Genomic DNA, 57,671 nt, shown 5'->3' with positions numbered 1-57,671 from the left:
TCACGTCGTACGCCCTGGGGCACTCCTCGCCGGAGGAGATCGACGAACTGGGCATGACCGCAGCCCTGCGGCTCGCGGCCGTACGCGCCCTGGAGGCGCTGCCGGTCCGGCCGGACGCGATCATTCTCGACGGCAAGCACGACTACCTGGGCGCGCCATGGCGGGTCCGCACGGTCATCAAGGGCGACCAGTCCTGTATCGCGGTCGCCGCCGCGTCCGTGATCGCCAAGGTGCGACGCGACGCGATGATGGCCGAACTGGGCCTGGTGTACGCCGACTTCGACTTCGCGGCCAACGCAGGCTACCCCTCGCCGACCCATCGCATTGCCCTGGAGGAGTACGGTCCTACGCCGCACCACCGAGTGTCGTGGTCCTACATGGATGCCCTGCCCCGCTGGCGGCATCTGAAGAAGGTGCGCATCACCCCCGAAGCAGCCGCTCTGGAAGCCGGTGGCCAACTCGGCTTCGATTTCTGAGCGGTACGGACATCAATTCGGTACCCGATGACGTGTTCCGCACTTACGTTTGATAGACATCCCTTTATGCCTCTCATCCCCGAGGAGCCTCAGATTCACGAGAGTGTCCCGGGTCCCCGCGCAACTCCGGCCGCCGGCCGCACCGCGTCGACCCCCCGTCCCGTTCCTGGTCCCGGTCCCCGCCCCGCGCCGCCGCGTGGCGCTCCCGCGGCCAGTGTCCGTCCGGGCAAGCCCGGACCTGCTGCCCCGCCGCGTGGGCCTGTCGCCGCTCCGCCGGCGCAGCGCACCAGCTCCCCGCAGCCGCCGCCCGCCGACAAGGCCGGCACCGCCGCGGAAGCACAGCTCCAGCTGATCCCGGCACCTGCCGCCGGTGCGGTCGACGCCGCCGACGAGGCCGTCGACCTGCTGCTGGACTCCGGGCGTGCGCCGGGCGAGATCCTGGTGCTGACCACCGGAGAAACGCACCCGTGGGCCGCGCATGAGCTGTCCTTCGGCGAAGCGTCCTACTGGGCCCAACACGACGCCGCGGACGACGTGTTCTACGCGGACGCCGGGGCCGGGCGTGCCACCGGCCGGCCCGTGGTGGTCGTCGCCGTCAACGGCGGTACGGACGAGGTCACCGCGCAGGCGCTGCCCGCGGCGATGGCCCGTGCCGGAGCGCTGCTGATCGTCTGCGGCGACCCGCAGCGGATCAACACCGTTCTCGGCGCACCCGCCTGACCCTGCCGGTTCGCAACAGCCCGTCGGCCCCCCAAGGCCGTCGGGCTCGCTTGCGTTCCCGCCGGACGAGATCGGACGGGGTTCCGGATGCCCGGCACGTCGCCTGGGGAGGGCTGCGGCTGTACCGGTCGAGGTGGTCCGTCTTCTGCTGGGTACCGGCACGCCGAGCGGGTGAGCCCTGCCGTGGGGGCCGGAGCGCCCGTGGGGAGACTGCCGTGTGTACCGGAACGCCCGGTGAGGTGCCCCCGGTTTCCGCCACCTGACGGAAGCCAGGGCCGCCGGACGCCGGATGTATGTCCGCTGGTCCGCTCAGCGTGCTGCTGTGTGCCGATGAGCTTCCGGGGCGCCGCCTCCCGCGCGCCGCGCCCCCGGCCGGCCGCGGGCGGTGGGCGGATCCGCGGCCGTGTGCGGCGCATCCGCAGGCGTCGTGGTGCGACGTTTCTCCCGGGACCCGGCCGCTGTACGGCGTGATTCCATGACCGGTTCGTTCACGGACGGCGGCCTGGGGCGGCGCCCGCCCCGGCCCTCTCCCAGCACCTGCCAGCGATCCGGGGTCAGCGTGATGTACGCCCCGCAGCGGAGCCCGTGCAGGGTGCAGGCGTCACGCAGTCCCCACATCCATGCCCCGTCCGTCTCCGTCCAAAGGGGTTCGCCCTCACGGCAGTAGAGCAGCACGGCGGTCCGGACCGGGGCGCGCAGCCGCAGGTCGTGCGGGATGACCCGGCGCAGATGAGCCAGCAGGACATTGCGGAACTCCCAGCCGTCGGGGGCGGCCGTGAGCTCGGTGAAGGAGGCGCTGGCCGTCACCCGCTCATGGGTGTCGAGCACCGCGACGATGGCCGTCAACGGCACCGGCCGATGGCGGTCGTGCAGGCCGGTGACCACCTCACGGGGATTGCGGAGCAAGGGAATACCGGCCGAGGCCCATTCGGCGGGTTCCAGCATCCGGCCCAGTCGGGCGGCGGAGTCGGCGGACGGAGGCGGGGACACCTGCGGGTGCGGGGCGAAGCCGAAGGACACGTTCCTCCCATCGTCTACGCGTCCGTATCTCGGGCGGTGGCCAACCGTGCACGGGTACGCACCACGGCATGGCCCTGCCTGGCCACGGACGGCCGGTACGGGGAAGCAACTCCAATTCTTGCGGCCGCACCGGCATGCGGCAACGAGCAATTCCCGCCCACGACCGGAACCGCCCGGCGAGGGGTAAATGTCCCTGCTCGCGGCCGCATCGGGACAATGCCGTCCGCACCTAGCCCTGCACGGCCAGGACCAGCGGAAACACCTCCGCTGCCCCAGCTCTGCGCAGCAGCCGGGCGGCAACGGCCAGTGTCCAGCCGGTATCGGCGTAGTCGTCCACCAACAGCACGGGGCCGGCCGCCGACGCCAGTGCCTGCGCCAGCTCCGGCGGAACGCCCAGTGAACCGTGCAGCGCCCGCAGCCGCTGGGCACTGTTACTGCGCGGAATCCTGCCGTCGGCACCGTCGTCCACCGAGGTCACCGTGCCCAGGAACGGCATGCGGCCGACCGTGGCGATCCGCTCGGCCAGCGACCGGATCAGCTGCGGGCGGCTGTGCGAGGAGAGCGCGACGACACCCACCGGGCGGGCCGGGGCATCCGCCGCCCCCGAGGCCCAACCACCGGGTCCCTTGGCCCAGTCGGCGAGCACGGTGACCACTGCGGCCGCCACATCGTCGGGGACCGGGCCGTCCGGTGCCTGCGCCGCGAGCATCGGCCGGAGACGGTTGCCCCACCCGATGTCGGAGAGACGGCCCAGGGCGCGGCCGGTCGCCGCCAGCTCACCTGCCGGGATACGCCCCTTGAGATCGACACCGACGGCCGGCAGCCCCGTCGGCCACATCCGCCGCGGCTCCACCTCCACCCCGGGCCGCCCCAGCTCACCGCGCGCGGCATCCAGCGATGCGGCGGACACCTCGGTGGTGAACCGTGCCCCGGCACAGTTGTCGCAGCGGCCGCACGCCACGGCCGCCTCGTCGTCCAACTGCCGCCGCAGGAACTCCATCCGGCAGCCCGTCGTGGTGGCGTACTCCCGCATGGCCTGCTGCTCGGCCTCGCGCTGGCGAGACACCCACGCATAGCGCTCGGCGTCGTACGACCACGGCCGGCCGGTGGAGGTCCAGCCGCCCTTGACGCGCTGCACGGCGCCGTCCACATCGAGCACCTTGAGCATGATCTCCAGGCGCGAGCGGCGTAGTTCGACCTGTGGTTCCAGAGCCGGCAGCGACACCGGGCGGCCGGCGGCCGCCAGAACGTCCAGGGTCCGCCGCACCTGCTCCTCGGGCGGAAAAGCCAGTGAGGCAAAGTACTTCCAGATGGCCTCGTCCTCCCGCCCGGGCAGCAGCAGCACCTCGGCGTGCTTGACACCGCGCCCGGCCCGGCCCACCTGCTGGTAGTAGGCAATGGGGGACGACGGCGAGCCCATGTGCACCACGAAACCCAGGTCGGGTTTGTCGAAGCCCATGCCCAGCGCCGAGGTCGCCACCAGCGCCTTGACGCGGTTGGCGAGCAGATCGTCCTCGGCCTGCTGGCGGTCGGCATTCTCCGTCTTGCCGGTGTACGAGGAGACCGTGTGCCCCCGCTGGCGCAGGAAGGCGGTGACCTCCTCGGCGGCGGCAACGGTGAGCGTGTAGATGATCCCCGAGCCCGGCAGCTCGTGCAGATGATCGGCAAGCCAGGCGAGCCGGTGCGCGGCGTCCGGCAGCGGGAGGACAGCCAGACTCAGGCTCTCCCGGTCCAGCGGCCCCCTCAGCACCAGCGCCTCGGTGGAGCCCTCGCCCGTGCCGAGCTGTTCGGCGACATCGGCGGTCACCCGCGCGTTGGCCGTGGCGGTGGTGGCGAGCACCGGCACACCGGGAGGGAGGTCGGCGAGCATGGTGCGCAGCCGCCGGTAGTCCGGCCGGAAATCATGGCCCCAGTCGGAGATGCAGTGCGCTTCGTCGACCACCAGCAGACCGGTCGCCGCCGCGAGCTTGGGCAGCACCTGATCGCGGAAGTCGGGGTTGTTGAGCCGCTCCGGGCTGACCAGCAGGACATCCACGTCGCCCGCCGCCACCTCGGCCTGGACGGTGTCCCACTCCTCGGTGTTGGCGGAGTTGATCGTGCGGGCGCGGATGCCCGCCCGCGCGGCTGCCTCGACCTGATTGCGCATCAGCGCGAGCAGCGGGGAGACGATCACCGTCGGTCCGCTGCCGCGCTCGCGCAGCAGCGCCGTCGCGACGAAATAGACCGCGGACTTGCCCCAGCCCGTGCGCTGGACGACCAGCGCGCGGCGATGGTCGGCGACCAGCGCCTCGATGGCTCGCCACTGATCCTCGCGCAGCCTGGCCTCGCCGCCGGGATCCCCGACGAGGCGGGTCAGGACGGCGTCGGCTGCGGCACGCAGATCTTCGTTGCTCATACCCCCATGCAACCCGATGCCACTGACAACGCGCGAACGCCCGCCCGAAGCTGTGGATAACCTCGCCGCCCGAGAGTTATCCACAGGGGTCGCGGCGCAGCGGCCGGCCGCGGGATCTTCGAGCCATGAATCCGCACAGCGAACCGAGCAAGCGCATCGGCGACATCCACTCGACCCCCGCGTCCGTCGACCCCTCCGCCGCGAACCCCTCGAACTCTCCCCGCCCTCCTCGCACGCCGGAGCCACAGGTCCCTGCCGACCCGCCCGGCGCATCCGCAACATCCGGCCCCACGGCGCCTGCCGAGCCGGTTGGCCCCACCGAATCTGCCGGCTCACCGGCTCCCGCGGAGACCACAAGCCTGTCCAGCCCCTCCACCCCTTCCGACCCCATCGTCATCTCGCCCTCGTCCGGCCTCACCAACTCCATGGACCCGTCCATCCCATCCCGCCCCTCCCACTCCTCTGCCCCTTCCGACGCGCCCAAGTCCCCGTCCGCCGATGCCCAGGTCACCCTGCGCGGCCCGGCCGAGCTCGCCGACGCCCTGCCGTATTTGATGGGCTTCTATCCGGACGACAGCATCGTGATGGTCGCGCTGAACGGCGACCGCGGACGCTTCGGCGGCCGGGTCAGGATCGGCATCCCGACCGACACCGCGCAGTGGCCGGACGTTGCCGACCAGCTCGCCGAGTGCCTGATCTCCGCAGGCCAGGAGCGTGATACCCGTCCCGCGGCGATCATCGTCTACCTCTGCCAGGAGCCGGCGGCGGGGGAGAGCGGCAAGGACGTCAAAGACCGGCTCCGCCCGCTCGCCCAGCGTCTGCGCACCGCTTGCGGCACGCTCGACGTACCGGTTCTGGAAGCCCTGTGCCTCTCCAACGGCCGATTCTGGTCCTATTGCTGCCCCGACTTCCGGTGCTGCCCCGCGGAGGGCACGCCCATGGTCATGCCGGGCACGTCCGTGATGGCCGCGGCCGCTGCCTACGCGGGAATGCAGGTGCGCGGCTCCCTCAAGGAGATGGAGGCGAGGCTCACGCCCCGTACCGGGCGGCGGGCCGTGGAACAGGAGAAGGCGCTGGACGCGGCCGCCGGCGCGCTGGTTCCGCGCATGCTCCGGGGGGACGGCGCAGCCGCTGTGCGCCGGGACACCCTCGACCTGGCCGGCGCCATGATCCACCGCTTCCGTCAGGACACCCCCTCGGGCAGCAACCGGGCCAGGGACGCCTGTGACGACGCGCTGATCACCGATGCCGAGGCCGCCGACCTCATCCTCGGCCTCCAGGACCGGGTGACCCGCGACCGGGCAGCGGAGTGGATGGACGGCTCCGCCGCCGCGCCGGCCCTTCGGCTCTGGCGTGCCCTCGCCCGCCGCTGCGCCGGTGGCTATGTCGAACACGCGGTGGCACCGCTCACCCTCGCCGGCTGGGTCTGCTGGTCCACCGAGGACGGGCCCTCGGCGCGCGTCGCCCTCAGCTGCGCCTTGGCCCTCGACCCCGACTACACCTTCGCCCAGCTGCTGCACCGCGCCATCAACGAAGGCCTCGATCCGGAGCCACTGCGCCGCTGCCTGCGTGAGCAGCACCGGGAGCCGGTGAGCACAGCCGCACCCACCGCCCCGGCGCCCGCCGCCAGGAAGACGCCGCATTCCACGAAGCGCCCCGGGCCGAGCCGGCCCGGGGCGGGCAGCCGCCCCCGCGGACCGCGCGGTGGTACAGGCCCCGGCACCCGTACGACCGACGGGCGCGGCAGGCGCCGGGCCGGCCGGGACGGCGACCGGAGCCGGCGGTGACCGTGCCGTTGTGGCCCGGCCGGCGTGACCTGTGCGCCGGCCGGGCCGTTCACCCGAGTGGAGCAACCCGTACGGAGCCCCGACCTCATCAGGGAGCGCACCACGTGCCAGGCATCGTCCCCACTACGCGGCCGGCCCGCCGGCTCCCCGGAGAACGGCGCCCGCCGTCGCCCCGGGCCCCGCAGCCCCAGCCCGTCCACTCCTCACTCGTCTGTGTGGCCCTCCCGGCACTCGCCGTGTCCCCGGCGTCGGGGCAGCTGACCGGCCGCGGCATGGACGGTTTCTACCGCGACGGCCGACGGGTTCTGTCCCGCTGCGAACTGCGGGTCGCCGGTGACGAACCGCTCGTCGTCCAAGGACGATTGACCGACGCCGGACGGGCCCGGTTCATCGGAACGATCCGCGGTGCCGGAGAGCGAGGGCCGGATCCGGAGATCCGCGTGGAGCGGCTGCGATCCGCCGACGGCACCGAGCAGATCACGTTCCGCAGCAGTGCTGCCCGGCCCGTCCGGCTGGCGGTCGAGATCCGGCTGGGCACGGACCTCGCCGAGCTCGGGGCCATCGCCATCGGCCTCCCGGGCCCCGAACTGCGGGCCATTGTCCACGGGGGCGGGCTCCGCTGGTCGGGGACCGGTGTGCACGCGGTGGCGGTCGCGACGCCCTCGCCCGAGGACGTGCTGGCCTCGGCGGGTCTGCTGCGCTGGGCACTCGAGCTGCCGCCCGGCGGCCACCGCAGTATCGAACTGCGCACGTCACTGGAGTACGAGCCGGGCGGAAGGGGCCACCACAGGCGCGCGGCCGGCGCCTGCATCCCCGCACCGCGCACCGGGCCGGTCTCCCGTCGAACGCGCAGCGACCGGCCACCACGCCCCTGGACGGCGGCCCGGCTGGAGTGCGACGACCGCCGGGCCGACTCCCTCATGGCGAGCAGCCTCGACGATCTCCACGGCCTGGTGATGCGGGACCCGGCCGCCGCCACGGACAGATATGTCACCGGCGGATTCCCGTGGCGCTGCGGCCTGGCACCGGTCGAGGCGCTGTGGGCCGCCCGGATGCTGCTGCCCCTGGGCACAAAGCTCGCCGCGGGCACGATGCGCGCGCTCGCCCGTAGCCAACAGGCCGCGCCAGGAGCAGATTTCGGCCGGATTCCCGGCGCTCTGCGGGATGCCGGCCCGCACTCCCCACCGAGCTGCACCGGCATCGAGGCAACCCTTCTGTTCCCCGCCGTTCTCGCTGAGGCCTGCCGCTGGGGCCTGCCCCCGCAGGAGGCGGAGCGGCTGCTGCCCGCCGCGGAGCGCTGCCTGACGTGGCTGAGGAGGATCACCGACCCACCGGGCGGGGGCCGCAGCGGCTACGTCCCCGATCCCGTGCCCGGCGGACCGTACCGGTGCGAGACCCAGGCCCATGCCCATCGCGCCGCTCTCCTGGGCGCCGATCTCCTCGAGGCCTCCCGGCCATCCGACGCGGCGGCCCTTCGTGACTGGGCAGCCGACCTGCGCACCCGGTTCCGCAGGGACTTCTGGCTGGAGGACCCGGCCGGCGGCCGCCCAGCCGCCCTGCTCACCGCAGACGGCCGGCCCGTCCCGCACTTCGGCTCCACCACAGCCCACCTCTTGGACACCGGGCTGCTCGGTGGCGGGACTCCGGCCCCTGGCCTGCTGGACGCTGCTCAGACCGACCAGCTGGCCGGGTTGCTGGCCGGCCCGGCCATGGACTCGGGGTGGGGCCTGCGCGGGCTGAGCGCCAAGGAGAGCGGCTACAACCCCTTCGGCCACCGCACCGGCGCGGTCCGTGTCCACGAGACGGCGGTCGCCGCCGCCGGCCTGGCCACAGCCGGTCACGAGCCGGCAGCCGGCAGCCTGATCAAAGGAGTGCTCGACGCCGCGGAGAGCTTCGGGTACCGCCTCCCCGAGATGTACGCAGGCGAGCAGCGCACCGCCGGCGGCGCCCCCGTACCGCATCCGGCGGCCTGCCGCCCCGCTGCCGTGGCGGCGGGCGGCGCGGTCCACATACTCGTCGCGCTCGCCGGCCTGCGCCCGGACGTCCCCGCCGGAACGGTGTCCGTACGGCCGCTCGGGACCGCCCCGCTCGGCGCGATGCAGCTCACCGGTCTGTGTGTCGCAGAGCAGCCGTTCGGCGTACGGATCAGCAGACTCGGCATGGGGATGGTGGAGACGGCGGCAGAAGGCCTGCAGCTGGGGTCGTGAGGTGCTCCGGGGCCTGTTTATCGTCAAGCGGACGACTATGATCACGCCCATGCCTCCCTACGACCCGTCGGCTTTCCCGCCCTTCGCCGTCACCGTCGATCTGGTCGTGCTCACCGTGCGCCGCCACGCCCTGTGCGCGCTGGCCGTGCGCCGCGGTGAGCCGCCGTTCCAGGGCCGCTGGGCCCTGCCCGGCGGATTCGTCCGGGGCGATGAGGACCTTGAGGCCGCGGCCGCCCGGGAGCTCGCCGAGGAGACCGGTCTGCACGCCCAGTCCCCGGCCGGCCCGTCCCCCGTGTACGGCGCACACCTCGAACAGCTCGCCACCTACGGCGACCCCAAGCGGGACCCGCGGATGCGGGTCGTCAGTGTCGCGCACCTGGTACTCGCCCCCGACCTGCCCGCACCCACGGCCGGCGGTGACGCCCACAGCGCGCGCTGGGCACCCGTGGAGACTCTGCTGGAACAGGACGACGCTCTCGCCCGCGAGGGCGAGCTTGCGGCCCCGCTGGCCTTCGACCACGCCCGGATCCTCGCCGACGGCGTGGAGCGCGCCCGCTCGAAGATCGAATACTCCTCGCTCGCCACCGCCTTCTGCCCGCCGGAGTTCACCGTGGGGGAGCTGCGCCGGGTGTACGAGGCGGTCTGGGCCGTCGCCCTGGATCCCCGTAATTTCCACCGCAAGGTGACCGGCACCCCTGGGTTCCTGGTGCCCACAGGCGGCACGACGACGCGTCAGGGCGGCCGCCCCGCACAGTTGTTCCGCGCCGGTGGGGCGACGCTGCTCAATCCGCCGATGCTGCGCCCCGAGGTCTGAGCCCGGACAGCGTCACGGTACCGCGGGGCTGAAGTTCACCCGCAGTGACACGATAGGCCATCAGGCCTGCTCGATTACGGGAAAATAGGACATAAGGCTGTACTGTGGCCGAGTGAGTCCCTTCGTGCCCCAGGAAGTTCCCGACCGGCCTCACGCCCCGTCAGTGGTGCGGTGCCTCGCGCTGCCAGGCCGTGCGGCGGGTGCTGTGGCCCGCCTCCGTCCATGGTCGGCGCCTTCGTTCGCGCAGCGCTGTCCGCACGCGCCGCCGCCCCGTTAGCGTCCCGCTGCGGCCCGGGCGGCGACCGCCCGTCCGGCCCGTGACTGTCCGTCCGCCGGGCGACCCGGTGCCCCTTCCCGCTCCCCTCGGCTTCGATGCCGCGTCCGAGGGTTCCGCGATTGCCCTTATCGAGCGCGCCATGTCGAGTGCCTTGCTCTCGCTGCCAGTTGAACGGGTCGCCGAACGGCTGGTTTCAGGCCGGATTATTGACCTTCGATGTATTCCGTTCCGTCGCAACGGGTCTTGCCGACAAGTGCCTTCACAGCCCTCGACGGGGGTGTGGTCTGTCGGCCGGCGGCCGCGTCAAGCACCCCTTCGCAATTGACCAAGGCGCACCTGTTCGTGATGTGGCTCTCACCTCAACCTGCAGACGGTGTACCGGTGTTGTGGATCACCGGTCTGGTCTGCGGCTATGCGCTCGCGGTGCCGTGCGGCTCCATTCGCTGATCGAGTAAGGCATATATTTTGACGCTCTGTTGTTGCGGCCGCTGTCCACAACTCGCCATGGAGAGCGCATTTCTTTCCGATAAAGCGTCAATTCGGGGATGGGGGGCGATCACCCTTTCGTGTGCTTTTCACCAAAGACCTCAAGGGTGTTCAGGGTGTCGCCGACAAAAGATGCGTGAGTACCCTTGCGCACACCATGATGACCGCGGCTCGCCCCGGCGACACCGGCCTCGCAGGCCCGGGCGAGCTTGACCGCTACCCCTACGCGAACGCCGCCAACGCCGCGAACGCCAACAACGCAGCCGGCCATGACCGTGCCGGGCGCGTTTCGCAGGTCTGGGACAGCTCCGAGGCCGACATCGGCCGGGTCGGCCGTCGCGCCGCCGGCAGCCGCGGTCGCGGCCTGCACGGCCAACTCGTCCAACAGCTCGGCCAGATGATCGTCTCCGGAGATCTCGGCGCCGACCGTCCGCTCGTCCCCGAGGAGATCGGCCAGCGCTTCGAGGTCTCCCGCACCGTCGTCCGTGAATCGCTGCGGGTCCTCGAGGCCAAGGGCCTCGTCAGCGCTCGCCCGAACGTGGGGACCCGGGTGCGCCCGGTCAGCGACTGGAATCTCCTCGACCCCGACATCATCGAATGGCGGGCCTACGGACCTCAGCGTGACGACCAGCGCCGTGAGCTCTCCGAGCTGCGCTGGACGATCGAGCCCCTCGCCGCCCGGCTCGCCGCCGGCCACGGCCGTGAGGACATCCAGCAGCGGCTGGCCGACATGGTCGAGATCATGGGTCACTCCGCGGCCCAGGGCGACACCATGACCTTCTCCCGCGCCGACGCCGAGTTCCACTCGCTGCTGCTGCAGCTCGCCGGCAACCGCATGCTCGAGCACCTCTCGGGCATCGTCTCCGCCGCCCTGCATGTCTCCGGCGGCCCCGGTGGCGGCTGTGAGCGGCCGGTCGAGACCTCCGTCGGCCAGCACATGCGGGTCGTCGACGCCATCGGCTCGGGCGACGCCACGGCAGCTGAATCCGCGATGCGCCAGCTCCTCGCCGCCCATGGCGAGATCGGCGGCCAGGGCTCCGGGACGCCCGTGGACCACGTCGTCCCCGCGCCCCGCGAGCACTGAAGGCCCGTACCCGACCGTGTACGGGCCGTAGGCGCCGCGCGGCCCCGTGCCCTGCGCGCCCCTCGGGGCAGGGCACGCCGTACGCGGCGAGGCGCAGAGATTTCGCCGGATCCGTGTCATCGACCGGATCCGGCGACAGGTCTTGGGAGGATTGCATGTCATATGACTGGGAATGGGTCGTTATGGGGTGTGACTCGGGCCACGCAGTTTGGGCGTAACGCTCTTCCGGGAAGCGCGATGACTTAAGAGGTGATAGCCGAGGAGGGAATACGAGCGGCGTTCGTGACGCTGTTCAACTCCCCGGTTGCCCCTGCGCCGTCGGTCCATCCCCACCGGCGGTCGTCGGCTCCGATCCACAGTGGACGGGGTCGGAAGCCGTTTCCATCGTTCCGAGAGGTTGTTCGTGTCGGCCAGCACATCCCGTACGCTCCCGCCGGAGATCGCCGAGTCCGAGTCTGTGATGGCGCTCATCGAGCGGGGAAAGGCAGATGGGCAGATCGCCGGCGATGACGTGCGTCGGGCCTTCGAGGCTGACCAGATTCCGCCAACCCAGTGGAAGAACGTTCTGCGCAGCCTCAACCAGATCCTCGACGAGGAGGGTGTGACGCTGATGGTCAGTGCCGCAGAGGCGCCCAAGCGCACCCGCAAGAGCGTCGCAGCGAAGAGTCCGGCGAAGCGCACCGCCACCAAGACCGTCGCGGCCAAGGCCGCCACGGTCAAGAAGACCACCGCCGCCGCGGCCCCCGCCCCTGTGGCGGACCCGTCGGCCGATGAGTCCGAGTCCGCGCCTGCGAAGAAGGCAGCGGCGAAGAAGGCGACCGCCAAGAAGACGGTCGCGAAGAAGGCCACGGCCAAGAAGGCCACCGCCAAGAAGACCGCGTCCAAGAAGGACGTCGACGAGCTGCTCGACGACGAGGTGACCGAGGAAGCCCCGGCGCCCGGCAAGGGTGAGGCTCCCGAGGCCGCCGAGGGCGCGGAGAACGCCGGTTTCGTCCTGTCCGACGACGACGAGGACGACGCCCCGGCACAGCAGGTCGCCGCGGCCGGCGCCACCGCCGACCCGGTCAAGGACTACCTCAAGCAGATCGGAAAGGTCCCGCTCCTCAACGCCGAGCAGGAAGTGGAGCTCGCCAAGCGCATCGAGGCGGGTCTGTTCGCCGAGGACAAGCTGGCGAACTCCGACAAGCTCGCACCGAAGCTCAAGCGTGAGCTGGAGATCATCGCCGAGGACGGCCGCCGGGCGAAGAACCACCTCCTGGAGGCCAACCTCCGTCTGGTCGTCTCCCTGGCCAAGCGGTACACGGGCCGCGGCATGCTGTTCCTGGACCTGATCCAGGAGGGCAACCTCGGTCTGATCCGTGCGGTCGAGAAGTTCGACTACACCAAGGGCTACAAGTTCTCGACCTACGCCACGTGGTGGATCCGTCAGGCCATCACCCGTGCCATGGCCGACCAGGCCCGTACGATCCGTATCCCCGTCCACATGGTCGAGGTCATCAACAAGCTCGCGCGCGTCCAGCGCCAGATGCTCCAGGACCTGGGCCGTGAGCCCACCCCGGAGGAGCTGGCCAAGGAACTCGACATGACCCCCGAAAAGGTCATCGAGGTCCAGAAGTACGGCCGCGAGCCGATCTCGCTGCACACCCCGCTGGGCGAGGACGGCGACAGCGAGTTCGGTGACCTCATCGAGGACTCCGAGGCGGTCGTCCCGGCCGACGCGGTCAGCTTCACGCTTCTGCAGGAGCAGCTGCACTCGGTTCTGGACACCCTCTCCGAGCGGGAGGCCGGCGTCGTGTCCATGCGCTTCGGCCTCACCGACGGCCAGCCCAAGACGCTGGACGAGATCGGCAAGGTCTACGGCGTCACGCGTGAGCGGATCCGTCAGATCGAGTCGAAGACGATGTCGAAGCTGCGTCACCCGTCGCGCTCCCAGGTGCTGCGCGACTACCTCGACTAGTCCGACCGCCCCAAGAGCGCCACGAGCCCGGTCACTCCTAACTGGAGTGGCCGGGCTCGCGCTCGTCCGGGGTGCGCCGGGCCGCCGTTTGGGTCACTCTGGGTGTGCGCGCACTGTCTTGGAGTCAGGAGTCCGAATGCGCCCGACCGCACATGCTGCCCTCGGCGCCCTCGCGCTGGTCCTCGCCCTGCCGGTGTCGGCGGCTGCGGACGAGTCGGTGATCGGCGGTAAGCCCGCAGTACTGGCACAGAGCCCCTGGGCGGTGGCACTGGCTTCCCATGAGCGCTTCGGGACCCAGCGCTCCGGCCAGTTCTGCGGCGGTGTGCTCGTCGGGCACTCGACGGTGGTGACGGCGGCGCACTGTCTGAGCAAGGAGGTGCTGGGCGTTCCCTGGCGGGAAGTGCGGGACCTGAGGATCGTCGTCGGGCGTGACAAGCTCAGCGCCGGTGGCGGTCAGGAACTCAAGCCGGCGAAGGTCTGGGTCAACCCGCGCTATGACAACTACACGAACGACGGCGACATGGCTGTCCTCACGCTGGACAAGCCGGTTCCGAACCGGCCCATCCCGATAGCGGGACGGCAGGACGGCGCTTACCGGCCTGGCAATGCGGCCACGGTCTACGGCTGGGGGGACACCACAGGCGGAGGCAGCTACGCGTCACAGCTGCGCGCGGCACGCGTCAATGTGCTGCCCGATGCGGTCTGTGCGCGGGCGTATCCGGGCAGTGCCGACGGTACGTACAAGGCGCGGACGATGCTGTGTGCGGGGGCGCCGCGCGGCGGCCGTGACGCCTGCCAGGGGGACAGCGGCGGGCCGCTGGTCGTGCGCGGGCGGCTGGTGGGCCTGGTGTCGTGGGGCACCGGCTGCGGTCGGCCCGGCAGCCCCGGGGTCTATACGCGCGCCTCGGCGATTCTCCCGGCGGTGTCCGCAAACGGGGCCGGCTGACGGGCGCGGGGGGCTGACAGGCATGCCTGCGCGTACGAGTGCGGGCGGTGTCCCCGGTGGTGTCGGGGAACCGCCCGCGATACGGCGCTGGGCCGCTGCTCGCTCGTCGTGGATGCGAAGTGTCAGCGTTCCTCATCGGACGCGGACGCCGGAGAAGCGGTCAGCCGCTCCGTCTCGTCCTGTATTTCCGCGGCGATCTTCTTGAGTTCTGGCTCGAACTTGCGACCGTGGTGGGCGCAGAAGAGCAGTTCTCCGCCGGACATCAGGACGACGCGCAGGTATGCCTGGGCGCCGCAGCGGTCGCAGCGGTCAGCGGCCGTCAGCGGGCTCGCGGGTGTCAGAACAGTAGTCACGTCGCCTCTTCTCTAGCTCGACGAGCTGTCGTACCAGGGTCAACATCCAACCAGGCCGAAAACGTTCCCGCTCGTGCCTTTTCCTCGAAAAAATTCTCGGAGGGGGCCGGGTGCTGCCGGGTGGCGGCGAATGAGCCGTATTGCGTGGTGGTCTGATTCACGTTGGTTGCTGGATCTGTTGTCCTCCCGGCTGGCTTGCCGGTTGTTGATGAGGACGTGCCCGGAGCCTAAATGGTTCATGCCTCGAAGGGAACGTGATGTGCACGTCACTCGGACGTCACCCCATCGAGGGATCGAACGTACGAGCGAAATTCTACTACCATGGGCATGCTTACGGGTGGCGTCACATCGGCTCTACCAGGCCTCGGTACCCTCTGACGGGCGACACCGCCACAACCGAGTCCGCGGAATGCGGGCTGCCAGAAATTCAGCGAGGAGCGAACCGCGTGACCGCCGAGATGTCCGTGCCGTCCACCGCAGTGCTGACCGGGGCAGACCGGGACGGTTCCAACTACACCGCGCGGCATCTGCTCGTCCTCGAGGGGCTCGAGGCCGTCCGGAAACGCCCCGGTATGTATATCGGCTCGACGGACAGTCGTGGCCTGATGCACTGCCTGTGGGAGATCATCGACAACTCCGTCGATGAGGCGCTGGGCGGCTACTGCGACCACATCGAGGTGATCCTCCACGACGACGGGTCGGTGGAGGTCAGGGACAACGGCCGCGGCATCCCCGTGGACGTCGAGCCCAAGACCGGCCTCAGCGGCGTCGAGGTCGTGATGACCAAGCTGCACGCCGGCGGAAAGTTCGGCGGCGGCTCCTACGCGGCCTCCGGCGGTCTGCACGGCGTCGGCGCCTCGGTCGTCAACGCCCTCTCCGCCCGGCTCGACGTCGAGGTGGACCGCAGTAGCAAGACGCACTCGATCAGCTTCCGCCGTGGCGTCCCCGGCATCTTCACCGAATCGGGCCCCGACGCCCCCTTCGACCCGGGCAACGGCCTGCTCAAGGGCAAGCGGATCGCCAAGACGAAGACCGGCACCCGGGTGCGCTACTGGGCCGACCGGCAGATTTTCCTCAAGGACGCCAGGCTCTCCCTGGAGACGCTGTACGCCCGTGCCCGCCAGACCGCGTTCCTCGTACCCGGCCTGACCCTGGTCGTCCGTGACGAGCGGGGCGCCGACGGCGCCGGCAAGACAGAAGAGACGTTCCGCTACGACGGCGGCATCAGCGAATTCTGTGAGTACCTCGCGCAGGACAAGGCCGTCTGTGACGTGCTCCGGCTGACCGGCCAAGGCACCTTCAAGGAGACCGTGCCGGTCCTCGACGACCGCGGCCACATGACACCCACCGAGGTCACCCGGGAACTGGGCGTTGACATCGCGCTGCGCTGGGGTACCGGCTACGACGCGACGGTCAAGTCGTTCGTCAACATCATCGCGACGCCCAAGGGCGGCACTCACGTCTCCGGCTTCGAGCGGTCGGTCGCCAAGACGGTCAACGAGGTGCTGCGGTCGAGCAAGCTGTTGCGCGTCGCCGAGGACGACGTCGTCAAGGACGACGCCATGGAGGGCCTCACCGCCGTCGTGACGGTACGACTCGCGGAGCCGCAGTTCGAGGGCCAGACCAAGGAGGTGCTCGGCACCTCCGCCGCCTCGCGGATCGTCGCCCAGGTGGTGAGCAAGGAACTCAAGGCGTTCCTGACCTCCACCAAGCGGGACGACAAGCAGCAGGCGCGCGCCGTCATGGAGAAGATCGTCGCCGCGGCCCGGACGCGCATCGCCGCCCGTCAGCACAAGGAGGCCCAGCGGCGGAAGACGGCGCTGGAGTCCTCCTCGTTGCCGGCCAAGCTCGCGGACTGCCGCAGTGACGACGTCGACCGCAGCGAACTCTTCATCGTCGAGGGCGACTCGGCGTTGGGCACCGCAAAACTGGCCCGGAACTCGGAATTCCAGGCGCTGCTGCCCATCCGCGGCAAGATTCTGAATGTCCAGAAGTCATCGGTTTCGGACATGCTCAAGAATGCCGAGTGCGGCGCCATCATCCAGGTCATAGGGGCCGGATCCGGTCGTACCTTCGACATCGACACCGCTCGCTACGGCAAGGTCATCTTCCTGGCCGACGCGGACGTCGACGGCGCGCACATCCGCTGCCTGCTGCTGACGCTCTTCCAGCGCTATATGCGGCCCATGGTCGAGCAGGGCCGGGTGTTCTCCGCCGTCCCGCCGCTGCACCGGGTCGAACTGATCAACCCCAAAAAGGGCCAGGAAAAGTACATCTACACCTACTCGGACAACGAGCTGCGCCAGACCCTGCTCGAGCTCCAGCGCAAGAAGGTCCGCTACAAGGACAGCATCCAGCGCTACAAGGGCCTGGGTGAGATGGACGCCGACCAGCTCGCCGAAACGACCATGGACCCGCGCCACCGCACCCTGCGCCGCATCAACATCAGCGATCTCGAAGCGGCGGAGAAGGCCTTCGACCTCCTGATGGGCAACGAAGTCGCCCCCCGTAAGGAGTTCATCACCAACTCCGCGTCCACTCTGGACCGTTCGCGCATCGACACCTGACCGGACCGCAGCTCCCGACGGGCGCCTCTCCACCCCTGGGTGGACGGGCGCCCGTGGCATTTCCACCCGGCCCCCACCCTGGCTCCGATCCGGCCGTCGATACCGCTCCGTAGCGTCGGAAACGTCGAATTCCCCGTCCCACGGAGGGCCTGAGTCCATGAGCGGCTTGCTCAACATCGTTGTGATCACCATGGCGGTTGCATGGGTGTTCATCCGGCAGTTCACAGCGCGGCGCGTGACATCGGAAGGCAAGAAGTGGTGGCTGATTCCGGTCGTTCTGACGGTCCTGGCGGTGCGGCAGCCCGGCCTCCTGGACCCCGGGCACCAAACGGAGTCCGCCCTCCTGCTCGGCGTGGAGATCCTTATCGGGCTGGCCTGCGGTGTCGGCTGGGCGTGGACGACACGCATCTGGACGGACGCGGACGGCGTGGCCTGGAGCAAAGGAGGCTGGGCGGCGGCCGGTGTGTGGCTGTGCGGCATGGTGCTGCGGCTCGGTCTCATGGGCATCGCGGCGGCCGTGGGGGTCCACCAGGGCGGCGCGGCCACCATGCTCTCCGTTGCGGCGATGCTGCTGACCCGTGCCGGAGTCACCACCTGGCGGGCCCAGGCCCTGCAGCAGACGTACCGTGTCCCTGTTGCGGGCTGACGCTGCCGGGTGCCCTTGGAAGGACCGTACGTGCCGCTGAACTACTGGACGAGGTGGCCCCTGCGGGAGTCACTGTCCCGTGAGGGCGTCAGCGGCGCCCGGGTATGGATCGGCCGCACGGTGCGTGCCGTGGTGCTCGCCGGCCTGGTGTGGATCACCCTGACGGGGCCTGGCTTCACCGGCTGGGGGCGGGTGGCGGCGTGTGCGGGCATGGCCGTCACCGTCCTGGTTTTCCGCGGCTTCTTCCGCACGTCGCTGGCGCGCCGTCTGTGGCCGTCCCTCGGGCTGTTCGCAGTACTGGTGGCGGCGGCCTTCGGCTTCGAGTTCGCCGGGGCGCGGGTGCCGGCGATCGTGCTGTGGTGCGCCGGTGCCGTCATTGCCTTGGAGCGGCTTCCGCTGGGCGTCGCCGTACCGTGCGCCGCTGCAGCCCTCGGCTCGTATGCAGTGGTGGACCACGGCAACTGGATCACGACCACCGCGACCACCGTGGGTCTGGCGCTGGCGGGCTATGTCGTACGGCTGGATGCCGAGGCTCGCGGCAACGCCCAGCGGCTGCTGGCCCAGGAACGGGCTGCCCGCAAGGCGGAGGCCGAATCGGCGGCGCTCACCGAACGCGGGCGGATCGCACGCGAGATCCACGACGTCCTTGCCCACAGTCTCAGCGCCCAACTGGTGCACCTGGAGGCGGCACGGCAGCTGATCCAGCGCAGTACCGACCTTGAGGCGGACCGTGATCAGCTCCTGGACAGAGTGGTCGCGTGCCGGGGGATGGCCCGTGAAGGGCTGGACGGCACCCGTGAGGCGCTTTCCGCGCTACGGGGGGAGGTGATCCCGGTCGAGGACTTTCTGCGCCGCCTGACGGCCGCTGAGGGCATTCAGCTGGAGGTGGCGGGCGAGGGGCGTGCCTTGCCGGCGGAGGCGGGCCTCGCGGTCCGCAGGGTCGCCCAGGAGGCGCTGACGAACGTACGCAAGCACGCTCCGGGGGCACGGGTGAACGTGCGGTTGGAATACGGGAGGGACGGCGTAGGGCTGGAGGTGCGTGACTTCGGAGGCCGCGGTAAGCCCGGCGAGCTCGGGGACAGCGGCTCCGGATACGGTCTGCTCGGGATGCGGGAGCGCGCCGAACTTCTCGGCGGATCATTGGATTCCGGTCCCGACGAGGAGGGTTTCGTGGTGCGGCTGCGGGTGCCTGTATGACGGCACGCACAGTGACACGGGTGGTGGTCGCCGATGACCAGACGGTGGTGCGCGAGGGAATCGTGATGCTGCTGGGACTATTGCCGGGCATCGAGGTCGTCGGATCGGCCGCGGACGGCGCGGCCGCCATCCATCTCGTCGCCGAACTCCGTCCCGACGTCGTGCTGATGGACCTGCGGATGCCGCGCTGCGACGGTGTCGAGGCCACCCGGCGCATCCGTGCCGAGCATCCCGGTACTCAGGTCGTGGTGCTCACCACCTATGCGGACGACGACTCGCTCTTTCCCGCGCTGCAGGCCGGCGCCCGTGGCTATCTGACCAAGGACGCGGACGGCGATGAGATCGTCCGTGCCATCGACGGTGTGCTCGCGGGCGAAGCCGGTCTGTCGCCCACGATCCAGCGCAGGCTGCTGGAGCGCGTCGCAGAGCCCGTGCGGTCCCTGCCGCAGCCGCCTGATGCGCCTCCGGACGGCCTGACCACCCGCGAGGTGGAGGTGCTGCGGCTGGTCGCCGAGGGGCAGTCCAATCCGGAGATTGCGCGGACGCTGCACGTCTCCACCGCGACGGTGAAGACCCACATCAACAATCTCTTCGCCAAAGCGGGGCTGCGGGATCGGGCCCAAGCCATCCACTACGCGTACCGCCACGGCCTGGCACAACCGCTCGGATAGCCCATCACCTGATGGGGTGAAGGGTTCGCAATGAAGAGTCCCGGATCTTCCTTTCTGTCCAACCTTGGGTCGCACGGACAACAGCCCCGTGCACCAAGGAGAGTTCGGTGGACAAGCAGGACGGCCGCTCGGCCGGTGAATCAGGGGGCGTACGGCTCGACGACCCCTGGTACGACGCTCTCACCTCCGGGTGGGGCGAGCTGGACGGCACAGCGGAGGCAGCGGCCGAGTGGGGTAGCGGGCAGTCACCCCGGCCGGTACCGGTACCCGAGGACGAGCGGTCCGCGCCGCATGACGAGATCTATCTTGCGGTGCAAAGAAGCGTGGCCTTCCAGGAGGTACGCCGCCGCTACCGGCGGTTCGTCCTGCCCGGCACGGCGGTTTTCCTGGCCTGGTACCTCGCCTATGTGATCGCGGCGACCGCCGCGCCCGGCCTCATGGCCCACCGCGTCGCCGGCGCCCTGAATGTCGCGATGCTGGCCGGACTCGGTCAGTTCGCCACGACATTCCTGCTCACCTGGGCGTACGCGCGCCATGCCCGGCTGCGCAGGGACAGCGCGGCGCTCGACATCCGATGGGAAACCCAGGAGCTCACCGGAGGGAACGTACGGTGACCGACGACCACCAGGCTCTTGCTTGGGTTCTGTTCAGCGTGTTCATCGCCGTCACCCTGGCGATCACCACCTGGGTGAGCCGTCGCAGGCATGGCTCCGCCGAAGAGTTCTACGCGGGTGGGCGACTCTTCTCTCCGATGGAGAACGGTTTCGCCATCGCGGGGGACTACATGTCCGCCGCCTCCTTCCTTGGGATTTCCGGCCTGATCGCCCTTTTCGGTTATGACGGCCTGTTGTACTCAGTCGGCTTTCTCGTCGCCTGGCTCGTTGTTCTCTTCCTCGTCGCCGAACTGGTCCGGAACTGCGGCAGGTTCACCCTCGCCGATGTCGTCGCGGCCCGGATGCGGGAACGTCCCGTCCGTATGGCGGCCGGGGCGGCCTCCGTCACCGTGTCGGTGCTCTATCTGGTGGCGCAGATGGTCGGGGCCGGCAGTCTGGTCGCCCTGCTCCTGGGGGGCGCGGGCCAGCAGGCCCGCACCTGGATGGTGATCGGGGTCGGTGCCTTGATGGTGGTCTACGTCGCCTTCGGCGGGATGCGTGCCACGACCTGGATCCAGATCGTCAAGGCCGTGCTCCTCATGGGTGGCGCCATCGCTCTGACCGTCCTGGTACTCGTCCGGTTTCACGGCGACTTCAACGTCCTGCTGAACACCGCCGCCGAACGCAGCGGCCACGGCCGCGACTTCCTCGCACCGGGCCTCAAGTACGGTGAGGACTGGATCTCTCGGCTGGACTTCATCAGCCTCGGCATCGCGCTCGTCCTGGGCACTGCCGGACTGCCGCACATCCTCTCCCGCTTCTACACCGTCCCCACGGCGCGCTCCGCCCGTCGCTCCGTCGTCTGGTCCATCGGGCTGATCGGTGGCTTCTACTTGATGACCATCGTGCTTGGCTTCGGTGCTGCGGCGGTACTCGGCAGCGACGCCGTCCGTACGTCCAATACGGCCGGCAACACCGCCGTCCCGCTGCTGGCTCTCGATCTGGGAGGCGGCGCGGGGTCGACCGGCGGCACGGTTCTCTTCGCCGTGGTGGCCGCAGTCGCGTTCGCGACCATCCTGGCCGTGGTCGCCGGCATCACGCTCGCCTCGTCGGCTTCCGTCGCGCACGACCTGTATGCCTCGCTACGGCGCCCGCGCGACACGGCGCAGGATGCCCAGCGCGCCGAGGTGACCGTGGCGCGCATCGCAGCGGTCGCCGTCGGCGCGGTCGCGATCGGCCTCGCCCTGCTGGCCCAGGACCTCAACGTCGCCTTTCTGGTGGGCCTGGCCTTCGCCGTTGCCGCATCGGCCAATCTGCCGGTCCTGTTGTACACACTCTTCTGGCGTCGCTTCACGACCAGGGGCGCGGTCTGGTCCGTGTACGGCGGCCTGATTCCGGCGATCACTCTGGTCGTTCTCTCACCGGTGGTATCGGGCAGCCAGGAGTCACTTTTCCCCGGGATGGACTTTGCCTTCTTCCCGCTCGACAACCCCGGTGTCGTATCGATCCCGCTGGGCTTCCTGATGGGGTGGCTGGGAACGGTGCTCTCCCCGGAGGCCGCCGACGAGGCACGGCATGCGGAGACGGAGGTACGGGCGCTGACAGGGGCGGGGGCTGCTTAGGCCTGTTCGACGCATTCCGCTACACCGGAGTCGGGCCGGCCCTGGCCAGGAGCGGACGGGCGCCGCAGCCGCGTGTTGCGTGGCTGCCGCGCCCGTTCCCTGTGTACCGGTTTCCCGGTGCTCATCGGCTCGGCGTGGCGTCCACAGCGCCTCCTGGCTAGACCCACTCGTAGCGGTGCTCAGGGCGGCCGGTCTCGCCGTACTTGAGTGTGAGGCGCACCCGCCCGGCGCGTTCCAGGAGTTTGAGGTAGCGCTGCGCGGTCTGCCGGCTCAGTCCCGCCTGGAGGGCGACGTCCTGTGCCGACAGCGGGGCGTCCGCGGAGCGCAGCACCGAGCGCACTCGGTCGGCCGTGGCGGTGGAGTGTCCCTTCGGCAGCTCGGCGGGACCCGCGTTGGCGGCTCCCAACGCCCCGAAGATCCGGTCCACTTCGGACTGCTCGGCCTGTCCACCGCCCGCAAAGGTACGGTGCAGCGCCGCGTATCCCAGCAACTTGGACCTCAGGCCTGCGAAGGTGAACGGCTTGACGAGGTACTGCAGCGCACCGTGGCGCATCGCGGCCTGCACGGTGGCGATATCGCGCGCCGCCGTCACCATGATCACGTCGGTGACCAGGCCGCGCCGCCGCAGGTCGCCGACCAGTTGGAGCCCTGTTCTGTCGGGCAGGTAGTGGTCCAGCAGGATCAGATCGACGGAGTGGGTCTCAAGGGCGGCAAGAGCCTCAGCGGCCGTGTGCGCGAGGCAACTGACACGGAAGCCCTCGATCTTCGCGACATAGGCAGCGTTGATCTTCGCGACCTGTGCATCGTCATCCACGACCAGTACGTCGATCATCTGGCGGCCTCCGTGGAGCCGTCGGGGCGATGAGCTCCGCCTTCGGACCGTATGGTGGTGTGAGTGTCCGTGGCGGCTTCCTGGAGGGTTGTTTCACGTGCTCCGGGAAGCTCTTCCGACAGGGCGTCGGGGACCGTCACGGTGAACACCGCTCCACCGCCGGGGCATTCGCCCACCTCGACACTGCCTCCGTAGCGCTCGGCGAGACGCCGTACGAGCGCGAGGCCGATGCCGCGCTGCCCGTGAGCCGGCGGTTCCTTCGTCGTCCAGCCCTCGGTGAAGATCTCTCCGCGGCGCTCTTCGGGCACGCCCGGTCCGTTGTCGCTGACGCGCACGATGGCGGTGCGGCCGTCGGCGCGGACTTCCGCCTCCAGCTGCGCGTCACGCTCACCCGACGTGGCGTCCAGTGCGTTGTCGACGAGGTTGCCGAGGACAGTGACCAGGCTGTGCGGGTCGACCAGGCGGTCGGGGAGGTGTGTACGGGGAGAGATGCGCAGGGAGGCACCGCGCTCCGTGGCGACCGTGGCCTTGCCCACCAGCAGGGCAGCCAGCAGCGGATCATGGATGCGCTCGGTGACCTGCTCGGCGGTCGCGTGATGCACGCCCACGGCTTGCGTCACAAACTCCACTGCCTCCTCGTGCAGCCCGAGTTCGAGCAGGCCGAGGAGGGTGTGCAGCCGGTTGGCGTGCTCGTGGTCCTGGGCACGGAGGGCATCGATGAGGCCACGGGTGCCGTCCAGTTCACGCCCCAGCCGCTCCAGCTCGGTACGGTCGCGCAGGGTCACCACGGCACCGCCGTCGTCGGTCGGCATGCGGTTCGCCACCAGGACCCGGTGTCCGCTGACAGTCATTAGGTCCGCCCCCGAAACGCGGCCTGTCAGGACGTCCGTCGTACGGCCGGGTGGCAGGACCGCGTCCAGGGGGCGGCCGGTGTCCTCGGCATGGAGGTCCAGGAGACGCTGCGCCTCGTCGTTGAGCAGGCGGATGCGGCCGTTCTTGTCGAGGGCGAGGAACCCTTCCCGGATGCCGTGCAGCATCGCCTCCCGTTCGGCGAGCAACGCGGAGATGTCGGAGAAAGCCAGGTCGTGAGTGCGGCGCTGGAGCCGGCGGGCGACGAGATAGGCCGCGAGCGCGCCCACGGCGAGTGCTCCGCCCGCGTAGGCGAGCAATTGGGGGACGGTGGAGAGCAGCCGTTCCTGCACGCTCTCGTACGCGATGCCGACGGAGACGGCGCCGACGACCTTGCCGTCCTCGTCACGGAGGGGGACCTTGCCGCGTGCGGACCGGCCGAGGGTGCCCTCGTCGATCTGCATCACCTCCTGGCCGGAGAGCGCGGCGCTCGGATCGGTAGAGACGTGGCGGCCGATCTCATCGGGGTCGGTATGCGACCAGCGCACCCCCCGCTTGTCCATGATCACTACATACTCGGCGCCGGTGGCCGCGCGAATCCGCTCCGCCTCGTGCTGTACGGGGCCGTGGCGCGTCGGACGGGAGGACTCCAGGGCATCGTCAAGGCGAGGCTCGGCCGCGGTGGTCTGTGCGATGGCGAGAGCGCGGCGCATTGCCTGGTCGTCGAGCTGCGCACTGAGCGGGGCAAGGAAGAGGCCGGTCGCCAGGGCTGTGACGCCGGCTGCGATGGCCAGCTGCACCATCAGCACCTGGGAGAAAACCCGCCGCGGCCACCCCAGCCGGGGTCTCGTCCGCCGCGTTGCATGGCCGAGAGGGCCGTGGTCGAGCGGGGGCCGAGCGCCAGGAGCCGGTAGATCGGCAGTCATCTGAGGGGGGCCGAGTGGCTCATTGCTGTGGGCGCCGGAGACCGTCACGGTGGGAAACGGCGCGGGACCCGAGGGCTCTGCGGCACTCGGGCGGGGGACCGACGCTTCCTTCTCGCCCATACGAACGAACAGTAAGCGGGGAGATGGGTCGTCCGGTAATCCCTGACGGAGCGAAGTCGGAGGGTGGCCGAGCGGCGACTCGGGAGGTGCCCCGCACCGTCGCAAGCCGCGGAACGTGGCGTGCGTGCGCTGCTGGCTGGCCGACGGCCAGGACAAGACCGAGACTCACGGCCGCCCCGTCGGCCCGTCGCACTCGGCCCTTGGTTTATCCATTCAGTTCCCAGCAGTCCAGGGAGGCCATCGATCGGTGGCAGAGGGGGACTCCAGCTACGAAGCTGCAGGTTTGGTAGGCGTCAATGAGGCCGGGAGGGGTCAGCAGCGGTTATCCACAGGCCTTTCGGTTGCGCATTGCGCACGCGTAGCCTCGCACGGTGAGCAGGCGGGTGGGCCTTGCGCCGGGGTGCGGGCCGACCGGTCAGTACGTGAGGCGCGAGGTGCGTGCGGAAGGGAGCGGTCATGCCGCTGACGAGGGAGGGCAGCCACAGGACGTGGTGCAAGCAGTGGAGGGGGGAGGGGCGGGTACCGCTCGGTCTGTGGGTCGCGGGCGGACGCTCCCGGCGCAGTTGGTCGGTACGTCTGTCCTGCCGTCTCACCTGGTCCTGGAGCAGTTGCCCTCTGCCGGGTGTCGCCCGCGCGACCGGCGGGGCTGCATGGGGGCGGAGTGACCGTGGGCTTCCGGACGGGCGGCGGACCGGTTCCTGCGAGGGTTCGTGCCTGAGTCCTGAGACGGAAACGCGGGCGGCGGGAGCACGGGGTGGTGAAGTGCCCGGTGAGCGTCTCGGGGAGTCCGCCAAGTCACCTGCCGACGGACTGGGCCGTCCTGTGAGGCATGCTGTTCGCCGCACAGACCGAGACAACCGCCATACGCGCCGGTGGACCGAGCGGCGCACCACAGCTGGCGGGCGCCGCAGCACCATCGGCCCGCTGTTCGACGACGACCCGCCAGACGCGGCCGTCGGAGTGCGCCACGGTCACCGCCCAGGCGGCGGAGGCTCCGGCAAAGGTCGCGCTGCCGGGCGTCAGGCTGTCGGCCGACCTCGGTTCGGGCCACACCGTGTCGGTCCTTACGACGTCGAGTGCGTCCGCCAGGTCCTCGCCGATCAGCTCACGGACCGCAAGGTCGGCGGCCTGGCCCGGCCGGTCCCAGGCCGAGCGGCCTCGGGCGTGGTCCATCGTGATCCGTCCGTCGCGCGCCGTCTCCACGGCCTCCTTGACCAGGGGGGCCGAGGCCCGTCCGTAGGCGTAGCCGTAGGGGAGGACGAAAAGGGTGGGGGAGAAGCGGTGGCCTCCGATGTGGGTGACCTCCCAGGCCTCGGTTCCGCCGGCGGCGAGCTCGGCGGCCAGAGGGCGGCCGAGCAGTGCGCAGCAACGGTCCCGCTTGCCGTTGGTGCACACCAGGACCAGCGGTTCACCGATGTACGGCTCCCAGAGGCCGTGGTGCTCTCCCGCTCCCAGGGCCGCGAAATTCAGCCCGAGGGCCGCCCGCGGGTCGGTGACGGTGGTCGTACGGATCCAGGATCGTCCCGGCGCCGTGTGGGCGAGGAACAGCCGCCGCCGGGAGGTGCCGTGGCGGTCGGCATGGCGTCCCGGTCGGCGGATCAGGGCGACGCGTACGCCCGTTCCCTCTGCCGCGGTCTCCAATGCCCGGCCGACGTCAGGGTCGAGGTGGCTGTCCGTCAGTGCATGGGTGCCCCAGGGCCCTGGCTGCTCGATGAGCAGCCAGGTCCGGGCAGGAGCCGCGGTCCCGGCGAGAGATTCGGCCGATTCACGAGAAGCGGTGGCGCAGGTACTCACATAGGTGAGCCTAACCTCATCTGTCCCGCGTCGGGTTCCGGGTGGGTGTGCAACGGGGCGGTGGGCAACCGGATGTCACGCGGTGAGGGCAGGTGTCCCTTCGTGTGAGGTCCGGCGATGCCAGGCTTCCGGCAGCGCCGGACCGGCGCTGCCGGAACCCTGGCGCCGCCCGGGGCGGCCCTCTCTGTCGCAGCCTCCCGTCACGGCAGCGGCTGTGGCGGGCGGGGGCCGTGGTAGCGACCGCTCGGGCGCATGCGAAGGGGTGGTTCGGCGTATTCCTCGAGGGCGTGGGCGATCCAGCCGGCGGTGCGGGCGATGGCGAAGATGGTCTCGCCTGCCTCCGCCGGCATACCTGTCGAGATGGTCAGGACGGCCAGCGCGAGATCGACATTGGCATGCAGCTCCGTGCGCCGGGCCGTGGTGGTGACCACTTGCCGGGCGGCCTGGAGGGCGGGGCGGGCCCGCGGGACGTCCTCCAGGAGGCGGAACAGGGTGCGGGCCCGCGGGTCCTCGCCCGGGTAGAGGGGATGGCCCAGACCCGGGACCTGGCGGCCGGCCCGTAGGTGGTCGGCGACCACGGCAGCCGCGCTGCCCCGGTCCCGCACCTCCACCAGCATCCGGTGGGCGAGTCCGCTTGCCGCGCCGTGCAGCACGCCGTCCAGTGCCCCGAAGCCCGCCGAGACGATCGCGTACGGATGGGCGCGGGCCGAGGCGGCGACGCGTACCGCGAACGTCGAGGCGGCGAGGTCATGGTCGATGAGCAGAAGCAGAGCGGCGTCCAGGGCGCGAAGTGCTGCGGCGTCGGCGGGTTCCGCGGTCAGCCGTGACCAGAGGCGCGTGGCGAGGGGGCCGGCGGAGCTCTGCTTGGCGTGGTGTGACGGCAGCGCGTCGACAAGCGTCGGGATGAGGTTGCGGGCGGTGCCGACGACGGTGTCCTCGGACAGGTCGAATCGGAGCGGGTCGGCGGCCGCCGCGGCGATTGCGGCGACCCGTAGCCGGTCCATCGGTCCGCTGTGGGCCGGCAGCGCCCGCACGGCGTGGCGGGCGGCCGACAGGGCGTCCGGGGGTGCCGTGAAGCGGATGCCGGGGCGCAGTTCGCCGGTCCACAGCCACTCGGCTACTTCCTCGTAGCTGTAGTGGGCGGCGAGTTCCGATGAGTCGACGCCGCGGAAATAGCAATGGTCGCGGTCGATCAGCGTGATGCCCGTTGTGACCGCCGGCTCGCTGCTGGAGGCGGAGGGTTCACGGCGGCCCGCACGCCGGGCGAGCGCGTCGACCTCCTTCGCATCGAAGGTGCTGCCGCGGGCTCCCGGCTCGCGACGGCTGGTCAGCTGGCCGCGGCTGACGTAGGCGTACACCGTCTCCGGCTTCACGCCCAGCCGGTCGGCTGTCTCTCGGGTGCTCAGTCGCTGCCCGCCCGTGTCCTGTGCCGCGTCTCGATCCGCCATGGGCTCACCGTATCCAGACTCATCCATATTGATTCAATCAATATTGACAATATTTGAGTCAAGCATAGACAGTCTGATCAATATTTAGGTGGGGAAGAGTAAGGAGATCAGCAATGCCGAGCGCCGAGGTGAACACACCGATCGACGCGCCCCGTGGGCTTGCGGGCGTGATCGTCACCGAGACCCGAGTGGGTGATGTCCGGGGCATCGAGGGCTTTTACCACTACCGCCAGTACTCCGCCGTCGAGCTGGCTACGGCCCGCACCTTCGAGGAGGTCTGGTACCTGATGTTCCACGGGGAGCTGCCCGACGCGGCGCAGCTCGCGGCCTTCAGCGCCGAGGCCGCCGCTTTGCGCCCACTGCCCCCGGCTGTCGGTGATGCGCTGCCCGCCCTCGCCCGTGCCGGCGTGCTCTCCGGCCCCCTCGCCGGGCTGCGCACCGCCCTGTCCCTGCTCGGCGCGACAGCCGGCTTCCGGCCGCTGTACGACATCGACGCCGACCGCCGACGTGCCGACGCGCTCGCCGCGTGCGCCGCCGTACCGACCCTGGTCACCGCGCTCCACCGGCTCGGCCGCGGCCTGCAGCCCGTCGAGCCCCGCTCGGATCTGAGCTACGCCGCCAACTACCTCTACATGCTCACCGGCGACGAGCCCGAGCCCGACCGGGTCAGGGCGATCGAGGCATATCTGATCTCCACCATTGACCATGGCTTCAACGCGTCGACCTTCACCGGACGCGTCATCGCCTCCACCGGCGCCGATCTCGCGGCCTGCCTGGTCGGTGCCGTCGGTGCCCTCTCCGGACCGCTGCACGGCGGTGCGCCCAGTCGAGCCCTGGACATGCTCGACGCCATCGGCACACCCGACCGCATCGACTCCTGGATCCGCGACCGCGTCCTGAGCGGGGGCCGGATCATGGGGTTCGGCCACTCCGTATACCGCACCGAGGATCCGCGCTCCAGGATGCTCCGAGGCATTGCCGAGCAGATTGGTGGGCCGCTGGTGGACTTTGCCGTCCAGGTGGAGGCGAGGGTCGAAGAGCTGCTGGCCGAGCTGAAGCCCGGACGTGAGCTGCACACCAATGTGGAGCTCTACGCGGGCGTCGTCATGGAGCTGTGCGGGCTGCCGCGCGAGATGTTCACGCCCACCTTCTGCGCGGCCCGTGTGGTGGGCTGGAGCGCCAACATCCTGGAGCAGGCCGAGGACTCGAAGATCATTCGCCCCGCGGCCCGGTATGTCGGCCCGCCCCCGCCGCAGCCGCTGCCCGTCGTCGCGTCGTGCTAGCGGTGGAGCCCGTAGGTGGCGCGGGGGCGGGCCGGGCTCGCGGCGCGGGCATTCCGTTACGATCGGCAGCTCGTCCGCCGCCGGTCCGCGCGGCCCGCCACCCGCACCATGGAGGCGCCCCCTTGGCCACGCAACAGATCCCGGTCGTCGTGCTCGCGGGCTTCCTCGGGTCAGGCAAGACCACGTTGCTCAACCACCTCCTCGGCAACGGCGACGGCACCCGTATCGGTGCGATCGTCAACGACTTCGGCAGCATCGAGATCGACGCCATGGCCGTCGCCGGGCAGGTGGACTCGATGGTCTCGCTCGGCAACGGCTGTCTGTGCTGTGCGGTCGACACCAGCGAACTGGACACCTACCTGGAGCGGCTCGCGCGCCCCGCCGCCCGGATCGATGTGATCGTCATCGAGGCCAGCGGGCTGGCCGAGCCGCAGGAACTCATCCGGATGATCCTCGCCAGTGACAACGACCGGATCGTCTACGGCGGGCTGATCGAGGTCGTCGACGCCGCGGAGTTCGAGGACACCAGGGCCCGGCATCCGGAACTGGACCGACATGTGGGCATCGCCGACATCGTGGTACTCAACAAGGCCGACCGCATCGGCGACGCGGCACGGCAGCACCTCACGGACACGCTCGCGGACCTCGCTCCCGGCCGGCCCGTGATCTGCACGGCGTACGGGCAGATCGATCCCGAGCTGTTCTTCGACCGTGGGCCGGGTGAGGACCACGACGCGGCGGTGCGCCAGCTGTCCTTCGAGGACCTGCTGCGCGAGACCGCGGCGAACGAGGACTCCGCGCACGGCCCGGACAACCAGTGCGACCACCCCGGCCACACCCACCACGCAGGTCACCTTCATGCCACCTACCAGAGCGTGGAGTTCACCTCCGCCGAGCCGATGCACCCGCGCCGCCTCATGGACTTCCTCGACAGCCGCCCCGCCGGCCTCTACCGCATCAAGGGCTTCGTCCACTTCGACGTACCGGAGAACCGCCAGAAGTTCACGGTGCACGCCGTCGGTGACTTCCTGCGCTTCTATCCCGTGCCGTGGCCGAAGGGCGAGGAGCGGTGCACCCAGCTCGTCATGATCGGCAGCGGCATCGATGCACCGGCCCTGCACAAGGAACTGGACAACTGCCGCGAGGGCGCACCGTCGGACGCCGACCAGAACAGCATGTGGGGCGTGCTGCGGTACGTGGCCGCGCGCGAGGACTCCGCAGACGGCTGACGCCGCCGGTCCGGTCCTCCACCGGCCCGACGGCGTCACCCGCTCTGTCACCTGCCTGCTTACACCGGCCCCGCCAGCGCCGTCACCGGCTTCATCAGCGGCACGCCCGAGCCGTCCCGCCGCGGATCCACCTCCGGCATCTCGACCGGGGTGCCCTTGGCGTCCGCGCCACGCACCGGAGCCGGTCCCACCCACGCCTGGATGAGCACGTCCTCGCCCTTCAGGAACCGCTGGCACCGCACCCCGCCGGTCGCCCGGCCCTTGCGCGGATACTGGTCGAACGGGGTGAGCTTGGCCGTCGCCACCGAGTCGTCCAGCGTGCCGTGCGAGCCGGCGACCGTGAACACCATGGCCTCGGTGGCCGGATCGACCGCGGCGAACGCGATCACCCTCGCGCCCTCCGCCAGCTTGACTCCCGCCATGCCACCCGCGGGCCGGCCCTGCGGCCGCACCTGCGACGCCGGATAGCGCAGCAACTGCGCCTCGGTGGTGACGAAGACCAGGTCCTCCTCACCGGTGCGCAGCTCGGCCGCGCCCACGATGCGGTCCCCGTCCTTGAGGGTGATGACCTCCAACTCTTCCTTGTGGGCGGGGTAGTCGGGCACCACCCGCTTGACGACGCCCTGCTCCGTGCCGAGTGCCAGGCCCGGCGACGACTCGTCGAGCGTCGTGAGACAGATCAGCTCCTCGCCGTCCTCCAGCGTCAGGAACTCCGCGAGCTGCGCGCCACCGGAGAGACTGGGCGCCGTCGCGGTCTCCGGCAGGTGCGGCAGATCGATCACCGAGAGCCGCAGCAGCCGTCCCAGGGACGTCACCGCGCCCACCTCGCCGCGGGTCGTCGCCGGCACCGCCGAGACGATCACATCGTGCTTGGCGCGCTTGGCGTCGGCGTCGAAGGCCACGTCCCCGGCGACCGTACGCGCCAGCAGCCCCGTCGAGGACAGCAGCACCCGGCACGGATCGTCGGAGACCTCCAGCGGCACCGCGCCGACCGAGGAGCCCGCCGACTCCAGCAGGACCGTCCGCCGGTCCGTGCCGTACTTCTTCGCGACCGCGGCCAGCTCGCCGGACACCAGCTTGCGCAGCTCGGCGTCCGACTCCAGGATCCGCGTCAGCTTCTCGATCTCGTCCTGCAGCCGGTCACGCTCCGACTCCAGCTCGATACGGTCGAACTTGGTCAGCCGGCGCAGCGGGGTGTCGAGGATGTACTGCGTCTGGATGTCGCTCAGCGAGAAGCGCTCGATCAGCCGCTCCTTGGCCTGTGCGCTGTTCTCGCTGGAGCGGATGAGCCGGATCACCTCGTCGATGTCCACCAGGGCCGTCAGCAGGCCCTCGACGAGGTGGAGACGGTCGCGCCGCTTGGTCCGCCGGAACTCGCTGCGCCGCCGCACCACGTTGAAGCGGTGGTCGACGTAGACCTCCAGCAGCTCCTTGAGGCCCAGCGTCAGCGGCTGGCCGTCCACCAGCGCGACGTTGTTGATGCCGAAGGACTCCTCCATCGGCGTGAGCTTGTAGAGCTGCTCCAATACGGCCTCGGGGTTGAAGCCGTTCTTGATCTCGATCACCAGCCGCAGGCCGTGCTCGCGGTCGGTGAGGTCCTTGACGTCCGCGATGCCCTGGAGCTTCTTCGAACCGACCAGGTCCTTGATCTTGGAGATGACCTTCTCGGGGCCGACGGCGAAGGGGAGTTCGGTGATGACCAGGCCCTTGCGGCGAGCGGTGACGTTCTCCACCGCGACCGTCGCGCGGATCTTGAACGTGCCGCGGCCCTTCTCGTACGCGTCCCGTACGCCGCCGAGGCCCACGATCCGGCCCCCTGTCGGCAGGTCCGGACCCGGCACGAAACGCATCAGGGTGTCGAGATCGGCGTCGGGATGCTTGATCAGATGGCGGGCCGCGGCGATGACCTCGCCCAGGTTGTGCGGCGGCATGTTCGTCGCCATACCGACGGCGATGCCGGACGCGCCGTTGACCAGGAGGTTCGGATACGCGGCAGGGAGGGCGACCGGTTCCTGCTCCTGGCCGTCGTAGTTCGGCGCGAAGTCGACGGTGTCCTCTTCGATGGACTCCGTCATCAGGGACGTCGCGGACGCCATCCGGCACTCGGTGTACCGCATCGCGGCGGGCGGGTCGTCATTGCCCAGCGAACCGAAGTTGCCGTGGCCGTCGACGAGCGGCAGCCGCATGGAGAACGGCTGTGCCATGCGCACCAGGGCGTCGTAGATCGACGCGTCGCCGTGCGGATGGAGCTTACCCATCACCTCGCCGACGACGCGGGCGCACTTGACGTAACCGCGTTCGGGCCGGAGCCCCATCTCGTTCATCTGGTACAGGATGCGGCGGTGCACGGGCTTGAGACCGTCGCGGGCGTCCGGGAGGGCGCGCGAGTAGATGACCGAATACGCGTACTCGAGGAAGGAACCCTGCATCTCGTCGACGACGTCGATGTCGAGGATCCTCTCCTCGAAGTCGTCCGGCGGCGGGGTCTTCGTGCTGCGGCGGGCCATCGCGGCTGCGGCTCCTTCTGCTGCGTCTACTGCCGATGCCGGGGAGGCGGCATCGGACAACGGTCAACCAGTCGGGTCAACCAGCTGAGGGATCGACCCGCGAGTATGTCTGAGTCTGACGCGGACCATTGTGGACCGCCCCACTGACAACGCCGACCGCGACTCCCCCTTCAGCTCCTGCGGGGTCGCGCACGGAGCGGGTCCCGGGCCGGCCGCCCGGTGACTTCGCCAGATGCCGACGCGCTTGCATACAGTGACAGAACTTCCTCGCAAGCGGATCGAAGGGACGTACATGCCCATGGGTCACACGGCCACAGAACAAGCCGGCTCCGGCGGCCTGACAGCGACCGAGCACCGGCTGGCCAACGGCCTGCGCGTGGTGCTCTCCGAAGACCACCTGACGCCGGTCGCAGCGGTCTGCCTGTGGTACGACGTCGGCTCCCGCCACGAGGTCAAGGGCCGTACGGGCCTGGCTCACCTCTTCGAGCACCTGATGTTCCAGGGCTCCGCGCAGGTGAAGGGCAACGGCCACTTCGAGCTGGTGCAGGGCGCCGGCGGTTCGCTCAACGGCACCACGAGCTTCGAGCGCACCAACTACTTCGAGACCATGCCCGCCCACGAGCTGGAGCTCGCGCTCTGGCTGGAGGCCGACCGGATGGGCTCACTGCTGACCGCGCTCGACGACGAGTCCATGGAAAACCAGCGTGACGTCGTCAAGAACGAGCGCCGCCAGCGCTACGACAACGTCCCCTACGGCACGGCCTTCGAAAAGCTGACGGCCATGGTGTACCCCGAGGGCCACCCGTACCACCACACGCCCATCGGGTCGATGGCCGATCTGGACGCGGCCTCCCTGGAGGACGCGCGGGCGTTCTTCCGGACGTATTACGCGCCCAACAACGTCGTCCTGTCGATCGTGGGTGACATCGACCCCGAGCAGACGCTGGCCTGGGTCGAGAAGTACTTCGGCTCGATCCCCGCGCACGACGGCAAGCAGACGCCGCGGGACGGCGCGCTTCCCGACGTCATCGGCGGTGAGCTGCGCGAGGTCGTCGAGGAGGACGTGCCCGCCCGGGCCCTCATGGCCGCCTACCGCCTGCCGCACGACGGTACTCGTGAGGCGGACGCCGCCGACCTCGCGCTGACCGTCCTGGGCGGCGGCGAGTCCTCCCGCCTGTACAACCGGCTGGTGCGCCGTGACCGCAGCGCCGTGGCGGCCGGCTTCGGCCTGCTGCGGCTGGCCGGCGCACCCTCGCTGGGCTGGCTGGACGTGAAGACGTCCGGCGGAGTGGAGGTCCCCGGCATCGAGCGCGCGGTCGACGAGGAGCTGGCCCGCTTTGCCGCCGAGGGCCCGACCCCGGAGGAGATGGAGCGGGCACAGGCCCAGCTGGAGCGCGAATGGCTGGACCGGCTGGCCACGGTCAGCGGCCGCGCCGACGAACTGTGCCGCTTCGCCGTCCTGTTCGGCGACCCGCAGCTGGCGCTGACCGCAGTGCAGCGGGTTCTGGACATCACTCCCGAGGAGGTGCAGGCGGTCGCCAAGGCCCGGCTGCGCCCCGACAACCGCGCGGTGCTCGTCTACGAGCCCACCGAGCCGACCGACGCCGCCGACACCGAGGAAGGGGAGGCGGACCAGTGAGCGACGCCACCACCCACGCCGATTCCCCCGTGTGCAGCATGGACTTTCACCCGCAGCCCCAGGGCGGCGCGCCCAGGCCGTGGGCCTTCCCGGCCCCCGACCGCAGCCAACTGCCCAACGGGCTCACCCTCCTGACCAGCCACCGCCCCGGCCAGCAGGTCGTCGCCGTCGAGATCAACCTCGTCGCTCCGCTGGAGGCCGAACCCGAGGGCCTGGACGGCGTCGCCACGATCATGGCGCGCGCCCTGTCCGAGGGCACCGACAAGCACGACGCGGAGGAGTTCGCCGCCGAGCTGGAGCGCTGCGGTGCCACTCTGGACGCGCACGCCGACCACCCCGGTGTACGGGTGTCCCTCGAGGTGCCGGCGTCCCGGCTGCCGCGTGCGCTCGGCCTGCTCGCCGACGCGCTGCGCGCGCCCGCCTTCCCGGAGAGCGAGGTCGAGCGGCTGGTGCGCAACCGTCTCGACGAGATCCCGCACGAGCTCGCCAACCCGGCCCGGCGCGCGGCGATGGCGCTGTCCAAGGAACTGTTCCCGGCGACGTCCCGTATGTCACGGCCGCGCCAGGGCACCGAGGAGACCGTCGGACGCGTCGATGCCGCGGCCGTCCGCGCCTTCTACGACGCCCATGTACGGCCCGCCACGGCCACTGCCGTCATCGTCGGTGACTTCACCGGGGTCGACCTGGACGCCGCGCTCGCCGAGACGCTCGGCGCGTGGAGCGGCTCGTCGGCCGAGCCGCTGAAGGCCTCGCCGATCGTCGCCGACGACACCGGCCGTGTGGTGATCGTGGACCGCCCCGGCGCCGTCCAGACACAGCTGCTCATCGGGCGTATCGGCGCCGACCGGCACGACCGGGTGTGGCCCGCGCAGGTCCTCGGCACATACTGCCTGGGCGGCACCCTCACCTCCCGTCTGGACCGTGTTCTGCGCGAGGAGAAGGGCTACACCTACGGGGTGCGCGCCTTCGGCCAGGTGCTTCGCTCCACCGCTCCCACGTCCCCCGAGGGGGCCACGGGAGCCTCGCTGCTGGCCATCAGCGGTTCGGTGGACACCGCCTCCACCGTCCCGGCGCTCGACGACCTGTGGAACGTGCTGCGCACCCTCGCGGCAGAGGGGCTGACGGACGACGAGCGGGATGTCGCCGTACAGAACCTCGTCGGGGTCGCGCCGCTGAAGTACGAGACCGCGGCAGCCGTCGCCGGCACCCTCGCCGACCAGGTGGAGCAGCACCTGCCGGACGACTTCCAGGCGCAGCTTTACGTCCGCCTCGCGGAGACCGGCACGGTCGAGGCGACCGCGGCGGCCGTCAACGCCTTCCCTGTGGACCGGCTGGTGACGGTCCTGGTGGGCGATGCGGCACAGATCGCCGAGCCCAGCAAGGCGCTGGGCATCGGTGAGGTGACGGTCATCGGCGCCTAGTGCCACCCGTGTGACGGAAGGTCACATATCGACAAAGCAACTCCCGTGGCGATGGTCTGCCACGGGAGTTGCCGTATGTCCGGTTTATTGCGGCCGGTGCGCCGGTTCTTGTGGCATCCCGCACAAAAAAGCGGTTCTGTTTGCCGATTGAAAGTTGCCCCGTCTAGCGTCGGTCCGGCTGTTCGTCACAAGTCCGCCACAACCGTGGCACCGGACAGTCATCGCCGAGTCCCCGTACGGCGCGAGCCAGGGGAGCCGGGGACCCAGAGTCCCTTGGGGTGAATCGGACTCCCCTCCGGAGGAGCCCGTAGGAGACCTTCCTGCTCCGAACCCGTCAGCTAACCCGGTAGGCGAGAAGGAGGGAAAGGACAAGCCAGTACATGGCGTTCATCCGTGCCACCGGGAAGCACCGTCGTACGAGCCGCCCCGTTCGGACGACCCGCAACATCGCCGGCATAGCCACCCTCGCGGCCGGCGGCGTGGTCGCCTCCGTGGCCTCGCCGGCGCTGGCGGCCACGGACGAGGCCCGCGCCCACGACACCGGTCTGCAGCAGGCGGTCGTGCTCGGTGACGAGCTCGCCAACCATGTCGAGGCCCAGGCCGACGCGCAGCAGGCCGAAGCGGAGGCCGCGGCGGCGAAGGCGAAGGCCGAGGCCGTGGCCAAGAAGCAGGCCGAGGAGGCCAAGCGGCGCGTCGAGGCCGCCCGCAAGGCCAAGGAGCGCGCCGCCCGCGAGGCGGAGCGCAAGCGCCTCAACACCTTCGTCGCCCCCGTTGCCGACTCCTACGTGTCCACCTCCTACAAGGCCTCCAGCGGCCTGTGGTCCTCGGGCAGCCACACCGGCATCGACTTCCACGCCGCCTCCGGCACCTCCGTCCACGCCGTCGGCACGGGCACCGTCGTCGAGGCCGGCTGGGGCGGCTCGTACGGCAACAACATCGTGATCAAGATGAACGACGGTACGTACACCCAGTACGGCCACCTGTCGTCGCTCGGCGTCTCGGTCGGCCAGCACGTCACCCCGGGCCAGCAGATCGGCCTCTCCGGCGCCACCGGCAACGCCACCGGCCCGCACCTGCACTTCGAGGCCCGTACCGGCGCCGACTACGGCTCGGACATCGACCCCATCGCGTACCTGCACTCGCACGGCGTCAAGGTCTGATCTTCCGTCTCGCCCGCCCGCGCTCCTCACCGGGGCCGCGTGCCACCGGACCGAGCGTCCGCCCGAAGCCCCGGCTCCACGGCCGGGGCTTCGCTGTATCCGGTGCCGGGTCGGTGTGCAGGGGATACGCCGTGCCCTCCCGCCCACTTCCGGCCAAAAAATTTCCCTGAATAACCGGAGCCCGCCGAAAAGGCGTTCCGGTCGAATAGAGTCACGGAATAGTCGCCGACCGGCGACGTTTCCAGGGGATTACGGCGGAGGCACGGAAGATGCGAGGCCATATTTCCGCTCATGCGGTGTGCACGGCGATTCGCGATGACATTGTCTCCGGTGCGCTGGCGCCGGGGAGCCGGCTGATCGAAGAGATCCTTGCGGCCCGGTACGGCGTCTCCAGGGTGCCGGTCCGTGAAGCCCTGCGGACTCTGCAGTCCGAAGGTTTTGTCACCACCCGCCACCACGCGGGCGCCTGCGTCGCCGAGCCCACCGAGCAGGAGGCCGCCGATCTCCTCGACGTCCGCGCCCTGTTGGAGCCGCTGGGAGCCGCACGCGCGGCCATCCGCCGTAGCCCGGCCCACCTCAAGGTCCTCCGCGGCCTGGTACGGCTCGGCCGCGAGCGAGCCCGTCACGGCAGCCCGGCGGATCTGCGCCAACTGGACGGCTGGTTCCACGAGACGCTGGCCCAGGCGGCCGGCAGCCCCAGCCTGACGGCGTTGCTGACCCAGCTACGGCGCAAGATCGAGTGGATGTACGCCGTGGAGCTGCCCGCCCGTACGCGGGAGTCGTGGGACGAACACGGCGCGGTGCTGGACGCGGTGGCCCGGGGGGATGCGGAACGGGCCCGTGCCCTGATGGCGGCTCATGTCGAGCGCTCCCTCCCGGTGTACCGGCTCCGGCGCCCCGCCAAAACAGAGGTGAGGGATCCGAAACCGCCCGTCAACACGGTCCGTGCCCGCCCTTAACAATCGCCCCGTATACAAAGAAGCGCGGAATGGGATTCGGGGTGCGAGACCGCGTTTTCCTCCCCGCCGGCATTCAGTGGGTATGTGTGCCGCCATACGTGCTGCGCCGGCATACGCGCTGCCATAGGTGCGGCACCGGAGGGATCCGATAGCGCACACTTTTCCTTGCGCCCTCGATATCAAGGAATCGTCTCCGATATCCCGGGCGTAGCGAACGGATTCCGGTATGGGGGTAATCCGGTGCGGCGAAGGTCCCGGCACAGCGAAAACGGCCCCGCCGCGGCAACCGGTCACCGGTCACCGCGGCGGGGCCGCCGCAGCAGAAGTCCTGGGGAACTCAGACGGTCTCGGGGAGCTCCTCGAGACCCTCGGCGACGAGCTTGGCCAGACGGTCGAGTGCCTCCTCGGCGCCCTCGGCGTCGGAGGCCAGCACGATCTCCTCGCCACCCTGGGCGCCCAGGCCCAGGACCGCGAGCATGGAGGCCGCATTGACGGGGTTGCCATCAGCCTTGGCGATCGTCATGGGGACGCCGGAGGCGGTGGCCGCACGGACGAAGATCGACGCGGGGCGGGCGTGCAGGCCCTCGGCCCAACCGACATTGACGCGGCGCTCTGCCATGGTGTTGCCCTTCAAAGTCGTGACTGTTGTCTAGACCAGTCTCTCACGCTGCCAAGGGTGCTGGGCAGCCCTTTGTCCTGGCCTTTTGCGGCCATTGGTCTCCCCAAGGGAGGCCCGGCAGGCCGACCGGAGCGTACGCCCGTACGGCAACCTCAGCTTGCCCCGCACCCCGAGCGTACGCGCGCCGAGCCGGTTGTCGGTGGCCGGTCGTACGCTGTGCGCATGCACAAGCCGCAGGACCACGCGTACCCGACCCACTGGGAAGCCGACGTGGTGCTGCGTGACGGTGGTACGGCGCGGATCCGCCCCATCACCCCCGACGACGCCGAACGGCTGGTCTCCTTCTACGAACAGGTCTCGGACGAGTCGAAGTACTACCGCTTCTTCGCTCCCTATCCGCGCCTGTCCAACCGCGATGTGCACCGTTTCACCCACCACGACTACATCGACCGGGTAGGGCTCGCCGCCACCGTCGGCGGCGAGTTCATCGCCACCGTCCGCTACGACCGGATCAGCGACCAGGGGCTGCCCGCCAAGAGCCCCGAGGACGACCAGGCCGAGGTCGCCTTCCTCGTCCAGGACGCCCACCAGGGCCGCGGTGTCGCCTCCGCCCTCCTGGAGCACATCGCGGCCGTCGCCCGCGAACGTGGCATCCGCCGGTTCGCCGCCGAGGTGCTCCCCGCGAACTCCAAGATGATCAAGGTCTTCACGGACGCCGGCTACACCCACAAGCGCACCTTCGAAGACGGCGTGGTCCGCCTCGAGTTCGATCTGGAGCCGACCGAGCAGTCCATGGCCGTGATGCGCGGCCGCGAGCAGCGCGCCGAGGCCCGCTCCGTGCAGCGGCTGCTCGCCCCTGGCTCGGTCGCCGTCATCGGCGCCGGCCGTGCCCCCGGAGGCGTCGGGCGCACCGCGCTGCGCAGCCTCCTGGAATCCGGCTTCACGGGCCGGGTGCACGCCGTCAACCACGCCTTCCCCGAAGGCATGCAGCGGCTGCGGCCCGAAGGGGTGCCGGCCGTCCGCGCCCTGCGGGAGATCCCCGGCCCGGTGGACCTCGCCGTCATCGCCGTCCCCGCGGACAGCGTTCCCGACGTGGTCCGTGACTGCGGCGAACACGGTGTCCAGGGCGTGCTGATCCTTTCCTCCGGTTACGCCGAGGCGGGCCCGGACGGCCGGGAGCGGCAGCGTGCACTGCTGCGCCAGGCCCGCTCGTACGGCATGCGGCTCATCGGGCCCAACGCCTTCGGCCTGATCAACACCGCCACCGACGTCCGGCTGAACGCCTCCCTCGCGCCCCGGATGCCCGGCGCCGGCCACATCGGCCTGTTCACCCAGTCCGGTGCCATCGGTATCGCCCTGCTCAGCGGACTGCATGCGCGCGGCCCCGGTGACGGTGGGATCGCCGGTATCTCCGCCTTCGTCTCGGCCGGCAACCGCGCCGACGTCTCCGGCAACGACCTGCTCCAGTACTGGTACGACGACCCGGACACCGATGTCGTGATCCTCTACCTGGAGTCCATCGGCAACCCGCGCAAATTCGCCCGGCTCGCCCGCCGTACCGCCGCCGTCAAACCGGTCGTGGTCGCCAAGGGGGCCCGGCACAACGGCACCGCCCCGCCCGGTCACGCCGTGCCCACGGTCCGCGTCCCCGACAGCACCGTCGCCGCCCTGATGCGCCAGGCCGGGGTGATCCGCGTCGACACGGTCACGGAGCTGATCGACGCCGGTCTGCTGCTGGCTTCCCAGCCGCTGCCGGCCGGCCCGCGCATCGCCATCCTCGGCAACTCCGAGTCGCTGGCGCTGCTCGCCTACGACGCCTGCCTGACCGAAAGACTGCGCCCGCAGAGCCCCCGTGTGCTGCCCTCCGCGGCGACACCGGACCACTTCCGGGCCGCGCTCGACGAGGCCCTGTCCGGCGACGGCTGCGATGCCGTGGTCGTCACGGCCATCCCCTGGGTGGGGGAGGGGGCCGCCGTCTCCCCGGCCGACAGTGAAGGCGCCGCACTCGCCGGCGCGCTGCGGACGGCGGCCGAGGCGCATCCGGAGAAGCCGGTGACGGTCGTCCACCTCGCCATGGACGACCTGGCCGAGACCCTTGCGGCACCGGCACCGGCACCGGCACCGGCACCGGCACCGGCACCGGCGCAGTCGCCCGAGCCCGCGGTGCCCGCCCGGGACGAGCCGGTCCGTCCCGCCGGTCCGGCCCCCGCGTCCGCCCGCTCCGCGGAGCCCCCGCAGCCGCCGCGGCCCCCGCACGGCGCGTCGAACCGCTCGCGCCCGCCGATCCCCCCGGGGCCGCCGCCCACCCTCGCCGCCCGCCGGCCGGACCCGGCCCGTGACGCCGACGCCGCCACCCCACCCCGGCGCCGCCCGGCGCCGCTCCGCATCCCCGCCTACCCCGCCGCCGAGCGTGCCGTGCGCTCCCTTGCCGAGGCCGTCCGTTATGCCGCATGGCGCCGGGAAGCCGCCGATCCTGGCCGGGTGCCCGAATACGACGACATCGAGGAGGCGGCGGCCGGCGCCGACATCGAGCGACTGCTCGACCGGCTCACCCCCGACGCCCCCACGGGCCGCTCCGTCCCGGTGCCGTCCCAGGACGCCGAGGCCCTGCTCGCCCGTTACGGCATCCACACCCGGCCCGTCCTGCCTGCCCCCGACCCGGACGCCGCCGTCCGCGCCGCCGCCCGCCTCGGCTATCCGGTGGCCCTGAAAACCACCGCACCCCATCTACGTCACCGTGCCGACCTGGGGGGAGTACGTCTCGATATCGCCGGTGAGTCCGAACTCCGCCGTACCTACGCCGAATTGACCGAATTCCTCGGCTCTCCGGAGGAGCTGCTCCCGGTCGTCCAGTCGATGGTGCCGCGCGGCGTCGACACGGTCATCCGTGCCGCCATCGACCCGGCCGCCGGCGCCGTGCTCTCCTTCGGCCTGGCCGGGGCGCCCTCCCAACTGCTCGGCGATATCGCCCACCGCCTCATCCCCGCCACCGACCGCGACGTCACCGAGCAGATCCGCTCGATCCGCGCCGCCCCGCTGCTGTTCGGCTGGCGCGGCTCCCAGCCCGTGGACACCACGGCACTGGCCGAGGTGCTGCTGCGCGTCTCCCGGCTCGTCGACGACCACCCCGAGGTCGTCGGCGTCGACCTCGAACCGGTCGTCGTCGCCGCGCACGGCCTCTCCGTATTGGGGGCGACCGTACGTCTGGCCAGGGCCCCTGCCACCACTGACCTCGGCCCCCGCCGGCTGCCCGTCTACTGAGGCTCTCGCGGCCCGGTACGCCCCGTAAGATGGACCCCATGGCTAAGACCGGTACGACGACCCAGGGGCTGCGCGCGGCGATCGAGCGCAGCGGCTATTACCCGACGCTCGTGGCCGAGGCGGTGCAGGCCGCGGTCGGCGGTGAGCCCGTGACGTCGTACCTCGTCCACCAGGAGACGACCTTCGACGCCAACGAGGTCCGCCGCCATGTCACGGTCCTGGTCCTGACCGGCACCCGCTTCATCGTCAGCCACACCGACGAGCAGGCCGCCGACGCCACCTCCCCGTCGCCGTACGCCACGACCTCCACCGAATCCGTCAAGCTGAGCCGGATCTCGTCCGTGGTGCTCAGCCGGGTGGTCGCCAACCCCGAGTCCTACACCCCGGGCAGGCTGCCCCGCGAGGTCGTGCTCACCATCGGCTGGGGCGCGGTCGCCCGCCTCGACCTGGAGCCCGCCGCCTGCGGTGACCCCAACTGCGAGGCGGACCACGGCTACACGGGCTCCTCCACCGCCGACGACCTCTCGCTGCGGGTCAGCGAGGCCGGCGACGGACCCGACTCGGTGCGCGAGACGCTCACCTTCGCCCAAGCGCTCTCCGAGGCCACCGCGGCCACCCCCGCCCCCCGCTGATGGTCCACATCGCCCCCGCCTGGCCGGAACCCGAACCGCTCGACCCGCTCGGCGCCCCGGTGCCCCGGTACGGCACCGGCTCGCTCGCCGACCTGCTGCCCACCATTGCCACGGGCCTCGGCATGACGGGCTTCGCCACCTCGATGGAGCTGGCGCCCGCCGACCGCGCCTGTGTCTTCCTGATCGACGGCCTCGGCTGGGAGCTGCTGCGGGCCCACCCGGAGGAGGCGCCGTTTCTCACCTCGCTCCTGGACACGTCGTTCAACGGCAGCGGCCGCCCGCTCACCGCGGGCTTCCCGTCCACCACCGCCACCTCGCTCGCCTCGGTCGGCACCGGCCTGCCGCCGGGCGCCCACGGCCTGCCCGGCTACACCTGCGAGGATCCGGCCGCCGGCGCCCTGATGAACCAGCTGCGCTGGTACCCGTGGACCGACCCGTACGTCTGGCAGCCGTATCCGACGGTCTTCCAGCGCGCGCACGCCGCCGGTATCCACACCTGCCAGGTCTCCGCGCCGAGCTTCCAGCACACCCCGCTCACCCAGGTCGCGCTGAGCGGCGGCACCTTCCACGGCCGGCTCTCCGGCGAGGAGCGGATGGACCTCGCCGCCGAGCAGCTTGCCGCCGGTGACCGTTCGCTGGTCTACACGTACTACTCCGAGGTGGACGGCAAGGGACACCGCTACGGCGTCGACTCCGACGCCTGGCGCGGCCAGTTGATGTACGTCGACCGGCTCGCCCAGCGGCTGGCGGAACAACTGCCGCCGCGCAGTGCGCTGTACATCACCGCGGACCACGGCATGATCGATATTCCCTTCGATTCCGAGTCCCGGATCGACTTCGACGAGGACTGGGAACTGCGCGCCGGCGTACGCCTGTTGGGGGGCGAGGGCCGGGCCCGCCATGTGTACGCCCACCCGGGCGCTGCCGCCGATGTGCTCGCCGTGTGGCGCGAGGTGGTCGGTGAGCAGATGTGGGTGGCGAGCCGCGAAGAGGCCATCGCCGCGGGGTGGTTCGGACCGTCCGTCGATGACCGGGTGCGTGCCCGGATCGGCGATGTCGTCGCGGCCGCGCACGCCGATATGGTGATCATCGCGACCGAACGGGAGCCCCGTGAATCGGAGATGGTCGGGATGCACGGTTCGATGACCCCGGTGGAGCAGCTGGTGCCGCTCCTGGAAGTCCGCACCTGACCGGCGCGGCCCGCCGCCCGCACGCCCCCACCCTTCCGTACGAGCCCGAAAGGCCCGCAACGCCCCATGCCCGAGCTGGTGTTCTTCTCCGGAACGATGGACTGCGGAAAGTCGACACTTGCTCTGCAGATCGAGCACAACCGCTCCTCCCGCGGTCTGCAAGGCATGATCTACAGCCGTAACGACCGGGCCGGCCGCGGCAAGCTCTCCTCCCGCCTCGGCCTGGTGACCGAGGCCGTCGAGGCGGCGCACGGCATGGACTTCTACACGCATGTCGTCGACCATCTCTCCGCCGGCGGCCGGGTCGACTACGTCATCGCCGACGAGGCCCAGTTCCTCGTCCCCGAACAGATCGACCAGCTCGCCCGCATCGTCGACGACCTCGAACTGGACGTCTTCGCCTTCGGTATCACCACCGACTTCCGCAGCAAGCTGTTCCCCGGCTCCCAGCGGCTGGTCGAACTGGCCGACCGCATAGAGGTGCTGCAGGTCGAGGCGCTGTGCTGGTGTGGCGCCCGCGCCACGCACAACGCCCGTACGGTCGACGGCCGGATGGTCGTCGAGGGCGCTCAGGTCGTGGTCGGCGATGTCGTCGGCGACGTGGACGGCCCGCACACCGAGGTCGGCTACGAGGTGCTGTGCCGGCGTCACCACCGTCGGCGCCAGACCTCGGCGACCGCCCGGGCGGCCGCGCTCTCCCCGGACGTACTGCCGGTCGACAGCGCGAAGTAGGCCCGGCCGCCGGGCGCGCCCGGTGTGACCGTCCCTCAGTTCCGCTGGACGATGGTGAAGACGGCGCCCTCGCTGTCGCAGACCGTCGCCAGCCGGCCGTGCGCAAAATCCCGGGCGGGCTGCAGCACCTGGCCGCCCAGCTCGGTGACCCGGCAGGCCGCCGCGTCCGTGTCGGAGACGGCGAAGTGCGTCATCCAGTGGGAACCCCGGTCGCGTGGCAGGCCGTTGCCCACGCCGTGGATACCGGCCACCGGGTGCTCCTTGAGATGCAGCGTCAGGTAGTCGAAGCCGGCCGAGATCACCGGCTCCGCCTCATAGCCGAAGACATGCTCGTAGAACGTCAGGACGGAGCTCGTGTCCCGGGTGACCAGCTCGTTCCATGCCGGGGTGCCCAGTTCACCGGTGATCGTGGTGCCTGCCACCGACCTGCCCTGCCAGATGCCGAAGATCGCGCCCTGTGGATCGGAGGCGATCGCCATCCGCCCCGCGTCGTCGTCCGCATCCAGTGGCCCGACGCCTACCGTCCCGCCGCAGGAGCGGATCTGCTCGGCGGTCGCGTCCGCGTCATCGCTCGCCAGATAGGTGGTCCAGGCGACCGGGAGATGGCGGTCGGGCGCCAGCTCGCCGAGCCCGGCGACTTCCCGGCCGTGGAGGAAGGCCCGGGCGTACGGACCGAAATGCTGCGGTCCCGGGCGGAACTCCCAGCCGAACAGCGCGCCGTAGAATTCCTGCGTCGCGGACAGGCTGTGGGCCAGGAGGCTCACCCAGCAGGGCGCGCCGGGCATCCGCCGGGTCGCTGCCTCGGTCGTCATTGTCACTCTCTCCTCGGAGCGTCGGGTGCTGACCATCTGCGCTACGGGCGCGGGTCCCGAGCAGATGCTCGCACCCGGTGACCGGGTGTGCGCCCCGGCCGCGCCGTCCATGGCCGCTTCGCGAGGGAGAATGCCCGCTTTGACGTTTCCGATCCGCCTCCGCGGCGTTACGGCAGGACGCAACTGCGTCATACGGAGGGTGGGTGCCTACCTTCTGTACGTAGCCGTCGCTACGCAAGGATGAGTCCCATGAATGCCATCATCACCGCTACCGAACTCGCGAGCGAGCTGAACCGGCCCACCGCTCCGGCCATCCTGGACGTCCGCTACCAGATGGGCGGCCCGCCCGGCCGCCCCGCGTACGAGGCCGGTCATGTGCCCGGCGCCGTCTACGTCGACCTCGAGAGCGAGCTGGCCTCGCCTCCCGGTCCCGGGGGCCGGCACCCGCTGCCCGATCTCGACGTCTTCACCGAGGCCATGCGGGCCGCCGGCGTCCGCGCGGACCGTCCCGTGGTCGTCTACGACGGCGGCCAGGGCTGGGCGGCCGCCCGCGCCTGGTGGCTGCTGCGATGGACCGGCCACCCCGATGTTCGTGTCCTGGACGGCGGGCTCGCCGCCTGGCAGGCGGCCGGCGGCGCCCTGAGCGACGATCAACCGGCTCCGCAGGAGGGTGATTTCACTCCCGTGCCCGGTGGGCTGGCACTGCTGCGGGCGGACGACGCGGCCGCCCTCGCCCGCCGCGGAGTCCTGCTGGACGCGCGCGCCGCCGAGCGCTACCGCGGCGAGGTCGAGCCGATCGACAAGGTCGCCGGCCATATCCCGGGCGCCGTGTCCGCCCCGACGACCGAGAACGTCGTCGAGGGCGGCACGGTCTTCCGCGACGCGTCGGAACTGGCCGAGCGTTTCGCGTCGCTGGGCGCCACGGCGAAGGCGGAGGTCGGCGTGTACTGCGGCTCCGGGGTCTCCGCCGCACATGAGGTACTGGCCCTCGCGGTCGCGGGCGTCCCCGCAGCCCTGTACGTCGGCTCCTGGAGCGAGTGGTCGGCCGACCCGTCCCGCCCCGTCGCCACGGGCCCACAGCCCGGCTGAACCCCCCGGGGCCCGTAAAGGGGCGTCGCACCACGCCGTCCGCCCGCTCCCTGAATTCCAGGGGGCGGGTGGACGGCGCTGTACAGGCGGGAAAGGCCTCCAGGGCCCTCCCGTCACTCCGGTTTCTTGCGCCGGGTGCCGAAGACGATCTCGTCCCAGCTGGGCACCGCGGCGCGGCGGCCGGGCCGTACACCGTCCGCCTCGGCCTGCCGGTCCGTCGTACCGGTCAGCCGGTCGCGATGGCCGGCCACCGCGCGTGGCATCAGCACATCGGCGTACGCGGAACCCGCGCCCGCACTGGCCGCCGGGGCGGGCGGCTCCTCGACCTCGGCCTCGGACTCCTCGTCGCTCTGCGCCGACTTCACGGTCTCCGGGACGACCATGTCGCCGCGGAAGCTCGGCACCGCCTCCAGCAGGCTGGTCAGCGAATCCCGCTCGCCGACGGCCTCCTCCGCGACCTTCGGCTCGCCGTCCTCGTCACCGGAGGGTGCCGTGCGTTCGCCGCGCTCGGGCGTCTGCCGGTCCAACGCGCGGTCCAGCGGCCGGTCGCGCGGCAGCCGAGCGATCCGCGGCACGAACGGGAAGCTCGGCTCGGGTGTGTCGTCGCTCTCGCCGATCAGCGCCCGCGCCTCGTCGTCCACGGCCTGGACGAGCCGCCGCGGCGGGTCGTACGTCCAGCTCGCCGAGTGCGGTTCGGTCGCGACGCGGTAGACCAGCAGCACCTCCCAGGTGCCGTCGTCCCGGCGCCAGGAATCCCACTGCACGCTCTCCTTGTCGGCGCCGCGCAGCAGCAGTCGCTCCGCCACCGCCTCGCCGAGCTGCGGACCGGTGTTCTCGCCGGGGCGCCGCACCGGGGTCTTGCGGGCCCGCTCGGCCATGAAGGCGCGCTCGGCGAGCACCGGGCCCTCGAAGCGGCGCACCCGGTCGACGGGGATGCCGGCGAGCTGGGCGACCTCTTCGGCGGAGGCACCGGCTCTTATACGGGCCTGGATGTCCCGCGGACGCAGATGGCTCTCGACCTCGATCTCGATCTGGCCGAGCCGTGCGCGGTCGTTGCGGACGGCGGCGCGCAGCCGTTCGTCGATCGGAAGCGTGTACTCGGTGCTGTCCGCAGCTTTGAGCACCAGCCGTGTGCCGTCGTTGGAGACGGCCACGACACGCAGTTCGGGCATGGGGACCTCCCGGGTGGTGCCTGCCGACGTCACTCGCGTCGCTGCTTCCGCTAGTCGAGTGTGGCCTGCCCGGGTGCAGCCTGCCACAACATTGCCGAGTTGCCCGGCGTGTCGGGGCTTGGCCCTGAAACGCCGTTATGACACGGTTACCTGTTTGCCACGCTCAGTGACCATGCCGCTTGTCCTGTCGCCGTTCACCCGTGCCGAGCGGCGGCGCCCCGGTGTGAGTGCCGCCTTCATGGCCCCCTCCCATGGGTTCCGGGCAGCCGGACGGGAACCGGGGCCAGGGCTCGCCACAGTACTCCATTCGGACCACTGAGGTGGACCGCCGCGCCGCTGAACTTCTGGGCGGGCAACGGAGTTGAGTCGTCTTGTCGATCTCTCTACCTGGCGTGTCGGTGGCAAGTTTCACAGATTCCCCAAAATCGGAACTTTTGGCTCCGCCGAATGGTCACTTCTCCATGCAGGATGGATCGAAGGGGCTATCAAAGGTTGGAGATGGACGAAGAAACCGAAAGCGACACGAAGAAGAAGGAGAGGCGGATAGACCTGAGCGTTGCTCAGGTGGCCGGCAGCGCGCTCGCCGCGGCGGTCGCCGCGTACCTCGCGGGCCGGCTCGGCGTCTACGGAACCATCATCGGCGCGGGTGTGGTCAGTGTCGTGGCCACTACGGGCGGCTCGGTATTCCAGCACCTGTTCCGGCGCACCGGTGAACAGCTCAAGGAGGCGACGGTCACCACCCGGCCGAAGCCGCGCCGCTCCTCCGCCGCCCGCACTCGATCCACCACACCGGACGTCCGGCAGGCCGGGCCCACGATGGTGCTGCCGACCTTCGACAAGGAGGGCACGGAGGACAAGGTCACCTCCGTCGCCGCCAGGACGTCCGCGCCCGGCACCGCCCGTACACAGTTGATCCCGCGGGCCGAGCAGGCCTGCCGGCGTGACCCGGCAGGCGCCCACCCCGCCCCGCGGACCGATGACGCGACGCGGCCGTTGCGCGCCGCCGACCCCGAGGCGACCCGCGCGCTGCGCGCGGTGGACGACGGTGACCCGGGGCGGCCCGCCGACCGGACACAACTGGTGCCGCGGCTCGACGAGCGGACCATGGCGCTGGGCCAGGCGCCCGCCCGCCCGACCGGCATTCCGGCCGCGCGGCATCCGGCCGGCCCGCCCGAGGAGCTGAGCACCGCGACGTACGGCACGCGGCTGCGCGGCTGGAAGCGGCCGACGCTCGGTGCGCTCGCGGTCTTCGCGCTCGCCATGGGCGTGGTCACCGGCACCGAGCTGATCGCCGGGCAGACGCCGAGCGGCGCGCAGGGCACGACGCTGAGCAACCTCACCCACACCGGGGGAGGGGGCCGCCAGCAGCACCGCTCCCCGCAGTCGCCCGGCTCCGGTCACTCCCCGGACGGCGGCGGCCGGCACGGCAGCGGAGACCGTCGGAGCCCCGATCCGGGCAGCTCGGGCGACAGCGGTAGCGATACCGGTACGGACAAGGGCGGCGGCACGCCGTCACCGGACCCGAGCCCGTCCGACGGCGGCAAGACGTCGCCGGATCCCGGCACGCCCTCGTCGCCGGACCCGTCCCCGAGCGGTTCCGCCGGTGACGGACACACCGGCTCCGGCGACGGTCCGGCCGGCACCGGAGACGAGGGGGATCCCCCGAACGGACAGCAGTCCGGCGGGCCGGCCCCCGATCCCGGTGCCTCCTGACCGGCTTCGGTCCGGCGAGGACCGTCCGGACGAGGAGGACCGTCCGGACGAGGGGGACCCGTAACGGCCGCGGCCCGGCGCCCTGGTGTGGGCGCCGGGCCGCGGCTGTTATCGGTCAGTCACCCAGGACCCGCCGCAGATAGGCATTGGCGAACCGGCGTTCCGGGTCCAGCCGGTCGCGCAGCGCGGTGAACTCCCCGAACCGCGGATAGACGTCGGCAAGGTAGGCGGCGTCGCGGGTGTGCAGCTTCCCCCAGTGCGGGCGCCCGTCGTGTGCCGTCATGATCCGTTCGGCGGCCGCGAAATACGCTCCGTACGGTGTCCCGCGGTACATGTGTACGGCGAGGTACACGGTGTCCCGGCCCGAAGCGGTGGACAGCGGGATGTCGTCGGCGGGCGCGGTCCGCACCTCCACCGGGAAGCTGACCTTGAAGTCCGAGCGCTCCACCAGGGCCTTGAGTTCACCCAGTGCCGCCACCGCGGCCGCCCGGGGCAGCGCGTACTCCATCTCCACGAACCGCACCCGCCGCGGCGAGGTGAACACCTTGTACGGGATGTCGGTGTACGTACGGGCCGACAGGGCGCGGCTGGAGATCTTGGCGATGCCCGGTATGGCGGCCGGGACCGCCCGCCCCACGGTGCAGGCGAGCTGGAAGACCCCGTTGGACAGCAGCTCGTCCTCGACCCAGCCGCTGACCCTCCCGGGCGGTGCCGCCGGACCCTGGCTGCGGTTGTTGCGCTTGGTGTTGCAGCCGCCGGTGTGCGGGAACCAGTAGAACTCGAAGTGTTCGTTCTCGGCGATCAGCTCGTCGAACCGGTCCGTCACCTCGTCGAAGGGCATCGGCTCCTCGCGGGCGGTCAGCAGGAACTCCGGTTCCACGGCGAAGGTCAGCTCGCTGATCACGCCCAGCGCGCCCAGGCCCAGCCGCGCCGCGGCGAAGACCTCAGGGTTCTCCTGGGCGGAGCAGGTCAGGACCGAGCCGTCGGCGGTGACCAATTCCAGGGCGGTCGTCTGGGCGGCGATCGAAGCCGAGTCGCGGCCGGTTCCATGGGTGCCGGTGGACGTCGCCCCGGAGACCGTCTGCTCCATGATGTCGCCCATGTTGGTCAGCGACAGTCCGTGTGCGGCCAGCGTCTCGTTGAGGTGTTTGAGCGGTGTACCGGCGGCCACCGTCACCGTGCCGGCCTCGCGGTCGACCGAGCGGACGCCGGTCAGCCGCTCGGGGCGGATCAGCAGCCCGTCGGTGGCCGCCGCGGAGGTGAAGGAGTGGCCGGTGCCGGCGGCCTTGACCGTCAGCCCGTCCGCTGCGGCGGCGCGGACCGCGGCCGCCACCTCCTCGGTGCTCGCCGGGGCCACGCTCCGGGCGGGGCGGGCGGTGACATTGCCCGCCCAGTTGCGCCACGGCCCGGCGCTCGGACCACGCCCTCCCGAGCCGCCGACGGCGTTGCTGACTGCCATGGTGACGTCCCCTCCCTCCGCGCAGGCGGGCCGTATCCGGCCGCCGTGGTTGAGCGCATGATGTCAGTCGCCGACGCTCCGTCAGGGTGGGGTGACGGGAATCACAGCGGCCCGGAACCGGCCCGAACCGCCCGGCTCCCGGACATGTCGTACCGCGGGTAACTCGCCGGGGAGCGGCGGGGGTTCACGCGGACCGGTGCGGCGGCGGGGGTGGCGGGGGTACGTCACTCACGTCGGCGGGGAGCGGGAGAAACCCAGTGGTGCGGTTGCCCTCCCCGTGCTGGAGTGAGCGGGATGAACCATGCAGACGTACTTGCCTTGTTCGACCGCCAGCTGAGGCGCGGCGCGCAGGCTGACGGCCGCGGAACCCGTGTCGAGCGTGACGGCAACGTCGTGCGGCAGGCCGGCGCGGTTCACGACTGGAACGGCGTCCTGTGGTCGGACCTCGACCAGAGCACGGCGGATGCGGCGATCAGAGCCCAGATGCGGTACTTCGCCACGCTTGGGCGCGAGTTCGAATGGAAGGCATACGCCCACGACCGACCCGGTGACCTCGGGAGGCGGCTGAAGTCGGCCGGGTTCACGCCCGAGCCGCAGGAGGCAGTGATGGTCGCGCCGGTCCGGGACCTGCCCACCGACACCGCGCTGCCCGAAGGTGTCCACCTGCGTCCGGTGACCGACGCCGCCGGGGTGGACCTCGTGGCGGCCGTCCACGAACAGGCCTTCGGCATCAACAGCGCCCGCCTGCGGCAGCGGCTGCTCACCCAGCTCGCCCAGAACTCCGAAACCGTCAGCACGGTCGTCGCGATGGCCGGCGACTCGCCCGTGTGCGCGGCGCGGATGGAACTGAACCCAGGCACCGACTTCGCCGGTCTTTGGGGCGGCGGCACCGTGGCTGCCTGGCGAGGCCGGGGCATCTACCGTGCTCTGGTCGCCCACCGCGCTCGGACCGCCGCCGACCTCGGCTACCGCTACCTTCAAGCCGACGCCACCGACCAAAGCCGCCCCATCCTGCAACGACTCGGGTTCACCGTTCTGAGCACCACGACTCCGACATCTACGATCCCCACCGCGAGGCGTGACCCGAAGGCGGGGACGCCGGACGCACCCGGTGAACCTTCACGGCAGCACTGGACTGCCGGCGCCTGATCACAAAAAGTCGCCTATTGCAGCGTGCCGTTGAATCCGCCGATCATCTCTCCTCATGATGGTCGCGCCGAAGCGCTGGGCGTAGGAGCGGGGGTATGCCAGCGGCCGGCGTGTGCCTGACCGGCGAGGTTTCCGCTGGATGTGCGGCACAACTCCCCGACGACGGCCTGGCATCGGGAGCAGGGTGCCGCGCTGGCCGCCTCGGTGTGCGGCACACTCCGTAGGAATCCGGGTGGTGATCACAGCGACCCTTCCGGAGGTCCCATCGGCACCAGCCGCCCTTTCACGGCCGAACCGCTCCGGCAGGTCACGCCGGTGAACCCCGGTCCGAACCCGGTGAAGCATCCCGTCGATCACCTGCCGGTGATCACGCCATCGCCCCCACCGGCCGTTGCTCACCGGCAGGAACGGCCGCAGCCGCTCCCACTCCGCGTCCGACAGATCACCACGTTCTCCCCGCCCCATGGCGGGAACAACGAGCAGATCAAGCGACGGGCACATGATCGGACGGACAGCTCCTAGGCGACGCTCTCCTCGTCCCGCCGCTCCGTGGCCTGACCGGTCGGGCCGGGCAGGCCACCCGCCACGGCCGGGCTTGCCACCGCGGGCGCGGACTGCGGACGGAGCCTGCGGTAGCCCGCGAAGGCCACCAGCGCGGCGAGCAGGCCCGCCGCCCCCGGCACCAGATAGCCCCGGGCGGCCCCGGCGGCGTCCACCACCCAGCCGGCGGCCGACGAGCCCAGCGCGACGCCCACAGCCAGACCGGTGCCGGTCCAGCTCATGCCCTCGGTCAGCTTCGCCCGCGGCACATGCTCCTCGACCAGCGCCATCGTGGTCACCATCGTCGGGGCGACGGACAGTCCGGCGACGAACAGCGCGACGGCCAGCAGCGGCAGTGAGCCCACCAGTTGCAGCGGCACCATGCTCACGGCCATCACGCACACCCCCGCGACCCAGCGGCGGGACGGATGCCCCTTGAGGTGGAGCAGTCCGAAGACCGCGCCGGCCGCACACGAGCCGAGCGCATAGACGGCCAGGACCAGACTGGCCGCCGCTTTGTGCCCGACCTCCTCGGCGAATGCCACGGTCACCACGTCGACCGCCCCGAAGATCGCGCCGGTGGCCACGAACGTCACCACCAGCACCTGCAGCCCCCGCGAGCGCAGCGCGGACCCCTTGGTGTGCTGTTCGCGCGGATGCGGCACCGGTTCCGTCGCCCGCTGCGCCGTCAGCCAGAAGACACCGGCGGCCAGGAAAACGGCGGCGAGCAGCGGACCTGCCTCGGGGAACCACGCGGTGGACAGGCCGATGGACAGGATCGGCCCGACGATGAAGCACATCTCGTCGACGATCGACTCCCACGAGTACGCGGTGTGCAGCTCCCGCGGGGACCCCCGGTAGAGCTCGGCCCAGCGCGCCCGGATCATCGAGCCCACGCTCGGCACACACCCCGCACAGGCCGCGAAGACGAACAGCAGCCAGTCCGCCCAGCGCTGCTGCGCGCTCAGCAGCAGTCCGGCGACCGCGGTGATCGACACCAGGGTGGCCGGGCGCAGCACCCGGCTCTGGCCGTGCCGGTCCACCAGCCGGGAGATCTGCGGGCCGAGGACCGCGGCGGACAGCGCAATGGTCGCGGACAGCGCGCCGGCCAGGCCGTAGCGGCCGGTCAGCTGGGAAATCATCGTGACGATCCCGATGCCCAGCATCGACAACGGCATCCGGCCCAGCAGCCCGGCGGCGGAGAACGACTTGGTGCCGGGGCGGCCGAAGATGGCGCGGTAGGGACTGGGCAACGGGGGTGCTCCGCCGGTGAGGACCGAAAGGATCGGTAAGGAATGACAAGGGCCGATACAGCTTACGGGCGGTGTGCCGTCGGCCGCCTCCGGATTTCCATCACCGGCCGTAGGACGGGGCGGCCCTCCCGGCGCCGGGACCGGGCGGCCGCACCCGGGGGAAGGGTGGCAGGATCGATGGCATGCCCGAACAGTGCGATCCCCGCCCTTATGACGCCCTGCTGCTGCTGTCCTTCGGCGGTCCCGAAGGCCCCGACGACGTCGTCCCGTTCCTGGAGAACGTCACCCGTGGCCGCGGTATCCCCCGTGAGCGCCTGAAGGAGGTGGGGCAGCACTACTTCCTGTTCGGCGGCGTCAGCCCCATCAACGCCCAGAACCGGGAACTGCTGGACGCACTGCGCAAGGACTTCGCCGAGCACGGCCTGGACCTGCCCGTCTACTGGGGCAACCGCAACTGGGCGCCCTACCTGACCGACACCCTGCGCACCATGGTCCGTGACGGCCACCGCCGTATCGCCGTCCTGGCGACCAGCGCCTACGCCTCGTACTCGGGCTGCCGGCAGTACCGCGAAAACCTTGCCGACGCCCTCGCCGCCCTGCAGGCCGAGGGCCTGGAACTGCCCCGGGTCGACAAGCTGCGGCACTACTTCAACCACCCCGGCTTCGTCCGGCCGATGGTCGACGGAGTGCTGGCGTCTCTCGCGGCCCTGCCCCAGGAGGTGCGGGACGGCGCCCATCTCGCCTTCACCACGCACTCCATCCCCACCGCCGCGGCCGACACCTCCGGCACACCCGCCGACCACACACAGGACGGCGCGGGCGGCGCCTATGTCGCCCAGCACCTGGACGTGGCGCAGGTGATCGCGGACGCCGTCCGGGCGGAGACCGGTGTGGACCACCCCTGGCGGCTCGTCTACCAGTCCCGCAGCGGGGCCCCGCACATCCCCTGGCTGGAGCCGGACATCTGCGATCACCTGGAGGAGCGGCACGCCGTCGGCGTCCCGGCCGTCGTGATGGCTCCCATCGGGTTCGTCTCCGACCACATGGAGGTCAAGTACGACCTCGACACCGAAGCCACCGCCAAGGCCGCCGAGCTGGGGCTTCCGGTCGCCAGGTCGGCGACCGTGGGCGCCGACCCGCGGTTCGCGGCGGCCGTCCGCGACCTCCTCCTGGAGCGCGCGGCCGCCGAACGGGGCGGTGCCCCGGAGCGCTGCGCCCTGGGCGCCCTCGGTGCCGGCCACGACCTGTGCCCCGTCGGCTGCTGCCCCGCGCGCGCACCGCGCCCGGCCGCCGCGGGCGCCGACTGGCGTGGCCCGGCCGCCCAGGCCCCCGCATAAGCCCCTACGCCTACGCCCACGCCCCCGATCACGCTCGTCCGAGCAAGGAGCATCGTGCCCGACCCGCTGCACCCCGACGCCCCCCAGACAGCCCCGGGGCAGACCGACCCGGCGCAGAGCGACGCGCTGTACGACGAACTTCTCGACCTGGCCCTGGAGGCCGCCCGCCGCGCGGGGGCGCTGCTGCGCGACGGCCGGCCCGCCGACCTCGGTGTGGCCGCCACCAAGTCCAGCCCCATCGACGTCGTCACCGAGATGGATCTCGCCTCCGAGAAGCTGATCACCGGCTTCCTCGGGGAGCACCGCCCCGACGACGGCTTCCTGGGGGAGGAGGGCGCCAGCACCGACGGCACCAGTGGCATCCGCTGGGTCATCGACCCCGTCGACGGCACCGTGAACTACCTCTACGGGCTGCCGTCCTGGTCGGTGTCCATCGCGGCGGAGAAGGACGGCGAGGTGGTCGTCGGGGTCGTCGCCGCCCCGATGCGCGGCGAGACCTACCAGGCGGTCGTGGGCCGTGGCGCGTTCAACAACGGCGAGCGCATCCGCCACCGGCCCGCCCCGCCGCTCTCCCAGGCACTCGTCGGCACCGGGTTCGGCTACCTCGCCGAGCGCCGGGCCGGCCAGGCGGAGGTGGTGCGCACGCTGCTGCCGCAGGTCCGCGACATCCGGCGCGGCGGCTCGGCCGCGATCGACCTGTGCGATGTGGCCTGCGGCCGGCTCGACGCCTACTACGAGCGCGGTCTGAACCCCTGGGACCTGGCGGCCGGCGCCCTGATCGCCCGCGAGGCCGGCGCGCTCACCGGCGGCCGGCCCGGCCGAGCGGCCTCCCACGAGCTGACCGTCGCCGCCTCCCCGGCCCTCTTCGAGCGGCTGCAGCCGCTCCTGGACGAGCTCGGCGCCTGGCACGACTGACCGGCCCCGCTGGACCCGCGTCCGGGCACGACAGCGCCCCGGCACCATCCCCTGGATGCCGGGGCGCTCTCTTCGTACGCCGGGGAGAGGTCAGGCGTTGCTGACCGCTCCGTACCGCACGCCGTGCTCGGTCGCCAGTCGCTGCAGGTCCTCGAGCTCTGCCTGTTCGACCTCGGCGAGGAAGTCATCGCCCGCAGCGCGGGCCCGGTCCAGATCAGCCTCGGTGTTCTCTATGCGCTGCAAAATGCCTGCGGTGAACGCGTCCATTGCGCCCCCTCGTCGTGGGTCGGTGGGCACGGGGGTGTGCCGACGGGCGGTTCGATCACGGCGTGGTCCCTGCGATGAATCAGTTCAAGGCGAGTAGCCGAAATAAACAGGGCGTGATCGCGGGTGTGCAGTCGTCCTCCCCACCCCTCACCTCAGGGAAACCTCAACCCTCCCGGGAATCCTGTCCATCGGGTGCCGCCCCGGGGCCCTCCACCCCTCCGCACCCCCCTTACCGCCGGTTTATGGCTCTTCGGGGCAGGATGGAAGAGCTCTGAAGACATTGTTGTGCCTGCCCGAAAGGGCCCTGAGGAAGGACTAGCGACGTGCGTGTTCTCGTCGTCGAGGACGAGCAGCTGCTCGCCGATGCGGTGGCCACCGGACTACGCCGGGAGGCCATGGCGGTCGACGTGGTCTACGACGGCGCTGCCGCCCTGGAACGGATCGCGGTCAACGACTATGACGTCGTCGTGCTGGACCGTGACCTTCCGGTTGTCCACGGCGACGATGTCTGCCGCAAGATCGTCGAGCTGGGGATGCCCACCCGGGTCCTGATGCTCACCGCCTCCGGCGACGTCAGCGACCGCGTCGAGGGCCTGGAGATCGGCGCGGACGACTACCTTCCCAAGCCCTTCGCCTTCACCGAGCTGACCGCCCGGGTCCGCGCTCTGGGGCGCCGTACGACCGTCGCCCTGCCGCCCGTCCTGGAGCGGGCCGGCATCAAGCTCGACCCCAACCGCCGTGAGGTCTTCCGCGACGGCAAGGAGGTCCAGCTCGCCCCGAAGGAGTTCGCGGTGCTGGAGGTCCTGATGCGCAGCGAGGGCACGGTCGTCTCGGCGGAGCAGCTTCTGGAGAAGGCCTGGGACGAGAACACCGACCCGTTCACCAACGTCGTGCGGGTCACGGTCATGACGCTGCGCCGCAAGCTCGGCGAGCCCGCGGTGATCGTCACGGTCCCCGGCTCGGGATACCGGATCTGACCGGCGATGCCTTCCCTGCCCTCGTTCTCCAAGGCGGCCAACCCGCCGCCGCCCGTTCCGCCCAAGCCGACCTGGGACCCCAGGCCGGTCGATGTGCGTCCGTTCCCGTGGCTGCGGCCCACGATCCGGATACGCCTGACGCTGCTGTACGGCGGCATGTTCCTGATGGCCGGGATCGTGCTGCTGACGATCATCTACATGCTGGCCGCGGACGCGCTGCACGACGGCAGCGCGCTGCCGCTGAAGATCCTCGGCGGGAAGTTCCAGTCGACCAGTGACATCTGCGACCTGCCCACCGAGACGTCCGGGCAGCTGCTCCAGCAGGCCGTCGAACAGTGTCTGCAGCACCAGCGCGCGGTGGCCCTCAACAGCCTCCTCAACCGCTCCCTGCTGGCGTTGCTGGGTTTGACGGTGGTGGCTTTCGCTTTCGGTTATGCGATGGCGGGGCGGGTGTTGTCGCCGTTGGGTCGTATCACGCGGACGGCTCAGCGGGTGGCGGGTTCGGATCTGCACCGGCGGATCGAGCTGGGGGGTCCGGATGACGAGCTCAAGGAGCTTGCGGACACCTT

The 57,671-nt window shown here is 70.9% G+C and carries 45 protein-coding genes, 1 pseudogene and 1 riboswitch (1 of these 47 running past the window's edge); of the genes and pseudogenes, 31 read left to right on the top strand and 15 right to left on the bottom strand.

Going from position 1 to position 57,671, the window contains the following annotated elements; all coding sequences use genetic code 11:
- Positions 1-476: the 3' portion of a ribonuclease HII gene (locus ACGFR7_RS30135; RefSeq protein WP_393325310.1), read on the top strand. 226 nt of this gene lie to the left of the window's left edge; only the last 476 of its 702 coding nucleotides appear in the window; its start codon lies off the left edge, out of view; the stop codon is at positions 474-476.
- Positions 477-542: 66 nt separating this feature from the next.
- Complete coding sequence (locus ACGFR7_RS30130) at positions 543-1,196, top strand: hypothetical protein (protein WP_393325308.1); 654 nt, start codon at positions 543-545, stop codon at positions 1,194-1,196.
- Positions 1,197-1,505: 309 nt separating this feature from the next.
- Here the strand turns inward: ACGFR7_RS30130 and ACGFR7_RS30125 are convergent, their stop codons facing one another.
- The gene (locus tag ACGFR7_RS30125) at positions 1,506-2,216 is read right to left on the bottom strand and encodes a hypothetical protein (RefSeq protein WP_393325307.1); all 711 of its coding nucleotides are present in this window, start codon (positions 2,214-2,216) and stop codon (positions 1,506-1,508) included.
- A gap of 229 nt (positions 2,217-2,445) precedes the next feature.
- Positions 2,446-4,611 (bottom strand): RecQ family ATP-dependent DNA helicase, encoded by a 2,166-nt coding sequence (locus ACGFR7_RS30120; protein WP_393325305.1) that lies wholly within the window; start codon positions 4,609-4,611, stop codon positions 2,446-2,448.
- Positions 4,612-4,736: 125 nt separating this feature from the next.
- On the opposite strand from ACGFR7_RS30120, the gene ACGFR7_RS30115 reads away from it, so the two are divergent.
- From ACGFR7_RS30115 to ACGFR7_RS30090, 6 genes are all read left to right on the top strand, one after another.
- Positions 4,737-6,398, top strand: a complete 1,662-nt coding sequence (locus tag ACGFR7_RS30115; protein ID WP_393325304.1) for a DUF4192 family protein — start codon at positions 4,737-4,739, stop codon at positions 6,396-6,398.
- Positions 6,399-6,613: 215 nt separating this feature from the next.
- On the top strand, positions 6,614-8,605 hold the full coding sequence (locus ACGFR7_RS30110) for a glycogen debranching N-terminal domain-containing protein (protein WP_393325303.1): 1,992 nt from the start codon (positions 6,614-6,616) through the stop codon (positions 8,603-8,605).
- A 49-nt stretch (positions 8,606-8,654) separates the two neighbouring features.
- Positions 8,655-9,419, top strand: coding sequence for an NUDIX domain-containing protein (locus ACGFR7_RS30105; protein ID WP_206739654.1), 765 nt, complete (start codon positions 8,655-8,657; stop codon positions 9,417-9,419).
- Positions 9,420-10,264: 845 nt separating this feature from the next.
- Positions 10,265-11,266, top strand: a complete 1,002-nt coding sequence (locus ACGFR7_RS30100; RefSeq protein ID WP_393325301.1) for a FadR/GntR family transcriptional regulator — start codon at positions 10,265-10,267, stop codon at positions 11,264-11,266.
- Positions 11,267-11,663: 397 nt separating this feature from the next.
- Positions 11,664-13,223 (top strand): RNA polymerase sigma factor, encoded by a 1,560-nt coding sequence (locus ACGFR7_RS30095; protein WP_393325299.1) that lies wholly within the window; start codon positions 11,664-11,666, stop codon positions 13,221-13,223.
- 136 nt (positions 13,224-13,359) lie between these two features.
- On the top strand, positions 13,360-14,169 hold the full coding sequence (locus ACGFR7_RS30090; RefSeq protein ID WP_393325297.1) for a serine protease: 810 nt from the start codon (positions 13,360-13,362) through the stop codon (positions 14,167-14,169).
- Positions 14,170-14,291: 122 nt separating this feature from the next.
- Here ACGFR7_RS30090 and ACGFR7_RS30085 read toward each other — a convergent pair whose 3' ends face one another.
- Positions 14,292-14,522, bottom strand: a complete 231-nt coding sequence (locus tag ACGFR7_RS30085) for a hypothetical protein (protein ID WP_003981845.1) — start codon at positions 14,520-14,522, stop codon at positions 14,292-14,294.
- A gap of 446 nt (positions 14,523-14,968) precedes the next feature.
- Here ACGFR7_RS30085 and ACGFR7_RS30080 point away from each other — a divergent pair, with 446 nt between their 5' ends.
- The 6 genes from ACGFR7_RS30080 to ACGFR7_RS30055 all read left to right on the top strand — a co-directional run bounded on the left by ACGFR7_RS30080 (position 14,969) and on the right by ACGFR7_RS30055 (position 21,818).
- On the top strand, positions 14,969-17,089 hold the full coding sequence (locus ACGFR7_RS30080) for a type IIA DNA topoisomerase subunit B (RefSeq protein ID WP_393325296.1): 2,121 nt from the start codon (positions 14,969-14,971) through the stop codon (positions 17,087-17,089).
- Positions 17,090-17,246: 157 nt separating this feature from the next.
- On the top strand, positions 17,247-17,735 hold the full coding sequence (locus ACGFR7_RS30075) for a DUF1453 domain-containing protein (RefSeq protein WP_393325295.1): 489 nt from the start codon (positions 17,247-17,249) through the stop codon (positions 17,733-17,735).
- A gap of 30 nt (positions 17,736-17,765) precedes the next feature.
- Entirely contained in the window at positions 17,766-18,932 is a 1,167-nt protein-coding gene (locus ACGFR7_RS30070) for a sensor histidine kinase (RefSeq protein WP_393325293.1), read from the top strand.
- Positions 18,929-19,603 carry a response regulator gene (locus tag ACGFR7_RS30065; protein WP_393325291.1) on the top strand — a complete coding sequence of 225 codons (675 nt, stop codon included), beginning with the start codon at positions 18,929-18,931 and terminating at the stop codon, positions 19,601-19,603. The genes ACGFR7_RS30070 and ACGFR7_RS30065 overlap by 4 nt, the downstream gene beginning before the upstream one ends.
- 107 nt (positions 19,604-19,710) lie before the next feature.
- Positions 19,711-20,217: a DUF485 domain-containing protein gene (locus tag ACGFR7_RS30060; protein WP_393325289.1), complete on the top strand. Its 507-nt coding sequence runs from the start codon at positions 19,711-19,713 to the stop codon at positions 20,215-20,217.
- The gene (locus tag ACGFR7_RS30055; RefSeq protein WP_393325288.1) at positions 20,214-21,818 is read left to right on the top strand and encodes a cation acetate symporter; all 1,605 of its coding nucleotides are present in this window, start codon (positions 20,214-20,216) and stop codon (positions 21,816-21,818) included. The genes ACGFR7_RS30060 and ACGFR7_RS30055 overlap by 4 nt, the downstream gene beginning before the upstream one ends.
- Positions 21,819-21,975: 157 nt before the next feature.
- Here ACGFR7_RS30055 and ACGFR7_RS30050 read toward each other — a convergent pair whose 3' ends face one another.
- The 4 genes from ACGFR7_RS30050 to ACGFR7_RS30035 form a co-directional block, all read right to left on the bottom strand.
- Positions 21,976-22,650 carry a response regulator gene (locus ACGFR7_RS30050; RefSeq protein ID WP_393325286.1) on the bottom strand — a complete coding sequence of 225 codons (675 nt, stop codon included), beginning with the start codon at positions 22,648-22,650 and terminating at the stop codon, positions 21,976-21,978.
- Positions 22,647-24,302, bottom strand: coding sequence for an ATP-binding protein (locus ACGFR7_RS30045; protein WP_393325284.1), 1,656 nt, complete (start codon positions 24,300-24,302; stop codon positions 22,647-22,649). The genes ACGFR7_RS30050 and ACGFR7_RS30045 overlap by 4 nt, the downstream gene beginning before the upstream one ends.
- A 1,038-nt stretch (positions 24,303-25,340) precedes the next feature.
- Positions 25,341-26,339: a sucrase ferredoxin gene (locus ACGFR7_RS30040; protein ID WP_393325283.1), complete on the bottom strand. Its 999-nt coding sequence runs from the start codon at positions 26,337-26,339 to the stop codon at positions 25,341-25,343.
- 200 nt (positions 26,340-26,539) lie between these two features.
- Positions 26,540-27,787 carry a citrate/2-methylcitrate synthase gene (locus ACGFR7_RS30035; RefSeq protein ID WP_393325282.1) on the bottom strand — a complete coding sequence of 416 codons (1,248 nt, stop codon included), beginning with the start codon at positions 27,785-27,787 and terminating at the stop codon, positions 26,540-26,542.
- Positions 27,788-27,900: 113 nt separating this feature from the next.
- Here ACGFR7_RS30035 and ACGFR7_RS30030 point away from each other — a divergent pair, with 113 nt between their 5' ends.
- Together ACGFR7_RS30030 and ACGFR7_RS30025 are read left to right on the top strand one after the other, a co-directional pair.
- On the top strand, positions 27,901-29,070 hold the full coding sequence (locus ACGFR7_RS30030; RefSeq protein WP_393325280.1) for a citrate synthase/methylcitrate synthase: 1,170 nt from the start codon (positions 27,901-27,903) through the stop codon (positions 29,068-29,070).
- Between the two features lie 122 nt (positions 29,071-29,192).
- A complete protein-coding gene (locus ACGFR7_RS30025; protein WP_393325278.1) occupies positions 29,193-30,299 on the top strand; it encodes a CobW family GTP-binding protein in 1,107 nt (368 codons plus the stop codon).
- Positions 30,300-30,358: 59 nt separating this feature from the next.
- Here ACGFR7_RS30025 and ACGFR7_RS30020 read toward each other — a convergent pair whose 3' ends face one another.
- Complete coding sequence (locus ACGFR7_RS30020; protein WP_393325277.1) at positions 30,359-32,806, bottom strand: DNA topoisomerase (ATP-hydrolyzing) subunit A; 2,448 nt, start codon at positions 32,804-32,806, stop codon at positions 30,359-30,361.
- A 298-nt stretch (positions 32,807-33,104) separates the two neighbouring features.
- Between ACGFR7_RS30020 and ACGFR7_RS30015 the strand changes: the two genes are divergently transcribed.
- From ACGFR7_RS30015 to ACGFR7_RS30000, 4 genes are all read left to right on the top strand, one after another.
- Positions 33,105-34,445 (top strand): M16 family metallopeptidase, encoded by a 1,341-nt coding sequence (locus ACGFR7_RS30015; RefSeq protein WP_393325423.1) that lies wholly within the window; start codon positions 33,105-33,107, stop codon positions 34,443-34,445.
- Positions 34,446-34,483: 38 nt separating this feature from the next.
- Positions 34,484-35,866 carry a M16 family metallopeptidase gene (locus tag ACGFR7_RS30010; protein WP_393325422.1) on the top strand — a complete coding sequence of 461 codons (1,383 nt, stop codon included), beginning with the start codon at positions 34,484-34,486 and terminating at the stop codon, positions 35,864-35,866.
- 212 nt (positions 35,867-36,078) lie between these two features.
- A riboswitch (cyclic di-AMP (ydaO/yuaA leader) is annotated at positions 36,079-36,234 on the top strand.
- 12 nt (positions 36,235-36,246) lie between these two features.
- The gene (locus ACGFR7_RS30005; RefSeq protein ID WP_393325276.1) at positions 36,247-37,026 is read left to right on the top strand and encodes a M23 family metallopeptidase; all 780 of its coding nucleotides are present in this window, start codon (positions 36,247-36,249) and stop codon (positions 37,024-37,026) included.
- Between the two features lie 269 nt (positions 37,027-37,295).
- Positions 37,296-37,985, top strand: a complete 690-nt coding sequence (locus ACGFR7_RS30000; protein ID WP_393325274.1) for a GntR family transcriptional regulator — start codon at positions 37,296-37,298, stop codon at positions 37,983-37,985.
- A 337-nt stretch (positions 37,986-38,322) separates the two neighbouring features.
- On the opposite strand, the gene ACGFR7_RS29995 is transcribed toward ACGFR7_RS30000, so the two are convergent.
- Positions 38,323-38,604 (bottom strand): HPr family phosphocarrier protein, encoded by a 282-nt coding sequence (locus tag ACGFR7_RS29995; protein WP_030990508.1) that lies wholly within the window; start codon positions 38,602-38,604, stop codon positions 38,323-38,325.
- A gap of 222 nt (positions 38,605-38,826) precedes the next feature.
- Between ACGFR7_RS29995 and ACGFR7_RS29990 the strand changes: the two genes are divergently transcribed.
- From ACGFR7_RS29990 to ACGFR7_RS29975, 4 genes are all read left to right on the top strand, one after another.
- Positions 38,827-41,865: a GNAT family N-acetyltransferase gene (locus ACGFR7_RS29990; protein WP_393325273.1), complete on the top strand. Its 3,039-nt coding sequence runs from the start codon at positions 38,827-38,829 to the stop codon at positions 41,863-41,865.
- Between the two features lie 38 nt (positions 41,866-41,903).
- Positions 41,904-42,497: a DUF5998 family protein gene (locus ACGFR7_RS29985; RefSeq protein ID WP_088802386.1), complete on the top strand. Its 594-nt coding sequence runs from the start codon at positions 41,904-41,906 to the stop codon at positions 42,495-42,497.
- Positions 42,497-43,687: an alkaline phosphatase family protein gene (locus ACGFR7_RS29980; RefSeq protein ID WP_393325271.1), complete on the top strand. Its 1,191-nt coding sequence runs from the start codon at positions 42,497-42,499 to the stop codon at positions 43,685-43,687. Before ACGFR7_RS29985 ends, ACGFR7_RS29980 begins: the two co-directional genes overlap by 1 nt.
- A 66-nt stretch (positions 43,688-43,753) precedes the next feature.
- Positions 43,754-44,419 carry a thymidine kinase gene (locus ACGFR7_RS29975; RefSeq protein WP_392379422.1) on the top strand — a complete coding sequence of 222 codons (666 nt, stop codon included), beginning with the start codon at positions 43,754-43,756 and terminating at the stop codon, positions 44,417-44,419.
- A 35-nt stretch (positions 44,420-44,454) separates the two neighbouring features.
- Here ACGFR7_RS29975 and ACGFR7_RS29970 read toward each other — a convergent pair whose 3' ends face one another.
- Positions 44,455-45,231, bottom strand: a complete 777-nt coding sequence (locus ACGFR7_RS29970; RefSeq protein WP_393325269.1) for a VOC family protein — start codon at positions 45,229-45,231, stop codon at positions 44,455-44,457.
- A gap of 249 nt (positions 45,232-45,480) precedes the next feature.
- Here ACGFR7_RS29970 and ACGFR7_RS29965 point away from each other — a divergent pair, with 249 nt between their 5' ends.
- The gene (locus ACGFR7_RS29965; RefSeq protein WP_393325268.1) at positions 45,481-46,320 is read left to right on the top strand and encodes a sulfurtransferase; all 840 of its coding nucleotides are present in this window, start codon (positions 45,481-45,483) and stop codon (positions 46,318-46,320) included.
- A gap of 113 nt (positions 46,321-46,433) precedes the next feature.
- Here ACGFR7_RS29965 and sepH read toward each other — a convergent pair whose 3' ends face one another.
- The gene (sepH, locus tag ACGFR7_RS29960) at positions 46,434-47,492 is read right to left on the bottom strand and encodes a septation protein SepH (protein WP_393325266.1); all 1,059 of its coding nucleotides are present in this window, start codon (positions 47,490-47,492) and stop codon (positions 46,434-46,436) included.
- A gap of 498 nt (positions 47,493-47,990) precedes the next feature.
- Between sepH and ACGFR7_RS29955 the strand changes: the two genes are divergently transcribed.
- Positions 47,991-49,205, top strand: coding sequence for a hypothetical protein (locus ACGFR7_RS29955; RefSeq protein ID WP_393325265.1), 1,215 nt, complete (start codon positions 47,991-47,993; stop codon positions 49,203-49,205).
- 115 nt (positions 49,206-49,320) lie between these two features.
- On the opposite strand, the gene ACGFR7_RS29950 is transcribed toward ACGFR7_RS29955, so the two are convergent.
- Entirely contained in the window at positions 49,321-50,664 is a 1,344-nt protein-coding gene (locus tag ACGFR7_RS29950; protein ID WP_393325264.1) for a D-arabinono-1,4-lactone oxidase, read from the bottom strand.
- A gap of 294 nt (positions 50,665-50,958) precedes the next feature.
- Here ACGFR7_RS29950 and ACGFR7_RS29945 point away from each other — a divergent pair, with 294 nt between their 5' ends.
- Entirely contained in the window at positions 50,959-51,813 is an 855-nt protein-coding gene (locus tag ACGFR7_RS29945; protein ID WP_393325262.1) for a GNAT family N-acetyltransferase, read from the top strand.
- A gap of 246 nt (positions 51,814-52,059) precedes the next feature.
- Here ACGFR7_RS29945 and ACGFR7_RS29940 read toward each other — a convergent pair.
- A pseudogene (locus ACGFR7_RS29940) lies at positions 52,060-52,278 on the bottom strand (transposase); the annotation flags it as partial.
- 53 nt (positions 52,279-52,331) lie between these two features.
- Positions 52,332-53,606: an MFS transporter gene (locus tag ACGFR7_RS29935; protein ID WP_393325260.1), complete on the bottom strand. Its 1,275-nt coding sequence runs from the start codon at positions 53,604-53,606 to the stop codon at positions 52,332-52,334.
- A gap of 182 nt (positions 53,607-53,788) precedes the next feature.
- On the opposite strand from ACGFR7_RS29935, the gene ACGFR7_RS29930 reads away from it, so the two are divergent.
- Positions 53,789-54,943 carry a ferrochelatase gene (locus ACGFR7_RS29930; RefSeq protein WP_393325258.1) on the top strand — a complete coding sequence of 385 codons (1,155 nt, stop codon included), beginning with the start codon at positions 53,789-53,791 and terminating at the stop codon, positions 54,941-54,943.
- Positions 54,944-54,997: 54 nt separating this feature from the next.
- A complete protein-coding gene (locus ACGFR7_RS29925; protein WP_393325257.1) occupies positions 54,998-55,858 on the top strand; it encodes an inositol monophosphatase family protein in 861 nt (286 codons plus the stop codon).
- Positions 55,859-55,948: 90 nt separating this feature from the next.
- Here ACGFR7_RS29925 and ACGFR7_RS29920 read toward each other — a convergent pair whose 3' ends face one another.
- Positions 55,949-56,125: a hypothetical protein gene (locus ACGFR7_RS29920; RefSeq protein ID WP_006602631.1), complete on the bottom strand. Its 177-nt coding sequence runs from the start codon at positions 56,123-56,125 to the stop codon at positions 55,949-55,951.
- A 323-nt stretch (positions 56,126-56,448) separates the two neighbouring features.
- On the opposite strand from ACGFR7_RS29920, the gene ACGFR7_RS29915 reads away from it, so the two are divergent.
- Both ACGFR7_RS29915 and ACGFR7_RS29910 read left to right on the top strand, forming a co-directional pair.
- A complete protein-coding gene (locus ACGFR7_RS29915) occupies positions 56,449-57,102 on the top strand; it encodes a response regulator transcription factor (protein ID WP_006602630.1) in 654 nt (217 codons plus the stop codon).
- A 6-nt stretch (positions 57,103-57,108) separates the two neighbouring features.
- A partial coding sequence (locus ACGFR7_RS29910) for a HAMP domain-containing protein (RefSeq protein WP_393325256.1) occupies positions 57,109-57,671 on the top strand: 563 nt, incomplete at its 3' end.

It is taken from the genome of Streptomyces sp. NPDC048516 (assembly GCF_043199875.1).
Lineage (GTDB): Bacteria > Actinomycetota > Actinomycetes > Streptomycetales > Streptomycetaceae > Streptomyces.
This window is presented reverse-complemented; position numbering and strand designations above follow the sequence as displayed.

Coding starts and splice junctions, on each gene's coding strand:
- ACGFR7_RS30120 (WP_393325305.1), bottom strand. CDS start 4,611: ATGAGCAACGAAGATCTGCGTGCCGCAGCCGACGCCGTCCTGACCCGC.
- ACGFR7_RS30000 (WP_393325274.1), top strand. CDS start 37,296: ATGCGAGGCCATATTTCCGCTCATGCGGTGTGCACGGCGATTCGCGAT.
- sepH (WP_393325266.1), bottom strand. CDS start 47,492: ATGCCCGAACTGCGTGTCGTGGCCGTCTCCAACGACGGCACACGGCTG.
- ACGFR7_RS29975 (WP_392379422.1), top strand. CDS start 43,754: ATGCCCGAGCTGGTGTTCTTCTCCGGAACGATGGACTGCGGAAAGTCG.
- ACGFR7_RS30045 (WP_393325284.1), bottom strand. CDS start 24,302: ATGGTGCAGCTGGCCATCGCAGCCGGCGTCACAGCCCTGGCGACCGGC.
- ACGFR7_RS30105 (WP_206739654.1), top strand. CDS start 8,655: ATGCCTCCCTACGACCCGTCGGCTTTCCCGCCCTTCGCCGTCACCGTC.
- ACGFR7_RS29930 (WP_393325258.1), top strand. CDS start 53,789: ATGCCCGAACAGTGCGATCCCCGCCCTTATGACGCCCTGCTGCTGCTG.
- ACGFR7_RS30010 (WP_393325422.1), top strand. CDS start 34,484: ATGGACTTTCACCCGCAGCCCCAGGGCGGCGCGCCCAGGCCGTGGGCC.
- ACGFR7_RS30015 (WP_393325423.1), top strand. CDS start 33,105: ATGGGTCACACGGCCACAGAACAAGCCGGCTCCGGCGGCCTGACAGCG.
- ACGFR7_RS30030 (WP_393325280.1), top strand. CDS start 27,901: ATGCCGAGCGCCGAGGTGAACACACCGATCGACGCGCCCCGTGGGCTT.
- ACGFR7_RS30115 (WP_393325304.1), top strand. CDS start 4,737: ATGAATCCGCACAGCGAACCGAGCAAGCGCATCGGCGACATCCACTCG.
- ACGFR7_RS30005 (WP_393325276.1), top strand. CDS start 36,247: ATGGCGTTCATCCGTGCCACCGGGAAGCACCGTCGTACGAGCCGCCCC.
- ACGFR7_RS29965 (WP_393325268.1), top strand. CDS start 45,481: ATGAATGCCATCATCACCGCTACCGAACTCGCGAGCGAGCTGAACCGG.
- ACGFR7_RS29950 (WP_393325264.1), bottom strand. CDS start 50,664: ATGGCAGTCAGCAACGCCGTCGGCGGCTCGGGAGGGCGTGGTCCGAGC.
- ACGFR7_RS30035 (WP_393325282.1), bottom strand. CDS start 27,787: ATGGCGGATCGAGACGCGGCACAGGACACGGGCGGGCAGCGACTGAGC.
- ACGFR7_RS30050 (WP_393325286.1), bottom strand. CDS start 22,650: ATGATCGACGTACTGGTCGTGGATGACGATGCACAGGTCGCGAAGATC.
- ACGFR7_RS29980 (WP_393325271.1), top strand. CDS start 42,497: ATGGTCCACATCGCCCCCGCCTGGCCGGAACCCGAACCGCTCGACCCG.
- ACGFR7_RS29945 (WP_393325262.1), top strand. CDS start 50,959: ATGAACCATGCAGACGTACTTGCCTTGTTCGACCGCCAGCTGAGGCGC.
- ACGFR7_RS30130 (WP_393325308.1), top strand. CDS start 543: ATGCCTCTCATCCCCGAGGAGCCTCAGATTCACGAGAGTGTCCCGGGT.
- ACGFR7_RS29985 (WP_088802386.1), top strand. CDS start 41,904: ATGGCTAAGACCGGTACGACGACCCAGGGGCTGCGCGCGGCGATCGAG.
- ACGFR7_RS29970 (WP_393325269.1), bottom strand. CDS start 45,231: ATGACGACCGAGGCAGCGACCCGGCGGATGCCCGGCGCGCCCTGCTGG.
- ACGFR7_RS30075 (WP_393325295.1), top strand. CDS start 17,247: ATGAGCGGCTTGCTCAACATCGTTGTGATCACCATGGCGGTTGCATGG.
- ACGFR7_RS30065 (WP_393325291.1), top strand. CDS start 18,929: ATGACGGCACGCACAGTGACACGGGTGGTGGTCGCCGATGACCAGACG.
- ACGFR7_RS30090 (WP_393325297.1), top strand. CDS start 13,360: ATGCGCCCGACCGCACATGCTGCCCTCGGCGCCCTCGCGCTGGTCCTC.
- ACGFR7_RS29995 (WP_030990508.1), bottom strand. CDS start 38,604: ATGGCAGAGCGCCGCGTCAATGTCGGTTGGGCCGAGGGCCTGCACGCC.
- ACGFR7_RS29920 (WP_006602631.1), bottom strand. CDS start 56,125: ATGGACGCGTTCACCGCAGGCATTTTGCAGCGCATAGAGAACACCGAG.
- ACGFR7_RS30020 (WP_393325277.1), bottom strand. CDS start 32,806: ATGGCCCGCCGCAGCACGAAGACCCCGCCGCCGGACGACTTCGAGGAG.
- ACGFR7_RS29955 (WP_393325265.1), top strand. CDS start 47,991: ATGGACGAAGAAACCGAAAGCGACACGAAGAAGAAGGAGAGGCGGATA.
- ACGFR7_RS29990 (WP_393325273.1), top strand. CDS start 38,827: ATGCACAAGCCGCAGGACCACGCGTACCCGACCCACTGGGAAGCCGAC.